Below are 57671 nucleotides of genomic sequence, written 5' to 3' on the forward strand. Positions count from 1 at the left end.
GTTAATGGCAGCAATTACACCAAATCCGTCTTTTGCTGTAATCACATCATTTGTAAACGGATTTGTAATCGTTCTTCGGTAATCAAGCACACCATTAATAAGAGGTAATGTCTCTGGTTTAGCCATATTTACTTCATCAATATATAGAAATGTTCCATTTGTCATAGCATTGATAACTGGTCCAGGAACAAATTCGATTACTTGTTTTTCTCCTTGATAAGATAATGTTTTAAATCCGAGTAAGCTTTCTGCATCTAAATCAACTGAACAGTTCACACTAAACATAGGTTGATTAAAAAGATTAGAGAGGGTTTCTGCAAATTTAGTCTTTCCTGCTCCTGTAGGACCTTTTAATAATACGTTTTTGCCCATGCTAAGGGCAGTAATTGCATCAATTAACAGGTCATTATTAGGTGGCATATACCCACCTTGTCTAATAAGATCTTGAAATTTATCAGAATGGCTTCTTTTTTCCTTTATTAATGTTGTTATTTCGTTGGGTAATGAGTAGTTTATTGTCATGTTGGTATCTCCTTTCCTTGAACATTGTAAGCTTTTTTAACTTGAATCACAAAAGGAATGTTTGATAGCAAGAATTAAAGTAGAGGAGATGTGAAATGAGACATCTTAGAATGATTATCGTTTTCCTGATACTAGTATGGTCCTCTCCCTATAAATTATCTGCATTAGAGTTAGAAGAATCGACCCTTCGGCTAGAAATAAAGGAACTCTATTTACCATATGCCTATTCTATGCCTAGAGAGCAAGAGGTTACACATATCGTTATCCATTCTTTAAGTAATGTTGTAGCTAATCCGGAAAATCCTTACCAATTAGTTGATCTTTATCTGTTATTAATGGAATATGGCGTGTCTACACACTATTTGATTAATCGAGATGGTGAAATATATCAACTAGTTTCGGAGAATCGGGTGGCCTTCCATGCTGGTAGAAGTAGCTTTCCGTACCTTCCATTCTTTCCTCATAGCTTGAATGAATACAGTATTGGAATTGAATTAATGGGGATTGGTACTCGGGAAGAAATGCTTCCCTTTGTATCAGAAGAAATCTATGATTCCTTACATGATGATTTTATAGGCTATACAGAAGTACAGTATAGAGCTCTATCCCGATTGCTAAATGATATCCACAAGCGTTATCCAACTATTCCCCGGAGTCGAAATCATGTGATTGGTCATGAGGATTATGCACCGGGAAGAAAGGTTGATCCAGGTAAATTATTTGATTGGGAAAAAATTAACTACTAAATTTCCATTATCTTGAAACAATTCTTAAAGGATAAACGTATAAATAGGTAACTCAACGAAGGGGAGGAGATATAAATTACAGAAAAAGAAACATTGCTAGAAGAATGGCCAGGAGCTATTGGAGCTAGAAGAGGTTCTGCTTCATGAAGATTTTGTAATGATTGTGTAATGATGCATATTGTAAAATAATTTACGTCATGATCAATAAGTAAAACACTAGGGGGAGTAGTGTTTGTAGTAAGGGGTGATGGGTTTTGACTAAGAAAAGACAACTATATAGCAGATATACAAAAGAGATAAAACTAGAAGCTATTAGACGAGTTCTAGAAGAAGATCAACCTGTCCAAGAGGTAATTGCTGATTTAGGTATAAGGCATCGGGATAATGTTTATGAATGGATCAAAAAATATAAAAAGAGTGGTCCTGAAGCCTTCGATAGACCTATCAGAAAAACAACAAAGCCATTGGAGAAGAATAAGGTTGAAGAGCAGTTACAGCATTTGAAATTGGAAGTAGAAGCTTTAAAAACATACATAGAGACTTTACTTCACTGTGAAGAAGAAAAATATAAAGCAATCCAAGTCTTAGAAAAGCAGTATCCTATCGAAGTCCTATGTAATGCATTAGATGTATCGGAAGTAAGCTTTCATAAATATAGAGAGCGTCAAGGAATAAATTAATGTTAACAAAGAATTAATACCAGATCCTGCTATCATAAAGATAATAGTAATAGCGGGATAAAACACTATATTCACTCATGTAGACTGTAGCGGAAGGAGGGGCACGATGGAAAACACCGTGATCCCTCTAATTTGATAGACTGTAGCAGCGTACTTCTTCGGGGAAAAGTTGGATAAAAGGTTGAACAAATACAACCTACCTCCCCAGCTTGTGCTGTGAAAAAATACAAAGGATACACTCCAATCGGATGTCGACTATATGTTGGAAGAAATCGTAAGTAAAAAAAATCTTGGGCATGAGCATAGCCTATTATTAGTTGGATAAGACCCTTTTGTACGCCTTAGTTCCTAATTAAGTGATCTTACTATTTTATCTAATTGCTGATCAATTTCATCTTGAATAGCAAATAACCATTCGTCATAAAAATCAATGAACATTCTTTCTTTATATTGGCTCATCAGTTCGATAAAAATCGACTTTTTCCTTTCAAGGTCCTTTTCTAGAACGCATCCGTAAAGTAATTGCATGTAATTTAATAAGTCGAAAGATATATCGCCTACCAAGCTAATATTTTCGCGACCGATACTGAGGTGACAATCAAGTCCGTGATTTTGTAAGATACTTTTAAGATGATTTAATGCTACACGTAGATTGTTTTTTGCACTAACTAGATCAATTTCTCCCCAAAACTCATTAATTAATGCTTCCCTAGAAGTAGAATTATGATAGGCTAAATAAGCTAGTAAATTTTTAGCTTTTCGCTGATTCCACTTATCGGTAATTTCTCTTCCTTGGTATTTCACTGAAAATCCATTGATTATGTTTATCTCTAGAGTATTGAAATTTTTGGAAATTAAGTAGTCGATATTTTTGATAAATTCTTGCTCGATTATATTAGTAAACGAATTGGATAAACCGTTTTTAATAAAATTCGATACGAGTGTAGTGAATGTATATGGATTGTCCAGTGGAACAAGGTTAGATGCATTTGGAACAACATAGCTTGCTGATTTATGCAGGTATGTTTGATATAAGTTAGTTTGCTGAATGGGAAAGAGTGGATCCTTCTCTCCTTGAATTAATAAAACCTCTCGATCAATATCCTTTAATTCCTCTAACGAAACCGTTTTGGTTAGCATTTCAAAGAAATTAAAATAGGTTCGTTGATCAACTTTATTATAGGCTTTCATTAATAAATACTCTTTCTCTGGTGTGAGATTGTGACAGATTTGGTGGATTAAGTTTTTGGCTAGTTCAGATATTTTTCCATCTGTAACCATTTGCTTTCTTTTTTGAAGCTGCTTTGCTGTCACTTCTTTTGGAAAATACATATAAACAGATGCCAGAATAAGCTTATCTACCTTCTCAGGGTATTGTTCTAAATATTTTATTGCTAGATTCCCACCGATTCCAAATCCTACTGCGTGAAACTTAGGAATATTGAGTGCAGTAATAAGTGTATGTAAATCTTCTATGAGTGTATCCCAAGTAATCACGGATGTATCTGCTTTTGTTTTACCGTGCCCTCTCATGTCAAATGTGATAATGTTAAAATGATCTTGGAGATATGGTATAATTGGTTCCCACATCGTTAAATCTAGTCCCAACCCATGCAACAACAGGATATATTCGGATTGCTCACTACGTGTATTATATAATTGATAATGAATCTGAATATGATCTATTTCCAATTGCATATATATGTGATTCCCCTATAAATAATAAGATATGTGGTAATTATATTATACATAGGAAAATTTTACTATTGAATAACTTAGTAAAGTTAGGATTGGTTAGTCGCTTTTAGTGATAAATACAAGATAGGATGGTGTTTACGTTGTATGTTACCATACCAGAGCTAGCAGAATATTTATCCATGCATGAGGCGAAGGTGAAGTCTTTAGTTCTACAAGGAAAAATTCGTGCCATACATGATGGAGAACAGTTCCTAGTAAACAAAACGCAGTTCACCACCCATTTAGAACAAGTGGAAAAATATAGACTGATGATTCAAGAATACTTGAATACCCCTATCCCGGAAGATATTGATGTAAAAGATGAAGACTAGGAGAATGGTTGAATGTCACAGAATAGAAGAAATGCGAAGCCCACAAGAAGTGGTACACTTAATTTTAAGGTAAATGAACCAAGTGAATTATTGGCCTTTTTGTTACAGAAGATGGAAGGTAGGAGTAGAAACTCTGTAAAATCTATTCTAACACGGGGACAAGTAAAGGTAGATGACCATATCGAAACAAAGCATAACTATCCTCTTCAACCCGGGCAAGTTGTTAGTGTACTAAAAAATAAAGTAGCGGTGAAGGAAAGTACATTAATTGGAATGAAAATACTATTTGAGGATAATTCGATTATTGTCATTGAGAAGGATGCAGGATTATTGTCCATCGCTACGGAAACAGAAAAGAAGAACACGGCGTTACACCAGCTAATGGATTATGTAAAACGTCGTGATCCAAGAAATCGTGTATTTGTTGTACATCGTCTAGATAAGGAAACTTCTGGTGTTATGATGTTTGCCAAAAGTGAGAAAGTAAAACGAAAGCTTCAGGATAATTGGAAGGAGCTAGTTCAAGAGCGTACTTATGTAGCGCTGGTAGAAGGAGAATTAAAGAAGCCAGAAGGAACCGTAAAATCCTGGTTGAAGGAAAGTAAAACTCACAAAATGTACTCTGTTCAAGATAAGGATGGACAATTTGCAATCACACATTTTCGAAAAATCCAATCGAATAAACAATTTAGCTTAGTAGAAGTGAACCTAGAAACAGGTAGAAAAAATCAAATACGTGTTCATTTAAGCGATATTGGATATCCCATTGTTGGAGACAAGAAATATGGAGCAAAAACGAATGAAATTGGTCGATTAGGTCTCCACGCCAAAATACTTTCCTTTCATCATCCAGTAACTGGACAGCTCATGTTATTTAAGTCAGATATGCCGAAGTCGTTTTTAACAAAATCGAGGTAACCCTAAAACGCCCAAAGGCACCACATTACGTTAGTGGTGCCTTTTCAATTACTCTTCCATTTTGGCCTTCCGTTGTTTCTGCATGTTTTAACGAATTAATAATGGCTTCTTCGGTTGCTTCAGCTACAGCTTGAAATAATTGGTTCATTGCTTGGTCATCGTCACGTAAGTATGTGATAGACTCTAAGTGACCATTGACATTATGAACAGAGGGATTCGCTGTTGTAAAGGCTATTGCGATATCTCCGCTACCATTATCCATATGGCTGCCAACACGGCCAAGTCCTGCAGCAGTACGCTTTGCGAGTCGCTTTAATTGCCTGTCGTATAAAGGTGCATCTGTCGCAATAATCATCATAATAGATCCATCTGTTGAGTTAGGGTTTTTCTTCTTTGGGAAGTTTGCAAATAATGCATCTTGACTATCACCGAAGTTACTAAGAACGAGACAACCGACCGTGTATTTTTCATTGGACGCTGTAACGACTCGGGAAGCTGTGCCAATACCACCTTTATACCCAAAACAAATCATGCCTTTTCCAGCGCCTACAGCACCTTGTTGAACAGCACTACTACTTGCATTTTCAATTGCTTCGATAGCATGATTCGGTCGGACAGCTTGAAGTCGCATCGAATTTAAGAAGCCGTCATTACATTCCCCAACGACCACATTTAATGTTCCGGCAGAGGTACCTATTTCTTTATTCTGTTGGAGCATATATGTAACGGTACCCTCCATGACAGGACCAATACTTAAAGTATTGGTAAGCATAATAGGTGATTCAATAAAGCCTAGCTCCTCCACTTGGACAAGCCCACTTGTTTTTCCGTAACCATTAATGACATGGCAGCCAGCCCGTACCTTTTCATAGAAGAGATTGCCTGAATGTGGTAGGATAGCGGTGACTCCGGTACAGATGGTTTGTTCTTTATTCACTTTTTCATATAATGTCTTATGTCCTACTTGTACACCCTCTACATCTGTTATACAGTTCTTTTTCCCCTTTTGTAGTACCACTGAATTTCCCCCCATTATAAACATGTTACCTATATTATGTACGAAATAAGCCGGATAATCACGTGGATTCTTCACAGCTTGTTCAAATGAGGTAATGAGATATTGTTCTGGAACTCGAACTTCACCGAACAAATGGTAAAATATCCTGTAGTAATGTAAACTTATACATAGGATTGTAACAGGGGGAATTGAATATGAAACCATTAATTTACCAAATCTTGATCATCGCCTTCATTTGGGTTGGAATGGTATTTTTTGTTCAGGATATGGACCAAATGAGTAAAATGATTTTCTATTTAGTAACATCCTGGCTTCTATTACTAGTTGTACTGTTAGTTAAGGAGATAATTCGTAATAGAAAAAAATCAAATTAATCTTTGAGAGGCAAGAAAGGGCTCATGCTATGCTAACGATTGAAAATATACATAAATCTTATGGTGATAAGGTTTTATTTGAAAATATATCTTATACGATTACAGAACATGATCGTATTGGATTAATTGGTGTAAACGGTACAGGAAAATCTAGTTTTCTAAAAGTAATTGCAGGTCTTGATTCACCAGATGCCGGATCAATTCAATATCCTAAGGATTACCGGATTGAGTACTTACCACAAGAGGCAGAATTAGATCCGAATCTATCCGTTATCGAACAAATTTACTATGGTGAAGCGTCCATTATGAAGGTAATGCGTGAGTACGAGAAGGCGCTACAGAAGTTAGAACTGGATCCAGAGAATACGAAAGTCCAGGAAGCACTAATGAGAGTCCAACAAAGGATGGATGAGTTAGAGGCTTGGGAAGCTAATACAACAGCGAAAACTATTTTAACGAAGCTTGGTATTACCGATTTTAATAAAAAGGTTACCGAATTATCCGGAGGGCAACGTAAGCGGATTGCGATAGCCAAAGCATTAATTCAGCCAGCTGACTTATTGATTCTGGACGAGCCAACCAACCATCTCGATAATGAAACTGTAGAGTGGTTAGAGAAATACTTACAGAGCTTTAAGGGAGCGCTTTTACTCGTTACCCATGATCGATACTTCTTAAATCGGGTAACCAATAAAATAATTGAGCTGGATAAGGGAAATTTGTATCCTTATGAAGGAAACTATGAGATTTTCTTAGAGAAAAAGGCAGAGAGAGAAGAATTAGAGCGAAGCAATCAACAAAAGCATGCTAATATTCTAAAGCGTGAATTAGCTTGGTTAAAAGCAGGGGTTAAAGCACGCACAACAAAGCAAAAAGCTAGAATCGATCGCGTTCATGAAATGAAGGAAAAGACCTTTCATACAGATCAAAACAATGTCGAGTTCCAGGTTGGTTCTACTCGATTAGGTAAAAAGGTAATCGAGTTAGTGGATATAGCTAAAACAACCGAAGGAAAACAGCTAATACAGCATTTTAGCCAGCTTATTATTCCCGGTGACCGTATCGGTATTATCGGACCAAACGGTTCAGGAAAGACAACTCTTTTAAATGTAATGGCCAAGCGATTGTTACCAGATCATGGGGAAGTAATTATTGGTGATACAGTGAAAATTGGCTATTATACCCAAGGGGAAGAAGAACTAGATGGTGAGATGCGTGTAGTTGATTTTATAAAGGAAACGGCTGAAGTCATCCATACAAAAGAAGGAGATGTCATAACGGCAGAACAGATGCTAGAACGCTTTCTATTCCCACGGTCTGAGCAATATAATTATATTCGCAAGCTATCCGGTGGAGAGAAGAGGCGCCTATATCTATTGAAGGTACTTATGACAGAGCCAAATGTTCTTTTTCTAGATGAGCCGACAAACGACTTAGACATTCAAACATTAGGTGTTTTGGAAGAATATTTAGACCATTTTCCTGGCGTTGTGATAACGGTATCCCATGATCGGTATTTTCTCGATCGCGTCGTTGAAAAATTACTAATCTTTGAAGGAAAAGGTAAAATAAGCCCGTTCTATGGTAACTATAGTGAGTACTTGGAGAAGCATCAGGTAACCGCAAAAAGGGAAGTAAGAGAAACAAAAGCAGAACAGAAGCCAAAGCAAAAAAAGAAGCTTTCGTATATGGAACAAAAAGAATGGAACGAAATCGAGGATCAAATCGCAGCACTCGAAGAAAAGATTACCGAGCTGGAAGCAGGCATTTTAGAAGCTGGAAGTGACTCGGAGAAGGTCCAGAAACTATTTGCCGAACAGCAAAGGGTTGAAGAAGAATTGAACAAGAAGATGGAACGCTGGGAAGAGCTATCCATTTTAGTAGAAGAATATAAAAATAAGTAAGAAAAGCTTCACAAGATAGAGTTTATATTCTATCCTATTTCCATAAAAGGATGATCAAATTGAAGGAAATTTACAGCGACATAATTCAATTCCGTGGCACCCATTATGAATTTGGTTATAAACAGGGTGAGATGCTAAAAGATTCTTTAATCATCGAAAATCGTAGACGAATTTGGAAAATACGTAGAGCTCATTTTATTATTAAAGAACAAGAAGTAAAGGAAGCAATACTTCCATTTGCACCAGGTATTTGGGAAGAGCTACTCGGTTTACGTGACGCATTACAATGGGATATGCAAGAGGTGCTACGTGAGTTTGGCGGATACCGACTACATTATCAGCGAAGTGGATGTTCTATTTTTACTGATACAGATTATATGATACGCAATTATGATTATCATCCTAAAACATATGAAGGAAGGTATACGATTTTTTCACCGACCGATCAAGGCTATGCTGTCATTGGTCCCTCGCAAAGGATTACCGGAAGAATGGATGGAATGAATGAAAAAGGTCTAAGCCTTGGCTATAATTTCATGCATCGTAAGAAACCAGGCGACGGTTTTATTTGTAATATGATTGGCAGGATGGTTCTGGAAAATTGCGCAACGGTCGAAGAGGCAGTAGATATGTTGGAGGAAGTCCCACATCGTCATAGCTTCAGTTATATTGTATTAGATAAGTCTGGAGAAACGTTTATCGTAGAGGCGACACCACGGGGAACCGAGGTTCGCAGATCGAATGTTTGTACGAATCATTTCGAAATCATGACACATGAAAATCGTCATCATTTAGTAGATTCCTATAAGCGAATGGATGCCATCGAAACGCAGAAACACCGTGTAACAAATGCCTATCAAGCTTTTCGAATGATGAATGATTCCGATAAAGGAGTATTTTCAAACCAATATCAAAACTGGTCTGGAACAATACATACTTCTGCTTATTTTCCAAAAGAATTAAAAGCATGGTTTGCATTAGGTGGAGATCGTGAACCTATCATCTTTGATTTTGGAAAATGGTTAAATGGAGAGCAAATAAATTTAAAACGGATTTTAGGGAAAGTGGATACTGACCTACCATTCGTGCATATGGATAAGAATGTACGTTGAATTTGTTGATAGTATGTTTAAATATTATCATGTGACAAAAGATAAGAATAGTTATTTTAAATTGTATTCATAATTTTAGGAGGAAAATCTGATGAAGCTCTTTCAGGTTCGGAAAGGTCAATTTGTTTTTTATCAAAATGAATTGCACAAAGTTTATACGGTAAAACCGATGTTTAAAAAGTCGGTCCATTTATATCGACTAAAAGATATGAAACAAGTCCTAACAAGCGCTAATGAGATTACTTTATATAAGCCAAAGCATAATGATACATTTATTTTCTATGGAAAACGATACACGATTGACGAGAGTAGACGACCTAATCCTGGTGATTACATATTAATTACAAAGCCTGCACCAGATTTACTAGACCATTATTCTTTAAATTCTATTGAAAAAGTGGCTAGTGTGGAAGACGGTAATGTTGTGACAACTAGGGATAATGGTGTAAAACATAATGAATACGTTGTAATGGTTCCTGGTAAAGCGGATGCTAGTCAAGAAATTGCCTACTATGATAAAAGCTTAGTACCGGAGGAGCAGCAAATTCAAGATGAATCGATAACGTACCTAACCGACAGTGATGAAGATGTCGTAAAACCAGTTGTTGGAGATGTCTTTTTAGATGTTGAGCAAAATACAAAAGCAATGGTAGTCGCGATGACCGATGCAGAGGTTATTTTTGGTCATGGAAAACGAGTTCATGTTACCGATTTATTTGATGAACAAAAATACAAAGTACTATTTCGGATTGAGGAGGATCTTTAAAGCTCTTTTTGCTTTAAGGATCTTCTTTTTTAGTTAAGAAAATATTAATTTTAGCATGCATATCGTAACAGCCATGTCTATCTCAGAGCATCTGCGGCGAGTGAGAATCCCCTTACCTCAACCCAGTCCATACGTCTCTTTCCAGTGTTTATTTGCTTTCAGCTAGGGAAGTATAAATAACTTTTCCGTCAGCATTAGAGAAACTAACACATTCGATAAAAGACGAACGAATGTGTTAGTTTCTCTAATTAATAGGCTCTGTTAAACAATATTGTTGTTTATTTGATTAAGAAAAGAGGCCGGGACAAAAGGATTTATCTTAAAGGAAAAACCGAATGATACGCAAAGACCCCGCTCCGAAATATACTTGCGGTTGCTTCCGGCACAGGGGCGACATCTGCTCGAGAGAACCTCGCAGTGTCTTCTTTACCGCCGGGCGGTTGCCTTAGCCTCCTCGTGCTACTTCTTTAGGGGTCTCACCTATGCCTAACCTCCCCAGGAGTCTACGTATATTTCCGGAGCTAGTATCGTGTATTATTCGGTTATACATTTAATTCTTTTAGTTATGTCCCGGGCCTCTTTATATTTATTTTAAATCGCCGATAAACCAAATTTCACCCTCATAGTGGTATCCATCTTCATCAGTAATTACTTCTTTAAAACCCGATATTTTCAAATCGTTAGGAACAGATAATCTCCATTCAATTTGAATGTTTCTATCATCAGATAGATGAAGCCACTTTTGATATTCGTCGTTTCTGTTAAAGAAATCTTTAAAATGGGAGTCACCTTTAAATACAATAATTTGCGAACCCCATAAATCAGGTAAATCAACTGCAACTACTACTCGATAAATTTCTTTGTCATTTGGCTTCAAACCCATTAGATGTTCAGCTCTATCCAATAATGTTTGAATGCATAATCGTTTGATTTTTTTTGGTGTTTTTTTGGAACTTATAAAGTCCTGAGCAACTGGTAGGTGTAGATGCCAATAACCATTGAAAAATTCTGTTGGAAACTCCAAAGTATTTTCTTTAATTCGTTCAATCATTTTATAAGACTTCCGTTTAATTCCTCGAACCTTTTTCTCTCGCATACCATTTCTCCTGATTCCCATAACTTAATGCCCTAAGTTTCTTTATACGTTATCTTAGTTGAGAATAAACTACTATCAATAAGCATCTTACTAACAGTTGTATTGTCATTACGATGTTTGATGATGTCCAAACATTTAAACCAACCCAAATAATGGTGGAGGTATTTTGTTGTCACGTCATTGAAACGGTTAATCTAACCTTTAAGACGGCTGTGATAGTTATTAACATTTTCAATAATTGTATTTGCTGTAAACTGAACGGCTTCTTTAAAAAACGCTACTTATCCAGTATCTAGTTGTTTAATGTGTCCTTACAGGAGATATGAGATGAATCTGAGAGGTATTTCCTACTGGTTCCAATATGACAGGACGCATAGAGCCATTGAAACGAATACTTACCTCATCCTCTTTCATTTCTTTTAATGCATCTATTACATAACTTCCATCGAGAGTAACATTTACTTGTTGCTCGCCACTTAATTGCCCAATCTTTTGCGTTTCTTCTATTTTTCCTACTTCTGTAGATTTAGAAGAGATTTTTAATTGGCTATGATTTATAGTTAGTTGGACCGTATTGTTTTTCCTTTCACTTGCAAACAAACAAGCTCTATCAATTCCCTGTAATAATTGCTTAGTGTCCACAGTAATATTAGTTTTAGATGACTGTGTAATTAAAGCTGTCATATCAGGATAATGCCCCTTTATTAGTCTGGAATACAAAGTGAGGTTATCTGATTTAAACAACATATAATCTTCAGATACAATGATATTCATCATAGAATTGGCATGAAATAACTTGGTTACCTCTTGTAAAGCGGCACTTGGCACGGTAAAGGAACCAGTTACATTCGATTCTATTCCCAGCTTACATAGTGCAAATCGGTGAGAATTGGTTGCCATACAGATTAGTTCATCCTGTTTAAAAGATAGATTTACGCCAGTTAAGACTGGTTTTGTCTCACTCCTAGAAACAGCAAAAACAGTTTTCTTAATGGCATCTATTAATTTATCACTATAAATCCTGATCCGGTTCGTTTGATTAATCATTGGTAAATGAGGATACTCTTCCGCACGGATTCCATTCAATCTAGTCATAATATCTTCAGACTGGATTGTGATGTAATGATTATCGGATAAGGTCAGTTTTATATCACGTGGTAATTTTTTGATTATTTCACGCAAATATATTGCTGAAACCACTATACTACCAATGGAATGAACCTCTAGCACCTGTACTCCATCAATGATTTGTGGAATCGTTCGTTGAATAAGAATATCTGAATTGCTACCAGTAAGTATGATACAATCTGGTTTTGCTTCCATTTTTATACCAGTTAAAATTGGAAGCGTAGCCTTTGAAGAAACTACGTGACTAACTTCTGTAATAGCCTTGCTAAAATAATTGTTATTAATGGTGAATTCCATTAGTGTAAATCCTCTCTATAGGTGCTCGATGGAGTACGTTAGGCATCCGAAATAAGGAACTAGTGAAGGGCATTCTAAGCTTTTTACAATTGAATCAAAGGTCTAGCTCCGGTCGCCGTGAACCTTTCTTATTATAGCTTTGTTCGCACTTCCCACAATTCCGGAAAGAAATAATGATCTAACACCTTTTTTAAATAACCAACACCGGATGTTCCGCCGGTTCCTGTTTTATGCCCAATAATTCGTTCGACTGTTTTCATATGTCGGAATCGCCATTGTTGGAACCAGTCTTCAATGTCGACGAGTTTTTCTGCCAATTGATAAAGGTTCCAATAGGTATCTTTGTTACGGTATATCTCTAACCACGCATCTGCAACAGTTGGATCCTGTTGATATTTGCTGGAAAAATCACGTTCTAATATGCTTTGATTAATGTGGAAGCCTTCTTTAGCCAGTGCTTGTATGGATACGTCATAAAGGCCAGGAGCCTCAAAGGCTGATTTTAGTCGTTTATGTAAAACAGGGTCTTTTTCATAGATTTTTACAATATGTGGTGTTTTATAGCCTAAAACAAATTCAACTAGCCGGTACTGATAGGACTGAAAACCCGATGCATTACCTAAAAATCCACGAAACTCCATATACTCAGCTGGTGTTAAGGTTGAGAGGACATCCCAGGCATGGATAATTTGAGTTTGAATTTTCGATACGCGGGCAAGCATCTTAAAAGCTGCTTGATACTCTCCGTTTTGAATAGCATTTGTTGCAGCCTCTATTTCATGGATCATCAACTTTAGCCAGAGCTCACTTACTTGGTGAATGACGATAAATAACATCTCATCATGATGATCAGAAAGTCGTTTCTGACTGTCTAGTAATGTTTCGAGCTGTAAGTAGTCACCATATGTCATTTTTTCTTTAAAATCAGTATATGCTCCAGAGTCATCAGAATAAAAGTCCCAAATGTAGTCTTCACGCATTTGCCATATCCCCCTTGATAGGACGTATTACCGCTCTTACTGGACTGCCATCGGCCCCAGCGATACGTAGTGGTAGGGCGATCAATTCATATAAGCCTGGGGACACATTATCAAGCATAAGATTTTCTAGAATATGGATGCCGTGTTTATAGAGAGCATGGTGTGTATCTAAGCTCTTACTAGTTATTGGATCCACAGAAGGCATATCAATTCCAAGTAATAGGATACCCTTACTAGCCAAGTAGGCTGCGATACTTGGATCTAATAACGGGATTTCTTCAGGAAAGCGCTTTGGATTATTCGGTAAAGAAGTGTGTAGTAATAAACGTTCTACATCCTCTAAATTATAGTCCCTTAATACTTCTGGGGTAATAGTATGATAGGAACTTACGTCGATCACTTTTGCTTTACCTATATACGTCTCAATCGGAATTTGTTCCATAGTGATTCCATCATTGTCGAAATGAAATGGAGAATCAACATGAGTCCCCATGTGAACACTTGTCGTAATTTTTCCGACATTAGCAGAGCCAGTTTGTTCCTTCGTTGCGGCAACCTCATATGTAAAAGGGCGATCCCCTGGCCAGTGAGCCATGTCGTTTGTAAGTGTTTGTGTGATATCAATCCATTTTGTCATCACGCGATAACTCCTCTAGTATTCTCGTATTTTTTATATTTTTGGTCTCGCATAATTTGTTTAAGCACTTCAACCGTCTGCCAAACTTCCTCAAATGTATTATATAAGGCGACTGGCGCGAGACGGATGCCATTAGGGCTTCGGAAATCGGGAATAATTCCAGCATCCTTCAATGCTTTACAGATACTAGCAGCATTCGGATGGGTTACGTATACATGTCCCCCACGAGATAGATGTTCCATAGGAGAAGCAATTTTAAACCCAAATTCGCTTAACTCCATCTCCATTAATGCTATGAGATAATCTGTTAATGCTAAGGACTTTTGACGTATAGCTTGGATACCAGCCTCCTGGAAAATTTCTAGCGACCCAATTAATGGTGCCAAGCTCAATACATGTGGAGTGCCAATCTGGTATGCACCGGCAGTTGGGGCGGGTGTCAACTGATGCTCTAAGTCAAATTGTTTATCCTTTTTCGAGCTGAACCAGCCAGATAATCCAGGTTCACTTCCTAAATGCTTCTCGTTTACATAGATACCAGCTACACTTCCAGGTCCACCGTTTAAATGTTTATACGTACACCAAAAAGCAAAATCAACGTTCCATTCTGATAAATAGTGCGGGATGGAGCCAATGGAATGGCAAAGGTCAAAACCGATTGGAATACCTCGCTCACACGCAGCGACTGTTAAGGTCCGCATATCTAAAATTTGTCCACTACGATAAAGAACTCCCGGTAAGATAATAAGTGCAATATCATCGGTCATCGAAGCGATGATATCCTCTGTAGTCAGAGTATGACCATCCCTACTTTTTACTTTCACTAAATGCTCATCAGGAGAAAATCCTTTTAGCTGAAGCTGGCTTTTGATGGCATAGATATCAGAGGGGAAATTTAATTCATCTGCAAGAATTTTCGTTTTCTTTCCCTCAGGCTTATAAAAACTAGCTAGGAGCTGATGCAGATTTGTAGTAGTTGACCCGGTTGCAATTAACTCATCCGGTTTAGCACCAACCAGCGGAGCAAATGCTTCTCCAACTTTCTCCGATAAATAGAACCAAGGATGCTTACCCATTGTCCAGCCATCAATGGCATCATTTTTCCAAGCACCAAGAATGGAAAGAACTGCCTGTTCCGAGCGTTTGGAAAGAAGACCTAAGGAATTTCCATCTAAATAAATTTTATCTCTAGTAACATAGAATTCTTTTCGAAACCTTTGCAATGGATCTTGATGATCTAAAGTTATAGCATATTGTCTACTAGTATCCAAAATAATCACCTCTGTTTTTTAAGCGCTTACTATTTTTATTGTAACAAAAATATTTCGTTTTTTAATAATAATTGAAAATTTTAATTAATACGATTATACTGATACCAGATATATGAAATGGCATTTCGCATGTTGAAACGGAAGGATGGGTAGAACCATGTATGTGTCCAATAAGGTAAAGGATTTGCCACCATATCTATTTTCCAGATTTCAAAAAAGGAAAGAAGCGTTGAAGGCACAGGGTGTGGATGTTATTGACTTAGGGATTGGTGCACCCGACTTACCAACACCGAAGTTTATTATTGATAAACTCTGTGAGGAAGTGCAAAATCCGTCTAATCACCGATACTCACCCTATGATGGAAGTAAAGAATTTCGAGAGGCTGTAGCTTACTTTTATCAGAACCATTATGGGGTGGAGTTGGACCCAGACACCGAAATTTTAGCATTAATTGGCTCCAAAGAAGGTATTGCCAATCTTATGCAGGCTACCATTAATCCTGGAGATAGGGTGCTTATTCCAGACCCAGGGTATCCGGTTTACCAGACAGCAGTCCATTTAGCTGGTGGTTACAGTACATATCTGCCGTTAGATATAGACAATGGCTATGTACCAATGTTTGACCGATTGTTAGCGGAGGATATACAAGAAGCAAAGCTGATGTTTTTAAACTACCCAGGTAATCCAACAGCGGCAACAGTCGAATTAGATACCTTTGTGGAAGCGGTTGCATTTGGGAGGAAGAATCAAATAGCTGTCATTCATGATGCTGCTTACGATTTAGTAACCTTTGATGGATATAAGTCACCAAGCATTCTTCAAGTCCCCAAGGCGAAAGAGGTAGCAATTGAATTTGGTTCTTTGTCGAAGAGCTTTAATATGACTGGATGGCGAATTGGTTATGTTGTAGGGAATAAGGAATTGATCAAAGCGCTTCACACATATAAAAGCAATATCGACACTAGTCAATTTCTATCCATCCAAAAGGCGGCAGCACACGCATTAAAGAGTGACTTAGCGGATGTGAGAAAGCATAATGAAATCTTTAAAGTAAGAATGGAACGAATGTACAAAGGATTAACTGATGCAGGTTTTCAGCTTGATAAGCCTAGGGGGTCTATATTTGTTTGGCCAAAGATTCCACCAGGCTATTTATCAGGAGATTTTGCTCACAAGCTATTGGAGGAGGCTGGAATTATCGTTACACCAGGAACTGCTTTTGGACCTTCTGGTGAAGGGTATATTCGGATTGCTCTATCGGTAGAATTGGAACGCATTGATGAAGTGATTAGGAGAATAAAGGAATTTACGAGTAAGGGCGTGAGACCGTCATGAACATGGAATTAAAAACAAAGATGACTGCAGCACAAGCAATCGTAGAATGTGTGAAAAGAGAAGGTATATCGAAAGTATTTTGTGTTCCTGGTGAAAGCTATCTGCCACTACTTGATGCGCTTTATAGTGAGTCATCAATAGAGCTTATTTCTGCAAGACATGAGGGTGGAGCATCCTTTATGGCAGAAGGGTATGCAAAGGCTGCCCATAAGCCGGGAATTGTCTTGGCTACAAGAGGAGTAGGTGCGGCTAATCTATCCATTGGTGTTCATACAGCATTTCAGGACTCTACCCCGATGGTAGTTTTACTAGGCCAGGTACATCGTAAGTTTCGAGGTCGGGAAGGATTCCAGGAAGTAGACCTCGACCATTTCTTTAAACCGATTAGTAAATGGGCTGTGGAGATTAGCGATCCTGAAAGAATACCAGAACTAATCGATCGAGCATTTCGAATTGCACAGTCAGGTCGTCCTGGTCCTGTAGTTGTTTCCTTACCAGAGGACATACTCCCTCAAGAAGTCGAGATGTCTTTTGGTCCCAAAATAACAATACCAAAGCCCTCCCCATCCAAAGAAGAAATTGTTTCAATCGAAAAGATCCTTAATAAAGCGGAAAAACCGCTCATTATTGCTGGGGGAGGGGTAAAGCTATCACAAGCAGAGGCAGAGTTAGTAGATTTGGCGGAAGCGTGGCAAATTCCTGTTGTGGCCTCGTTTAGGCGACATGATGTGTTTTCAAATACTCATCCTTTATACGCGGGACATCTTGGACTAGGAACTCCGAAGAAGGTAATACAAACGATTCAGGAAGCAGATGTGATTTTAGCATGTGGAACAAGACTTTCCGAGGTAACAACTCAAGACTATACCTTGTTATCCGCCAATCAGAAGCTCATCCATATTGACATCGAGCATGAGGTGATTGGAAAGGTATATCCGCCTGACTTAGCCATAATAGCCGACATGAAAAAGGCAATCGAATCACTACGTATGGTAGGTCTTAACCGCAGCTGGTCAGATTGGGCTAAGGAAAGTAATCAACGTTTTCGAGAGGTTAGCAGTTTAGTAGTTACAGAGTCAGATGCTATTAATAAGCATATTATTCATGCAATGGTAGAATTGCTGGAATCAGATACCATCATAACAAATGATGCAGGCAACTTTGCAGGATGGTTACACGGTTTCTATCCTTTCTCGGAAAAGGATACGTATATAGGGCCGACTTCTGGGGCAATGGGATATGGTTTACCTGCCGCAATAGGGGCAAAGCTTGCATCACCGAATAAGACAGTTTTATCACTTTCTGGTGATGGTGGGTTCATGATGACGTGTCAAGAACTGGAGACAGCGGTCCGAGAAAATATACCAGTAATTGCTCTTGTGTTTAATAACAATAGTTATGGAACCATCCGAATGCATCAAGAGATCCACTATCCGACACGCGTTATTGGAACTGATTTAGGAGAAGTCTCGTTCTCCGCGCTAGCCAAAGCTGTGGGTGCACAAGGATATACCGTATCAACCATTGAAGCGTTTAAGAATGCGTTGATTCAAGCATTGAATAGTAATACGCCTTCGGTTATCGAAATAATAACTGACGTAGAGCAAATTTCAGTCACATCCACCATTTCGTCCATAAGGGAAAAATCCCTTAAGTCATAAATCAATGAAAATATTAGAGGAGGTTATAAAAATGGTAGAAGTAAAAACGAAAAAACTAGCAAACTATATAAATGGAGAATGGGTTGAGGTAGAAAAGACAACGCCAGTAATTAACCCGGCAACAGGGGAAGCAATACTTGATGTGCCATTATCAGATCAAGCGAGTGTTGATGCTGCCGTTCAAGCTGCTTTGAAGGCACAAAAAGAATGGGCAATGATTCCAGCTCCACAACGTGCGGAGGTATTATATCGAGTAGGTTATCTTCTAAAAGAAAGAAAAGAAGAAATCTCTCAGCTACTCACAATGGAAAATGGAAAGGTAATTGAGGAAGCTCGAGGAGAAGTACAGGAAGGTATTGATATGGCATTTTATATGGCAGGTGAAGGGAGACGTTTATTTGGCCAAACTACTCCTGCAGAGCTGAAGGATAAGTTTGCTATGAGTGTGCGCGCTCCAATTGGTGTAGTCGGCATTATTACCCCTTGGAATTTTCCAATTGCGATAGCGACATGGAAGTCCTTTCCTGCGATTGTAGCTGGCAATGCTGTTGTATGGAAGCCCGCTACGGAAACCCCAATCATGGCGTATGAACTAGCGAAGATTTTTGAAGAGGCAGGTCTACCTAAAGGTGTAATTAATGTCGTATTCGGAAGTGGTTCAGAGGTTGGAAATGCAATGGTTCATCATAAGGATATCCGAGTTATTTCCTTTACAGGCTCTAATGATGTGGGAAGGAATATTGCGGCAGAATGTGGACGTCAATTGAAAAAGGTTTCCTTAGAAATGGGTGGTAAGAACGCCGTAATCGTGATGGATGATGCAGATATTGATTTAGCCGTTGAAGGGATTCTGTGGAGTGCCTTTGGAACAAGCGGCCAACGTTGTACAGCATGTAGCCGTGTCATTGTTCATGAGGATGTGAAAGAGGCTTTAGAAGAGCGTTTATTAGTTGCGATGGAAACATTAACGATTGGTAATGGATTAGATGAATCCATCAAAGTTGGTCCAATTATTAATAAGGGTGGAATTGAAAAGATTAAGAAGTATATCGAGATTGGTAAAGAAGAAGGGGCTAAGCTTCTAGCAGGTGGTTATGAACTAACAGAAGGAGATCATGCATCCGGTAATTACTTTGCACCAACCTTATTTACCGATGCGACTGCTTCCATGCGTATTGCACAAGAAGAAATCTTTGGTCCTGTCGTTTCGTTAATTCCGGTTAAAAGCTTTGAAGAAGCGATAGAAGTGAATAATGGTGTGACATTTGGTCTGTCCAGCTCCATCTTTACTAGAGACGTAAACCGCGTATTCAAAGCACAACGCGATTTAGACACCGGCATAGTCTATGTCAACGCAGGAACAACCGGAGCAGAAATTCACCTACCATTTGGAGGAACGAAGGGAACAGGCAACGGCCACCGTGACTCCGGCGTCCAAGCACTAGACGTCTTTACAGAGTGGAAATCCGTATACGTAGACTATAGTGGTAAATTACAAAGGGCACAAATTGATGTGGAGTAACCAATAGGTTTAGCTAGGAGAACGGTCCTCTTTTTATTAAGGAACTGATGCGAAGAGTTTTCTCTAATCGAGCGGATTAGCAGAAGAACAGTATTGGTGAACTCACAGATTGATAATACGAGTTCACCAGCCACCCGCGAAATAATATAAAATACAACTTTTAAAAGAACATAAGGAGTGATCACATGAAAGTAGGAGTATTAGGATCAGGATTAATGGGAAAAGAAGCAGCACGAGACCTAGCAGCAAGTGAGCAAGTCACAGCAATTGGACTTGCAGATATTGACTTAGCACGCGCACAACATGTAGTAAATCAACTTAATTCACCAAAACTAACAGCTTTCCAAGTAGACGCATCTAATGAAACTGAACTAGCACAATTTATGCGTCAATACGACGTTATCATCAATGCTTTATTTTATTCCTTTAACGAGATTGTAGCCAGAACAGCAATCCAAGTTGGTGTGAACTCTGTAGACCTTGGAGGGCATATTGGACACATAACGGATAAAGTGTTAGAGATGCATGAAGATGCGGAGGTAGCAGGTGTAACACTGATTCCTGATTTAGGTGTTGCTCCAGGAATGATTAATATCCTTTCCGGATATGGTGCAAGTAAATTAGATGAAGTAAAATCGATTCGACTATTTGTTGGTGGAATCCCAGTAAAACCGGAACCACCACTAGAATATTTCCATGTCTTTTCCATGGAAGGATTATTGGATCATTATACCGACCCATCTCTTATTATACGCAACGGTTTGAAACAAGAAATCCCTTCCTTATCTGAAGTGGAACGACTTCATTTTGAAAAGTTTGGTCCATTAGAAGCTTTCCATACTTCTGGTGGAACATCCACATTACCAATTTCTTATCCTAATGTGGATACTTTAGAATATAAGACGATACGCTATCCAGGTCATGCGGAGAAGTTTAAATTACTAGTTGATTTAAACCTTACTCGAAATGATTATGAGGTTGAATTACATGGTCAAAAAGTCAAGCCAAGAGAGGTATTACTAAAAGTATTAGATCCTATTGTAGAACTTGGGGATAGGGACGATGCGGTATTACTTCGTGTTGTCGTATCTGGTATAAAGGACGGAGAAGAGACTACGTACGAATATGAAATGGCAACATTTAAAGATAGAGAGCATAACGTAACTGCAATGGCAAGAGCAACTGCCAATACGATTTCCGTTGTCGCGCAAATGATAGGAAACGGAACCATCAACAAAAAAGGCGTATACCCTCCAGAGAGAAGTGTACTAGGAGACATTTATATTAAGGAAATGGCAAAGCGTGATGTTCATATTAAAGAAACCGTGATAAAAGAAGACTCCAAAGTTAAAAGCTAATGAATTAACCCTCTGTTTAGGCAGAGGGGAATTTTTCTAATTGTAGCTTGCAAGGAGAATTGAAATGAATCAAAGTGTCATAAAAGCACTAAATCTATTAAATTTATTTGATGAGAAAAACTACGAATTGTCTTTAAAAGATATTGCTAACCGAGCCAATCTCCCCAAGCCTACTGCTTACCGGTTATTGTCAGCATTAGAAGCAATGAATTATGTTTATAAAATAAAAGAGAATGAACACGATAGCCGTTATCGATTAGGGTTAAAGTTGCTAGAGCTCGGACAATTAGTTTCTGACCAATTGGAGGTCAGAAGAATTGCTTATCCTTATATGGAGAAGCTTGCATATGATATTCAAGAGGCAGTTCATCTTGTCGTGCTAAATCATCAAGAGGCGACGTATATAGAAAAGGTAGAAAGTAATAAAGCGATTCGGCTATATACACGGATTGGTAAAAGCTCACCACTTTATATTGGATCTGGACCTAAGCTATTGTTAGCACATATCCAAAAACAGAAGCAAGAAGAAATCTTAAATCTTGCCGGTAATACCATTAATCGAGAAAAAATGGAAAAAGAACTAAGGCGTATTCGAACGGAAGGATACTCCTATAGTATAGGAGAGCAGGATGAGAATACAACTGGAATATCATATCCGATTTATGACTATCGAAATAATGTAATTGCTGCGCTTACAGTGAGTGGTCTTTCCACTTATTTTGAAGGAGATAGTTTACAACAAATAAAAGCCAAAACAGAAGATACGGCCGCACGAATATCTAGAAAGCTAGGATTTCGAGGCTTTGTCCAAGGAGTTGTTGATTCATCATGAACACCGTTTTTATCGCAGGGCATGCTAGATTACCATCCGGTATGGCTGCACAAAATATGTTTGAAACTTTAACCATCACCGCGGAAATTGACCGGAAATATGGTGTTATTGTTGCAGCAAGTTGTACCCTGGCAACTGAGCATGGTCGTGACTTTGTCCAATATTTATTACGGGGATACAGTCTGCATGATGGTATCGATGAACCAATTCAGACAGTAAAACGACATTATATGGGGAAAGCGGGAAATGCTATTGTTTCGGCTTTGAAAGATTTGCATAAGCAGTATGAGTTGTATCTAGAAAAGCGAAAAAGTGCTTCATTATAAGCTGTTATTCAATTGAACGCATATTTGTATCTATGCGTTTTTTTCTTTATTTAAAAATTTCTATTAATCTATTAAATGTGTAGGGCGTTTGATAGAATTGAAGTAATCCTAATATAAAAATGTTGAAAACAATGGGAGGGGGGAGTTAACAATGAGAATCGTGGATACGTTTGACACATTTCCTTCTAATCCTTCAATAGAGAATCTACGAGCATACTACGATACGTATCATGAAATTTTTAACGCATACTTTCCAATTCATTGCAAAAACAAGGATGAGCGATTACATCAAGCTATAGTGAAGTATCGCACGGACTGGGATTCTATTACTTTAGTCCACGAACGTATTGCTAGTCTTATTGAAACTACGGTAGAAAAATATAAGAAAGTATATCAGCTCCAATTTCCAATTAGTGTAAATCTTATCATTGGTGCATATGGTTCTAATGCATACACCCATCGACAGATTATACCTGATATAACGTTTGCTATGGAGAGACTCACATATGAAGAAGAGCCTCTTCAAGTCATTATTGCACACGAGTTTGGACATGCTGCTCATAATATTTTCTCGAATAACCAAGAAATAGATTGGAAATTTGTCAATTGGAATCATCCGTATACTTGGTTATTACAAGAAGGAGCAGCAACACATTTTTCTAAGCAGATTGTTCCGGGCCTCGATGAGTCAATATATTTTTCCTATAAAAATGGTGAAGATGATTGGCTTGAATTTGCTAAAGAGAATAAACAAGAGATAATTCAAACCTTTATAAGAGACATGCATAGTGGAACAGCTAGTAATGAGATTTTTAAGGAATGGTTTTCCATTAATGGTGGTAATCATTTTGGTTTCAATCGACTCGGTTATTATATCGCAGATTGTATGTTTCAAGACTATATTCTGGAAAAAGGTGAATTACTTACATTGTTACTTTGGAAAAAGGAATTTTTTATTGAGATAGTGGAGGCCTGGTTGTCTAATTACAAATAAAGATCGGGGAAGCGGTTATGTCTTATTCATGGAAAACATGTCCGGCTAAGGTCAAGGACTTTGTCGATAAGTTGCAATTAAGAATCAATGAACGGATTGGAGAGAATGTTGTAGGTAGCTATCTTCATGGGTCTCTAGCAATGGGTGGGTTTAATCCGAGTCAGAGTGATATTGATCTACTTTTTGTTACGAAGGACTCTCTAGCTATAGAAGAAAAGCGAGATTTAGCACGAATATTATTAGATTTATCTAATTCTCCTTATCCAGTGGAACTAAGTATTCTACATGCCGAGTCATTAAGAAGCTGGAAACATCCTTGTCCATTTGAATTTCACTATAGTGAGTTCTGGCGAGGGCGTTATCAAGAGGATTTGCATAAGCATACGTTTCATTATTTGAATGAAGAGATGAAAGTAGATCCAGACTTGGCTGCACATATTACCATACTCCATCATCGTGGAATTTGTTTAAGAGGGTGGCCAATTGATAATGTATTCCCACCTGTACCAAAGTCTGACTATATTGCCTCGATCATGGGAGATTTTGAAGATTGTTTAACGAATATAGAAGACAATCCAATATATTGTACTTTGAACTTGCTAAGAGTGTACTGGTATTGGAAAGATGGAATCATCTCGTCAAAGCTAGAAGCAGGTCAATGGGCCATATCCCATTTGCCAAGGAAATTACAGGATACCATACATAAAGTAGTAGCGTGTTATACGGGTGAAAAGAAGTTAGATAGGCTCACTAATGAAGAACTTTTCCTTCTATGCGATTTTATAAAAGTTGAAGTAGAAAATATGAGAGAAGGTAAGGGGTAAAAAATATGAACTCCACACAAACTATGAGGTTGCAGGTCGACATAGGGGTACTACATCAATGTGTTGAAAAGGAATTAAGTAAAGCGGATTTAATTATTTCAAATTGGAGAATTAGTCCATTTTCTATTGAAAAGAAAAACTTTACGACGGCTGGACTATATCAAGTTCGGGGAAATGCTAAAAGTGGAGAAATTGATTATCCTTGGTCACTGTTTTTAAAAATCATTCAGCCAGAATCAGAGGAAAAGAATGATCAAGCGCACTTTAATTATTGGAAGAGAGAAGCATTGGTATATCAATCAGGAGTCTTAAACCATCTTCCACCTCTTATCCAAACACCCAAATGTTATGTAGTAGAAGAAAAATCAGATTCAGAGATTTGGCTTTGGATGGAAGAAGTGAAAGAGAGTAATCTTGCTTCCTGGTCTTTGGAGAAACTTTCCCTTATTGCCCATAAAATTGGATTATTCCATGGGGGGTACGCCACTGGGGAAATTCCCTTACCAAAAGAAGAATGGGTCTGCCAAGAATGGTTAGCGTCATGGGTAGCTGGCTGTGATCAATATGCACCAGACGCAAGTAGTTATTATCCAATAGTAAAAGGACGTTATGAATCAATTGATAAAAATTGGAATTCTTACCTATCGTTTAGACAACACCAGAATCATTATTTTCACATATTAAAGACTCTTCCAAGAGTAGTTTCTCATCATGATTTAAGTAAGCAAAATATGTATATGAATAGAGAATTAACCGTAATTGATTGGCAGTATTTTAGTGTTTCTGGGCTAGGTGAGGATCTAGGGAAAATGTTTGGAGTTGCTATAAGCAATGATGATATATCAATCCATGAGGCTTGGTATTATCAAGAGCGGTTATTTGATGAATATTTAGAAGGGCTAAGGCTGATGGGGTGGAAGGGGAATCCTTTATTACCGAAACTTGGATTCTATCTCTCTGTCGCCTTCCGCAGTGCTTGGGAAATGCCTAAATTAATGAAACTTCTTGCGAATAGCACTATAAATGAATTGGATAAGGTGATAGAAAAATATATGACGATAGTAGAAGTACAGATGAGATTAGCGGAAGAAGCGGATAGAATAATAGCGGAATTATAGTGGTGTCAACAATGGGATGTATAAGAATCACCATTGATTGTGGTTAGAGCTTTTGTGAGCTTTAGTGGTTGCAGAAAAAAGAGAGTTGTATGAAGAGACAGGATTACTTGCAACAGAACTGGACATCTTCAAGGTATATTTTAGGAAGGAAATTTACTTTAAATATTCGCAGAGTGACAAGATCTATAATGTTGTAGTCTCTCTTATATATGTATGAATATCAAGGTGAACGAAAGAGGGGCGTGAGTGAAGTGTTAAAGTGTTTGAGCTTTGAAGAACTTCTGAAAAGTATGTCCAGCTAATTACCAGTAATAAGAGACGTTATAAACAAAAGGGGGAATTTGTATGTGGATCAAAAGCTTAATAGAAACAGAAAGAGGAGTATTTGAGGTGTTTGAGAAGGGGGTAGGGGAGCCTTTAGCAGTAACACATCACTATAGTGCTTATAATGAAAAAGGTAATAGATTTGCTAATTTCTTTACCGAGCATCATCATGTGTACCTGATTAACTTAAAAGGAGCGGGAAACTCAGCTCCGGCTAAAGATGTCAGTGAGTATAGTATGGATGCAGCTGTTCTTGATTTAGAGGCTATTAGAGAAGCTTTAGGCATTAAGCAATGGGGATTTGCTGGTCATTCTGCTGGTGGCATGCTTGCATTAAAATATGCCATTATTAGCCCTCACTCATTAACAAAGATAATTGCAGGTGGTGCAGCCGCAAGTAAGGAATATGGCGAGGATCCAGATTCAATTTATTGTAGTAAAAATCCTTATTTCAATAGAATAGTAGAAATAATGAACTTGTTGGAAAATCCAAATACTCCTATTGAAATGAGAAGAAAATTGGGCTATGAATGGGCGTTAATGTCTTATCATTCCGAAGCAAAGCTTCAAGAATCAATGAAAAAGCCGAACAGTGGAAAAACTGTGGGACCGAGGCTAGATTATTTTAGAAAAGTAGAATATCCCACCTATGATATTAGGGAAGAATTAAAAAGCATCACAATTCCAAGTTACATTTATGCAGGAAGATATGATGCCCAGTGCCCTTTAAGATTTGGCGTGGAAATTGCAGAGCTTATTCCGAATGCTTCTCTTACCATTTTTGAGGAAAGTAATCATAATCCTTTCTCTGAGGAAGAGGAGAAATTCGCGGAGTTTGTAAGGATGACAATAGCGCAATTTGGAGGAGAACTATTGGAAAAAGAAAGAACTTCGATTGAAGTATACTTATCACTTAATGGGGGATTAGATAATGATTTCTCCTTAGCATATATAACAGAAAGACTTGGAATCATTCCAACTGAAACAGAGAAAAGGGGAGAATTTCATCCACCAAATAGAATAAGGCAATATCGGTTTACCAAATGGAAATATAGTACAGGACGAATTGAAACCCTAGACTTTGAGGGGCTAGTAAATGAAATAGTTCACACATTTCAGGATAAAGTTACTATCATCAATGAACTTAAAGAAGAATTAGGTGTTGAACCATATATTGGCATGGTTCCCTATATCTATGATGGAATGTCTCCAGGGTATTCACTTACTGTTGAGCAAATGCAATTTATGGTTGACATTGGAGTAGGAATGGATTTAGATCAATATGTTAATCCATTTACTGAAGAAGAGAGTAATGATTAATACAGAGCTCGTAACAGAGGGTTTTGTAATTTTCATCCGTTAATAGAGTGAAGAGGAAATCATAGTTTAAGAGGATCAGCATATCGGGAAAGCGAAGATAAGTTGGTAGACAACAAAAATCGGCTACAGTAGTTGACTATAGCCGATTTTTTAAGTTAATCAATCGCAATCGAGATTAATTTTTCTTCTAAAAATTCACTCATACCATGATGGCCGCCTTCTTTACCGTTACCAGATTGCTTGATTCCACCAAATGGTGCTTCAGGAACAGAAGGGAAGACATCGTTCACACCGATCATGCCATATTCAAGTTTTTCAGCAACGCGCAATGTTCGACTAGTATTCTCGGTGAAAATATAAGCAGCTAAACCATAGTCTGTATTATTTGCCTTTTGGATAACCTCTGCTTCATCCGTAAAGGTTTGAATAGGGAAGAGAGGACCAAAAGTTTCTTCACGCATGACCTTCATGTCGTCGGTTGCGTTTTTAACAATGGTTGGTGGGCAGAAATAACCTTTTAGCTGTCCATCCCATTTATTGCCTCCTGCAACAATTTCAGCACCTTTCTCTAGCGCATCATGTAGATGACTTTCGACCTTTTCTCGTGCTTGTTCGCTAATTAATGGACCTAGGTCCACCCCCTCATCCAAACCATTTCCAACCTTCATTTTTTCAAGCTTTTCTTTTAATAAAGCAGTAAATTCGTCAGCAATGGACTCGTGAACATATAAACGATTCGCACAAATACAAGTTTGCCCATTATTACGGAATTTACTTGCTAATGATAGTGTAGTAGCTTTATCCAAATCCGCATCCTCAAACGCAATAATTGGTGCGTGTCCCCCAAGCTCTAGCGACACTTTTTTCACTTGATCTGCAGCTTCACGCATTAAGTATTTTCCGACCGCAGTAGAACCAGTAAACGTTATGAGTTTAACCTCTTTATTAGTAAGCATTTCTTTTCCAATTGCTTGAGCATCACCAGTAACTAGATTGACGACCCCAGCTGGCATTCCTGCTTCTTCAAAAATCTTTACAATTTCAATAGCAGACAGTGGTGTTTCAGGTGAGGGCTTTAACACAACTGTACATCCTGCAGCTAGTGCTGGACCTAATTTCCGAGTAATCATGGAAGATGGGAAGTTCCAAGGTGTAATCGCTCCAACAACACCAATTGGCTTAGGTACTACTAGCATACGCTTCGTTTTAACCGATGAAGGAATCCATTCCCCGTAACCACGAGACGCCTCTTCAGCATACCAAAGTAAAAATCCTGCAGCACCTTTTACTTCTCCAATTGCTTCAGCCAATGGTTTACCTTGCTCTTTCGTTAAAATTTCACCAAGTCGCTTAGCCTCTTTTCGCATCAGTTCAGCAGCTTTGTACAAAACACGAGAGCGCTGTCTACCCGTCATTTCACTCCAAACTGGAAATGCATTAGCAGCAGCCTCAATTGCTTCCTTTGTTTCTTCCATACCGCCATAAGCTACCTCTGTAATTGGTTCTAATGTTGCTGGGTTGTAAACGGTATGTGTCTTGGATGAATCAATTTCACGCCACTCACCATTAATGTAAATACTTTTGGTTAATGTTGAAATCATGTTTTTCCTCCCCATTTTAAATTTTTTTAATTCGCGACACCAATAGGCAAATGTAGCCCAGTTCAAATCTATTATAACATGGCAGGGTGTGAGAACACCCAGTTCGGGGTACCTGTAGGTTGATCAATGTCATAAGTATACTGGTAATGGTCAGATGTAAGTTTCTCAAGGTCGCAAGTGAACAGGAAATGGTCGCAAGCACGCCCCCACAAGGTCACATAAACCGCAAAATAAGGCGCATCTCCCACCAACAAGGGCTTAAAAGCTCATTGCTTTGCTTTAAGAAGCATTTAACTAACAATAAGCACAGCGCACCTACAATTATGCAGTAATTAGTAGGTGCGCACTTGTACGCTTTACACTAGTTCTTTATCTGGGTTCCAGGCAGGGAGCATTTTATTTAATGGTTTATCTTTACGATATCCAAGCACATACTCAGCTTGCATAACGGTATGAATTTCACGAGTTCCTTCATATATAACTGGAGCTTTAGAGTTTCGTAGGTAGCGTTCAACTGGATATTCATCAGAATATCCATATGCACCGTGAATCTGCATGGCATCATCGGCGGCACGGTTTGCAAAATCACAAGCTTGCCATTTTGCCAGAGATGTTTCTCTTGTATTACGTTTCCCTTCATTTTTAAGCTCTCCAGCACGATATACTAGTAATCGGCTCATTTGAAGTCCTGCTTCCATTTTGGCAATCATTTGTTGTACTAATTGATGACGGCCAATCGGCTTGCCAAATGTTTCCCGATCATGGCAATATTTCACACTTGCTTCAAGACACGCCATTATTTGTCCAACAGCACCAGCGGCAACCGTGAAGCGCCCATTATCTAATGCAGACATGGCAATTTTGAATCCTTCACCTTCTTCACCAAGTAAATTCTCAGCAGGAACCTTTACATTATCGAAGAAAAGTTCTCCCGTATTACCAGAGCGGATACCATGTTTTCCTTTGATTGCTTTTGAAGAAAAGCCATCCCATGTTCTTTCCACGATAAAGGCAGAAATTCCGTGGTGTTTCTTCGATTTATCGGTATAGGCAAATACTAGGAAATGGTCAGCAACATCACATAAGGAAATCCAAGTTTTTTGTCCATTTAAAATATAGTAATCGCCCTCCTTAACAGCAGTAGACTGCAGGGAAGCAACGTCAGAGCCTGCACCTGGCTCAGTTAAACCGAAAGCGCCGATTTTTCCCCCCTTAGCCTGCGGTGTAAGATACTTTTGCTTTTGTTCTTCTGTACCCCATTGTAATAACGTCATAGAGTTTAATCCGGTATGAACAGATACTGCCGTACGGAATGCAGTGTCTCCGCGTTCTAATTCCTCACATACAATAGCAAGGGCATTATAATCCATTCCACTTCCACCATATTCTTCCGGTATACAAACCCCCATTAGACCAAGTTCAGCTAAACGATTATATATATTTTGATCAAACTGTCCTTCGCGATCCCAATCCGCAATATAGGGCATAATCTCCTTGTCTACGAAACTTCTAACCGTTTCACGCAACATATTTTGCTCTTCAGTAAAATTAAAATTCATCCTTGATCACTCCTGATTCAGATTAGTTTTGATAGATTGTAAAATTTCCTCGTTATGCTCACCAGCATTTGGAGGATGATATCTTAATGTAACGGGTGTCCGAGAGAGCTTTAATGGACTGCCAATCATTTTAATGATGCCAGCAGTTGGATGCTCGGTTTCTAAGAACATATCGCGGGCAGATAGCTGTGGATCTTCGGCAACTTCTTGCAAGTTTTGGATAGGTCCACACGGAACATTGTTTTCATGACACAGATCCAACCAATAGCTAGTCGGTTTTGTAACTAGAATTTCCTGGATTAATGGGATTAATATGTCTCGATTTGCAACCCGTGCAGGATTGGTACGAAAGCGGTCATCTTCACTATATTGTTTTTTTCCTAAAATAGTACAAAATGTTTTAAACTGATTGTCATTTCCAATCGCTATGACCATTTCACCATCCATTGTATTGAAGGTTTGGTAAGGGACGATGTTAGCATGATGATTACCGAGTCTAGAAGGAATTTTTCCAGACATTAAGTAGTTACTGCCGATATTAATTAAGGCACTTACTGCCGAATCATAAAGAGAGAGATCTAGCTTTTGACCTTTTCCAGATTGATTTCGTTCGATAATCGCTGCCTGGATCCCAATCGCTGCGTACAAGCCTGTTAAAATATCGGCTATGGCCACTCCCACCTTTTGTGGACCAGATGCTTCATCACCTGTTATACTCATCAATCCACTCATGCCCTGAATGATAAAGTCATAGCCTGGTAAGTCTTTATAGGGACCAGTTTCACCGAATCCAGTAATAGAACAGTAGATTAACCTTGGATTAATATTGGCTAGGTTATCATAATCAATCCCGAATCGCTCCATCGTACCGGTCTTGAAATTATGAATTACAACATCAGACTCTTTAACTAACTCTTTAATAGTTTGAATGCCTTCATCAGTTTTGAGGTTTACCGTGATGCTTTTCTTGTTCCGATTGGCACAAAGGTAATAGGCACTCACATCATTTTGAAAAGGAGGACCCCATTTCCGTGTTTCATCACTTCCACCAGGTGCCTCCACTTTAAGAACCTCAGCACCTAAATCACCTAGTATCATCGTACAATATGGCCCAGCAAGAACTCGTGTTAAATCAAGAACTCGTATATGCTCTAAAGCTCCTGACACGGCTACACTCCTTTCTTCATACTCATTTTGTTTTTCTATAGGTGAGATTAACTTGCGAAAAATATAATAAAAAAAGCCAATTCAAAATGAACACAGCTGGTGCTGTAACTCAAGTTGAACTGGCTTATCGCCTGTTGGAACAGATCAGGTCGCGAACTGTGAACAAGCTAGGCAGTATGGTAAAGTGTATTAATCTGTTAAAAAAGGTCATGCGGGTTAACGGTGTAAGCGCTTTAACATGACTCTTTTCTTTAGTTTAATTTATTCTAATATATTTGTAAACAGGTAATCGTTAATTTTTTGTTTGTTAATTTGAGGGCTGTAGATTTTAGGGGGAGGAGGAATGATAGGGCAGCAGATCTAATAATAAGGAGATGCGCCCAATTTAAGTTAAGATGGTCCCAATCAACGAGGAGATGCGCCCAATCCAAGTCAAGATAGACCCATTCCACACAGGGAGATGCGTCCAAACCAAGCCAAGATAGACCCATTCCACAGGGAGATGCGCCCAACCCAAGCCAAGATAGACCCATTCAACTGGAAGATGCGCCCGACCCAAGTTAAGATAGCCCCATCCAACCGGAAGATGCGCCCAAACTAAGTCAAGTTAGTCCCATTCAACTGGAAGATGCGCCCATCCCAAGCCAAGCTAATCCCATCCACTCAAAAGCTACGCCCAAACGCATCAGCACACACTACCAAACTCCAAAATAAAACACGGGAGCATGTGCCCCCGCTTTATTACTTCGTAGCTTTTTCAAGCTTAGAAATCATTTTGATTGCTTTTCCGGTACCGATAGCTACGGATTCTAGTGGGTTTGGTGCAAGATGAACAGGTACAGATAACTCATGTGCTAGCCATTCTTGCATGCCTTTTAGCAACGATCCTCCACCAGTAATGACAATTCCGTGATCTACGATGTCACCACTTAATTCTGGCGGACAGTTTTCTAAAGTTACCCTGATAGCTTGTAAAATTTGCTCTAGAGATTCGCTAATTGCTTCATAAACTTCTTTAGATGAAATAGAAATTGTTTTTGGTAGCCCGGTTACCATATCACGACCACGAACATCTATAAGTTCTTCTTTATGATTTTCGTGAGCGTAACCGATTTCCATTTTCACATTTTCAGCGGTACGTTCACCGATTAGAATATTGTATTTCTTGCGGATGTATTGGATAATCTCTTCATCCATTTTATCTCCACCAACACGAACAGAGCTAGAGGATACAACTCCACCAAGGGAGATGATTCCGATTTCAGCAGTACCACCACCGATATCTACGATTACGTTTGCAATTGGTTCATCAACTGGTAAGTCTGATCCAATAGCAGCAGCTACAGGCTCTTCAATTAAATGAACTTGCTTCGCACCATAGCTAGTTACCGCATTATGAATAGCTCTTCTTTCCACAGTTGTACTACCAGAAGGTGTACATACCACCACGTTTGGTTTTCGCATAGACATGCCTAATTTTTTGCTTACTTTCTTTAAGAAAGCCTTTAACATTTGAGCCGTAATATCGTAGTCAGCAATAACGCCGTCTTTTAGTGGGCGAATAGGTACGATATTTCTTGGTGTTTTACCGATCATTTCTTTTGCTTCCGTACCAACAGCTACGACTTGCTTTGTATTTATATCAATTGCCACAACTGATGGCTCGTTTAAGATAATGCCTTTATTTTTAGCATAGATAAGTATATTAGCAGTACCTAAATCAATTCCGATTTCTGCATTAGAAAACATAATTAGTTCCTCCATTGATGACGATTAGTCTTACTATATAATATAATCTTCTACTTCGACAAATAAATTATGGGTGTTAATAGACATATTTTTAGTATTTGCAAACTCTCTTACATTATCAGGAATAATTGGTTCGATATCCATTACCACAATATATTAGTGCCACTATATAAAAATAAGACAAAATAGGAGTAAATACAAGTTTCATTTCCTTTACATTTTTTGTCGAATGTAATAAAACTGGAAATTTCAAGAACGACAGGATGTGAGATAATAAACTCAGAACGTGTCGAAACGGGAAATGATAATGAAAAGGGGAGCTAATATGAAAGGGAAAACAGTACATATAGGGTTACTCGTCCTGACATGTATATTATTTATCATGCCAAAATTAGTCGATGCTGAAAATAAAGAACTGTACCGCTATTACTTCAAGGAGGGCACCTTCTATAAGCATACGGCTTCCTCATTAAATGAATATTTCCAACTAAATAGAGGCGGGCAAGGAAAAGGAATAGCAAATATAGACTGGAAAGGATTGAATAACCTAACGCTTGCATGGAGAGCGGGGAAGGAAGAGGTAAAGCATACGAAAATAAAGCAAGATGTACAGCAAGAGGAGCAACAAGCAGCACCGCCTAAACAAAACTCTACGGCAAAGGAAACATTAAACCCGACAGAGAAACAGACAGAAGAACGAACTGTTCAAACTACAGAGATAATTCAAAGGGAGTTTGAGCAGGAGGTTATTCGACTGACCAATATGGAGCGAGAAAAAGCCGGGCTAGCCCCTCTGCAGCTAGATAATCAGTTGGCGGAGGTAGCACGAAGAAAATCAGTGGATATGGCAACAGAAAATTATTTTTCTCATGAGAGTCCAACCTATGGTTCCCCATTTGATATGATCGATAGTTTTGGAATAACGTATTATTCAGCAGGAGAAAATATCGCGAAGGGGCAAACCTCACCACAAGAAGTTGTCCAGGCCTGGATGGATAGTAAAGGGCATCGGCAAAATATTCTTCACCCTGATTTTACTCACATAGGAGTGGGCTTTACGCAACAGGGCTATCATTGGACACAGCAATTCATAAAAAAATTAGATCCATCAGTTAACGAGTCTACCTATGAACAACAAGTCGTGGACCTAACCAATCAAGAAAGAAAAAAGCACGGTCTAGCACCGTTATCAGTAGATAGCAAGCTGGGGGAGGTTGCCAGAGCTAAGTCGAAGGATATGGCGGAAAAGGATTACTTTGAACATACAAGTCCTACATATGGTTCCCCATTTGATATGATGGATCAATATGACGTATCGTATCAAATAGCAGGTGAGAACATTGCTAGAGGTCAATTTACCCCCGAAGAAGTCGTAGAAGCGTGGATGAATAGTGAAGGGCATCGGGAGAATATTTTAAATCCCGATTTCACCCATATCGGCGTTGGGTTTGTAAAAGAAGGTATCCTTTGGACGCAGCAGTTTATCAAGAGAAAATAAGCGGACAGTTTAAAACTAACTGTTCGTTTTCTTGTCATTATATTCTGAATATTATATTAACATGAAGGGAGTAAGTATAAGAAAGAGAGGTCAATCGATGAAAAAGAACATTGCTATTGTTATTTTAGCCATACTTAGTTTGGTATTGGTTCAGTTTACTGGTCAATTGTATCAAGATACGAGAGCGTATAAAAGTGAAATCGCTTCTTTTTACGAAAGACAGGTAAAAGATACTCGCAGGCTAGTTAACAGAATTAGTAGCACTAATATAGAAGAAGCTACTAAAACAGAAGACGGAAAAAAGCTACTAGATAATTACCGTGAACAAATTACCGTGAACAAATACTAAATAGTTCATTTCGATTTATGAACCTGCAAAATGAATTACACACAATTGGATATATGCTCTATGACATAGGACAATTATTACAAAAAGCGGCGGGTATTCAGTATCAGTTAAGGAGGTAGAAGAATTAAAAAAGAGCTGGAAATGGTTAGTCTGATCATGATGGAGCTTCAAAATCACCAGGATTTTCCTTCTTACGAGCTTACGAAGAGTAACCATGAACTCAACGAAAAAATAGAACAGCGTCTGACCGAAGAATAGTAAGTAATAAAAAGGGAAGGCACGCATCGTCTACGCACCTAGCTTTTTATTCCACAATCTCTTTAATTATCCTTGCCGGATTGCCGCCCACTACAACATTGTCAGGTACATCCTTCGTTACCACAGACCCCGATGCAACGACGACATTATTACCAATTGTAACGCCTGGATTAATTACGGATCTTCCACCAATCCAAACGTTATGACCAATCCAAACGGGCTTACCAAATTCTGCTCCTGAGATGCGCTCCTGGGCATTTAAAGGGTGGGTTGCAGTATAAATATGAACTCCCGGCGCAACGAAACAATTATCACCTATTCGAATCTCACATACATCTAAAAAAACACAATCAAAATTAGCATAGAAATTCTCCCCGACATAAATGTTATATCCGTAGTCACATTTGAAGGTTGGTTCTATGTAAATATTGTTACCTGTTGAACCAAATAATTCCCTTAATAATGTTTTGCGTTTTTCATTATCTGTTTCTAGTGTTTCGTTATATAATCTTGTTAGACCTCTAGCATGTATCCTTTCCTTTACCAGTTCTGGATCTCCAGCAAGATACAATTCCCCGAGTAACATTTTTTCTTTTTCGGTTTTCATTTGATTCACTCCTTTTATTATTAATTGCTTAGTAATAGCATACACCTTTTATTGGATAACTTCTAAGGTTAACTGTTACATTTATATTACTTGAACATAGACGGTTTCAACGTATAATAAAACATGTACAATAGGAGGAATCAAACGATGTTATTTTCTATACGAATCTATACCTATGCAATTATATTAGTTATAGGCAGTCTTTTTAATTTACAAAAGGCAAAAAAATTATACCGAAAAACAAGTACGGAAGAGATTCGAGAAGAAATATTTCATACGCCTAAAACAGTTTCCCAAAAAGTCATTAAGGCTACAGGCACGAATGTTTTGTTAACTGGTAGTGAAAAAATCCCTGAGGGTCCTGTTTTGTATGTAGCGAATCACCAAGGGTTGTTTGATATTTTAGCTTTTTTAGGGCATTTAGATAAACCTATAGGCTTTATTGCGAAGAAAGAAATTAACAAGCTACCAATTATTAGAACATGGATGGGTTTGTTAAACTGTGTATTTATTGATCGGGAAGATCGACGGCAATCCATGAAGGCAATTAATCAAGGAATCGAAAACTTAAAAAATGGTCACTCACTCGTTATTTTTCCAGAGGGAACTAGGAGTAGAGGGAATAAACTAAATGAGTTTAAACCAGGTAGTTTACGACTTGCGACAAAGGCAAATGTTCCAATTGTCCCTGTGACAATTAATGGCACCTATAAGATGCTTGAGGAAGGAAATGGTCGTGTACAGGGTTCTTCGATTACGATGACCATCCATGATGCAATCTTTCCAGAAGAATATGCATCCCTGAAAAGTGCTGATCTGGCAGAACATTTACAACACATAGTTGAAAGTGCTTTGCCATATAGAGCGGAAAGAGAAAAGGAAGTAAAAGTTGCCATTACTACTCAATAGTATAGAAAATTTTCTCGACAGTGTGGTTGTGAATGCCACACTGTTTTTTTACCTTCACAAATGGTTATTTGCGATAAATTTATCCTTTCATGGCAAGAAAATTCTCAATATCTAATCGATAACGTTACATACTAGGGGTAGTAACTTATTTTGTTAATTTGAGGTGAAACAAATGGTTCAGGGTACTGTTAATTGGAATACACAGTTAGATGAAAAGTGGTTGCAGAATTATGTAGATGATTGGGTAACTTTTTACCGTAAAGATACGAAAGAAGGGGAAGTTGCATCTTATATTCCTATCTTAGCCAATGCAAATCCTTGCCATCTTGGCATAGCAATCCATGGAAAAAACGGCCTGAAGATTTGCTCAGGTGATGTTGATATATCCTTTACGATACAAAGTATTTCAAAAGTAATTAGTTTTATAGCAGCTTGCATGGAAAAAGGGGTTAGCTATGTATTAGACAGGGTAGATGTCGAACCGACAGGACAGGCGTTTAACTCCATTATGCATTTGGAAATGAAAAGTCCAAATAAGCCTTTTAATCCTTTCGTTAATGCCGGAGCAATAACCGTAACATCAATGCTTAAAGGGGATACACCTAAGGAAAAGCTAGAGACAATACTAGTATTACTTGAGCGGATGATTGGTTATCGTCCTATAGTTAATCAGGAGGTTTATCAATCGGAATATGAGACATCAGCACGAAACCGAGCAATAGGATATTATTTGGTGGAAACAGGATTTTTGGAATCAGACCTAGAAGTAACATTAGAGACATATTTTCAACAATGTTCCATTGAAGCAACGGTTGAAGATTTAGCTCGAATTGGGTTAATTTTAGCAAATGATGGAGAAGATCCTAACAATGAGGAAGAAGTTATTCCACGTCAAATAGCCAGAATTACGAAAGCATTAATGCTAACTTGTGGGATGTACGATGCCTCTGGAAAATTTGCCACCTATGTCGGTATTCCCGCAAAAAGTGGTGTCTCTGGAGGGATTGTTGCCGTAGCACCACCTCGCGTAAGAAGTTCTGAATTACCTTTTATTGAAGGATGCGGAATCGGTGTTTACGGACCTGCCCTAGAAAATAGAGGAAATAGTATTGCGGGAATGAAGCTTTTAAAACATATTGCATCTCAATGGGATCTAAGTATTTTTTAACTTGTTCAAAGGGGGATTTTATATGTGTGGAAGGTACACACTTCTAGCAGATGAACTAGAGATACTGGAGGAGTTCGAGCTAGAGCAAGAGATTGCAAATTACCATCCAAGTTATAATATTGCACCAGGGCAAAATGTGCTTGCTATTATTCATGATGGTAAGCAAAAACGTGCAGGCTATCTACGTTGGGGACTCGTGCCGTCCTGGGCAAAGGATGAGAAAATAGGGTATAACATGATTAATGCTAGAAGTGAGTCAGCCCATGAAAAGCCTAGCTTTAAGAAGCTACTGTCCCGCAAACGGTGTTTAATTATAGCGGATAGCTTTTATGAGTGGAAAAGGACAGAGAATGGAAAACAAGCAAAACGCATTCAGTTAGCAAATCGTAAGCTATTTGCATTCGCAGGGCTATGGGATAAATGGTCCCAACATGATAAACGTTTATTTACCTGTACAATCCTAACCCGTGAAGCGAATCCATTTATGAAGGATATACATGATCGTATGCCGATTATTCTACCAAAGAGCAAAGAAAATGAGTGGATTGCACCAGAAGAGATGGTCCCATTAAAAGCTAGAGAGTTCATCTTTCATTTAGAACCCGAAGAACTTAAAGCTTATAATGTGTCGAACTATGTTAATACCGCAAAAAATAATAATGAAAGCTGCATTGCTCCAGTTGCGGATTAATTAGTGCCATGAAAAAAAAGAGACCGTAATAACACAGTCTCTTTTTGTTAATGACTTTTTATTCTATGGCTTTCTTTGTTTTTCGATATTCCTTCATCAAATTAACAAACTCATGTGCTTTTGCTTCCGGTGGTCGTGATATTAAGCTGACACCAATAAATAGTACAGATGAAACTATTAGCCCCCATATTCCGGAACCTAGGCCAAGCGGTTTTGTACCAGTAGCTTCTAGATAAAGTACTAAAAGCGCTGTTACAATTACACTAACGATAACTCCTAAGGAAGTTCCACGCTTCCAGAAAAATGTCCCGACAATAGCTGGAACACCAACGATTAACCCAGATGAAGCAGCAACAGACAAGACAGCGATTAAATCTAACTCCAGTTCTGCAAAAGCATAGGCTAATATAGCGATTACTGGAATAATAATTTTTCCGACTTTTAATTGCTTTCGATCGTCTGGCCGACTTTTCATGTTCCCATAGACATCTCGAGCAAACATAGAGGATAAGGTAAGCATGATAGAATCAATGGTGGATACCGCTGCAGCTAAGATTCCAACCATTACGATTACGCCTAATAGTGGAGGAACAGCATCAGATGATAACAGACTAGGAGTTGCTAGGTCTGCTTTTTCTAAGTCTGGGAAAAGCTGTAAAGCTGAAAATCCCCACATAACCGATACAAATGTATAGATTAATCCGAATACAAGAAATCCGATTAACATTTGTCTTAAGCCTTTAAAGGAATTCGGCATGAATAGTCGTTGGCTTACCTGTGGATTCGAAATACTAAAGAAAAACCATGGTATGGTTAATCCCAAGAAAGTTAAAATGCTAAAATAACCATTTCCTGGTACAGCTAACATTTCTGGTTGTGTTGTTTGTAAATTATCGAAAAACTGTCCAAATCCGCCAAGCGAATGGACGATTAAGATTACCACGATAGTAGATGTAATAATCATAAATATTGCTTGAAGGGAGTCGGTCCAAACCACTGAACGAATTCCGGCAGCATAAGAGAAGAACAGAGCGAGCGCGATAGCGATGATAACCCCGGTAGAAAAAGAAATCGAGCCACCTGTCATTCCTTGTAATAAATATCCAACACCGGCCAATTGTACGGCGCTATATGGAATTAGGAATAGACAACTCATGAGTGCAATAACTATTGCAGCAGACTTACTTTGATACCGATCCCCAATCATTTCCGATGGCGTCACATACCCATTTTTCTTTCCAGCTAACCAGAATCTAGGTCCAAATATTAAAATTAGCGAAACACCTATAAAATAAATTATTTCAAAACCAAGTGCACCGACCCCGCCTTGATAAGTAAGCCCAGCTAGTCCAACCATCATAAAGGCACTGTAAGTCGTAGCACTATAACTAAGCGCGGATAATATACCATTCATTTTACGATTGCCAATAAAGTAACCCGACATTCCAGGGAGATTTCCTTTTCTAGATAATAAAGCAATCGTGGATGCGATGATAATATAGATAATAATTCCCCAAATGACAAAACTAGTATTCAATTCTATTCACTCCAATCCCTTGTCAGCATGATGTTTGCAATAATAATAACAACGCCTGTTATACCCCAGAACAAAAAGCTACCTGTCCAAGATTGAACAGCCGATAGCATGGTGTATGGAATAATATAGGCCAAGAGAATGGTTATAATGATAATGATTCCCCAAATACGTTTCATTTGTATTCTCCTTCATTTCATAATTTAATAGATTCACTAAAAACTTTACATGTGTCTTTACACATATATTTACACATATGGTATAAAAAATCAATTGTAATTTAAAAATGACATATTAGTCTGTTACGAATAGGTAAGGTATAATAAGAGAAAATCGTGTAACGTTAGTGTGTATAATAAGTGAAAAAGTATGCGGAGGTTGTACCAATGACGGGAGAAGCGAAAAAAATTCTAGGGGAAAAAAGAAGAAGTTTGATTCTAACTTGGTTAAAGGACGAGCGTGAGCCTATTACAGGGAAAGAGCTATCAGAGCGTTCCAATGTAAGTCGTCAAGTCATTGTACAAGATATATCTCTTTTAAAAGCAACAGGTGAGCCGATTATGGCTACCGCTAGGGGTTATGTTTATTTACGTGATAATCATGAGAACGAACGAGCAACTCGTGTAATCGTTGTGAAGCATATAGCAGAACAAACAGCTGAGGAGCTTTACACATTAGTAGATCATGGAGTTACAGTAAGAAATGTAATGGTGGAACATCCAATATACGGTGATATAACAGGCTCCTTAATGATTAAAAATCGTAAGGAAGCGGATGCTTTTTTAGAGGAATTAAAACATACAGGGGCATCGTTGCTTTCTAGGCTTACAGAAGGTGTACATTTACACGAGATTGAAGCAGAGAGAGAAGAACAGTTAGATCAAGCCTGTGAGGCGTTACGGATGTTAGGGTATTTATTAGAGGATTAACAATATATTTTAGAAAAAAGGACAATTAACCCTTTAATAAGGGAATTGTCCTTTAAAACATTAAGCTCGTTCTTGTTCCTTCTCTTTTCTTGCAACCTCTAAGAACCTCTTCGTTTCATAAACGACTACACCAGATAGTCCTAGTAACCCAATTAAGTTTGGAATTGCCATTAGGGCATTCATCGTGTCCGAAATATTCCAAACTAGATCCAACGATTGAACTGCACCCCAGAAAATAGCTAATACAAATATGATACGGTAAATCGGAACAGCACGATCATTGAATAAATAGGCAATACATTTTTCACCGTAGTATGACCACCCAACCATTGTGGAAAAGGCAAATAATACAATGCCAATGGTGACAATATAACCACCCCAGTCACCTAAGAACGCTGTGAAGGATGCCTGTGTTAGAGGGCCTCCAGATAAGCCACTACCGGCAAGATCTGCCATCACAATGGTAATTCCAGTAATGGAACATACGATAATCGTGTCGATGAATACCTGAGTCATGGAAACTAGCGCTTGCCTACCTGGATAGTCTGTTCTAGCAGCCGCGGCAGCAATTGGTGCAGAACCTAGACCGGCTTCATTGGAGAATACACCACGAGCCACACCATAGCGAATAACCGAACCAAGTAGCCCACCGCCTACAGCACTCGCTGTAAATGCATCCGTGAAAATTAGACTAATTGCCGCTGGTACCAAATCGAAGTTAAACACAATAATAGCAAGTCCACCAAGTACATAGAATAAAGCCATAATAGGAACAAAGAAAGCCGTTACCTTTCCGATACTCTTAATTCCACCAATGATGACGAGGCCAGCTAATAAGGTTAGGGTTAGCCCAGTAACCCAAGTAGGTACATTAAAAGAGCTGCTTAATGCATCAGAAACTGAGTTAGACTGAACCATATTTCCTATACCAAATGCTGCACAAGCACCAAATATGGCAAAGAGAACGCCAAGCCATTTCGCATTTAAACCTTTTTCTAAGTAGTACATCGGTCCCCCAGACATTTCACCTTTACTGTTTTCAACTCGATATTTAACCGCAAGTATAGCTTCAGCATATTTTGTTGCCATGCCAAAAAATGCCGTAAGCCACATCCAAAACACAGCACCAGGGCCTCCTAAAACAACAGCAGTTGCTACCCCAACGATATTTCCAGTACCAATGGTAGCTGCCATAGCCGTTGTTAAGGCTTGAAAATGGCTAATATCACCTTTTGATTTTTTATCCTGTTTACTTGGGCTAAACGCTAGACGTAAGGCATAGGGAAGTGTGCGAAACTGTAGAAATCCAAGACGCAAAGTTAGGTATATACCGGTTCCAACAATAAGAATTAATGTTGGTGGTCCCCAGACAAAATCATTAATACTACTTATTATTTTTTCCATATGACCCCTCCTTTTCTTATTTATTATAGATATAATATTTAGAACATTCAATAAGTATTGCGAGTTTCCTCTATCATATCACTTAAAACTTATGGCGATATTGATTATAATAGATACGAAAGGTGGATACGTCAATATGATTAAAGTTTTATTTGTATGTCTCGGAAATATATGTCGCTCTCCAATGGCTGAGGCAGTGTTTCGCCATTTAGTAGAGAAGAAAGGATTATCAGAACAGATTAGTGTTGATTCAGGTGGTATAGGCAGTTGGCATATTGGAGAAGCACCGCATACTGGGACTAGAAAAATACTAGATCAACAGAATATTACTTATACTGGGATGAAAGCGAGACAAGTATCTGAAAAAGATTGGCATGATTTTAATTATATTATTGCGATGGATGACCAAAATATAAATGATTTGCAAAAAATTAATTCTAAAACTGAACATGTTGTCGTTGCTAAGTTGATGGATTTTGTGACGGAACCAAAAGAACTAGAGGTTCCAGATCCATATTATACGGGAAATTTTGATTACACATATGAATTGGTTTCAGAGGGGTGTACCCATTTACTTTCGTATATACAGAAGAAACACAACATACAAAAAAGGAGAGATATTGATTGGGTAAAAAAAGATTGATTTCAAGTATTGCTGTTGGTGCGGCTATAGGTGGCATTGTAGCGCTTTTTGATTGGGATACAAGGAATTATGCAAAGCATAAATTAGCCAATGTGAAAGATAAATCTGTCGATATAATGAGAAATCCAGCTTTATCAGTTCATAATGCGCGAGTAGCAATGGAAGAATTTAGTGAGAGCTTCGCATATCAAACTGAAAACGCAGTTAATGCATTAGAACAAGTAGAAAATACATTAGTCAAAGTAACCTCCAAACCTAAACAAATAGAAGGTTAAATACTATTCGAATACAGATAAATATGAATCAGGGACATAGCGCTGACCCCTGTTCTTTTCTGATGTGGGAGGTTATAGCTTGGATCAAACGATAACCTTTATAAAAAAGCTAATTGGACGAATTCTAGAAGTAGAAGCATTTGGTCTTGCCGCACAATTAGCTTATTTTTTTCTTTTATCCTTATTTCCTTTACTCGTTGTTCTTATAACATTAGTAGGTTACCTTCCAATTGATACTGGTGTTTTGATTAGGATATTATCTTCTGTTGCACCACCAGATTCCATGCAATTAATCGAGGCAAATGTGGATCAACTTGTATCACAACAAAATGGACATTTATTATCGATTGGGATTATTGGTACATTATGGGTTGCTTCGAATGGGATCAATGCCATTATGCGTGTATTTAACCGTTCCTATGAGGTGGAAGAAGATAGGTTTTTCCTTATCTCGCGATTGATTGCGATTGTTCTTACAATTGCGATGATCGGTGTTATTGTTATTGCTATTCTGTTACCAGTTCTTGGTCGAATGATCGGAGTCTATTTATTTTCTTTCTTTGGATTATCAGAGGACTTTCTTACGGTTTGGGAGATGCTGCGTTGGGTTGTAACATCGGTCGTATTCTTTATTGTGTTCCTCTTTTTATATAAGTTTGCACCGAATATAAAGGTTTATTTTCGTGAAGCTTTTTGGGGAGCACTATTTGCCACGATAGCCTGGCAGCTGTCATCTTACGCATTTTCCTATTATGTATCCAATCTTGGGAATTACTCAACGACTTATGGTAGCTTGGGAGCAGTTATAACATTAATGATATGGTTTTATTTATCTGCCTTTATTGTCATTATCGGTGGAATACTCAATGCAACCATAAGCAAAATGAAGCATGAGGACTACTAGTTAGTCCTCATGCTTCATTTTAACAAACGCAGTCCATTTAGAATTACTAATATCGTACTTCCTTCATGGCCAATTACACCGAACGGAAGGTCAATGGCTTGGAAATAATTTGAAAGTATGAGAATCACAATTACACCAATTGAAAAGAAAACATTTTGTTTTATAATCCGATTCATTCTTTTAGAAAGTGTAATCGCATTGATAATCTTAGATAGGTCATTTTTCATCAATATAACATCCGCAGTCTCTAAGGCTACATCTGTGCCTTCCCCCATTGCTATGCCTACATTAGCAGTTGCTAGAGAAGGAGCGTCGTTGATCCCATCTCCAACCATGGCAACATGCAGGTAATTTTGTTGTAATTCTTTTACATGGTTAACTTTCTCTTCTGGTAGACAATTAGCAATGTAAGCATCCATTCCAACTTCTTCCGAGATAGCTTTGGCTGTCCGTTCATTGTCTCCGGTTAGCATGATTGTTTTGATGCCAGATTGTTGTAAGGATTGAATGGCCATTTTAGTATCTCTTCTAATAGTATCCTTAAGTCCAAACGCTGCAATAATTCTATCTTCTGTTTTTACGAATACAACGGTTTTCCCTTCACTAGCTAATTGGTTTAAGACACCATCATGGAAGGCTTCAGCTAGTTCTTTGCCAACATATTCTGGTTTTCCAATCTGCCACAACTGGCCCTCAACTAAGGCTTCTATACCTTTCCCACTAATATTTCTCAAATCAACTACATCGATTACCGTTTTAGTTTGACCTATTTGTTCCTTGCTGTAAGAAGTAATCGCATTGGCTAGTGGATGTGTTGATTGACTCTCGATAGCACCAGCTATAGCTAGAACAGCATCTGTATCCGTCCCTTGTGCATAAAAAGCATCTGTAACCATTAAATCACCTTTTGTTAATGTTCCAGTTTTATCAAAAGCGATTGCCTTAATATGGCTAAGGTTTTCCAGGTGCACCCCACCTTTAAATAGAACGCCTTTACTAGCACTTGCTGAAATAGCGGAAAGCATTGCTGGCATAATAGAAGCAACAAGTGCACAAGGAGATGCTACAACTAATAAGATAATAGCTCGATAAACGCTTTCTTCCAACGACCAATTCAATAGTAAATAAGGTAAAAACAACATGATACTAAACGCTACTAGAACAACTTTTACATAAGTTCCCTCAAATTGTTCAATAAATAATTGAGAAGGAGATTTTTCTTCCTGTGCAGATTGTACGAGATTAATGATTTTCTGAAACATAGTTTCATCGGCGCTTTTTGTAATCGAGATTGTAATCGCTCCATCTAACGAAACAGTACCAGCTAGCACTTCTTGTTTTCTTGTCCTCGTTACTGGTATAGACTCACCGGTAATGGCACTTTCATCAATGGAGGTTGAGCCGGTACGAATAATGCCGTCAGCAGGAATCCTTTCACCTGCCCGAACAAAAATCGTATCGCCAATCTTTAATTGTTTGATCGGAACGATTTCTTCTTGACCGTTGGTAATTCTAGTTGCTTCTTCTGGTTGAAGCTCAAGTAAGGCGGAAATTTCCTCTTTGCTTTTATTCATCGTATAGGTTTCTAATGCACCTGATAAAGCAAAAATAAAAATCAGTATAGCGCCCTCTGTCCAATAGCCGATTATAGCTGACCCAATGGCAGCGAATATCATGAGCAATTCGACATTAAGCTCTTTATTTTGGATGGTTTCTGTAATTCCCTCTTTTGCCTTTGCATATCCACCAATACTAAAGGCGAGGAGATGAAAGAGGACGAACCAAGTAGAGGATAAATGACTCTCTAATAGCCAAGTGACAAGGATAATAAAGCCACTGAATAAAGCGGCAATTAATTCAAGATGAGGTACTGATTTTATTAACCACTTTGTGGGTTGCGTTGTTACTGATTTAGGAAATATAGCCGATCTCCATTCCATTAAAAGCCCTCCTAACATAGTAATTACTAATTAATAATTATTATAATTTAATATTTACTATTATCATAACACAAGATATACGCCAGTCAATAAAATGTTTCCTCAAAACATGTACTACTAAAAGTGTAGAAATAACCATAACAGTTAATTCGCTAATTTAAATAATTTGAACGCTTACAATAATGTCTGTTATAATCAAAAAGATCATTAAAATATAACAGACCAAAGGGGGCTTTAAGGTGAAGAAAATTTACCTTGTGTTAATTGTATTAAGCATAGTATTTCTTCTCGCTGCGTGTGGAGGAAATGAAAACGATCAAGTAGAGGATGCCATCTGGGAGAGTATCCAAGAATCTGGCGAGATTGTAGTTGGAACTGCGGGAACATTGTATCCGGCTTCGTATTATCCTGAAGGATCTGATGAACTAACGGGGTATGATGTAGAGGTTTCTCGAGAAATCGCCAAGCGACTAGGTGTGGATATTAAATTTGAAACGATGGCTTTTGATGCTATGTTATCTGCATTGCAAAGTGGTCGTGTTGATATTATTCAAGCAGGGCCAAGAGAAGCAAGTCGTGAAAAATTCGCTTTCTCAGAACCAATTAAATATTCATTTTCGACAATGATTGTTCGTGCAGATGACCTATCTGGCATTCATACATTGGAAGATTTAGAAGGTAAAAAAGCTGGCGGAGCGGCAACTACAGTATATAGTGATATCGCTAGAAAATTTGGTGCAGAAGTTATCACCTATGGAAATGTGACGAATGATGCATATTTGCGTGACGTGCACAACGGGCGTACAGACGTAGTTATTAACGATTACTACCTTCAAGCTTTAGCCATTCAAGCATTTCCAGAATTCAATATTACCTTACATCCTGACCTTCGTTTCCATCCAACTACAAATAATGTCGTAATGCCAAAAGAAGCAACGGTATTATTAGATAAGGTAAATGAAGTTGTTGCTGAGATGAAAGAGGATGGTACATTAACAAAGATTTCAGAAGAATTCTTTGGAGGACTGGATGTATCGAAAGAGACGGAAGAGGAAGTTATTGAAATCGAAGGAATCGAATAATAGGTGATGAAATGTTTGAAATTGATAGAGTTCAATTAGATAAATTATTTGATCCAAAGCTTGCATGGGATAGCTTACCGTTTTTATTAGAAGGGGTACCAATGACCATCTCGCTTGCTTTAATCGGAATGGCTATTGGTCTGATACTAGGATTTTTTATTTCACTAGCAAGAAGTTCATCAAATTTTATCCTTCGTTGGCCATCAAGGATATATATATCGTTTATGCGAAGCACACCAATTATCGTGTTTCTATTCTTGATTTATTATGGTTTACCGATCATGGGAGTCAAATTAACCGCCTTTGTTGCTGCATCGATTGCGTTTGGGTTAAATAGTGCAGGATATATTGCAGAAATCTATCGAGCAGCACTATCTAGTGTGGATAAAGGGCAATGGGAAGCGGCTAAGGCATTAAATATACCGTATTGGAAGGCAATGCGATTAATTATCTTGCCGCAAGCAATTCGTATCGCCATTCCACCTTTAGCTAATGTATTTTTAAGTGTGATGTTAGGAACTTCACTGGCTGCTATTATTACGGTACCAGAGCTATTCCAAAAATCACAAATAGTAGCTGGACGTACTTTTGATGCGATGACCATGTATATTATGGTTGCTTTCGTCTATTGGCCGATTGGAATTGCTATATCTTATTTACAAGATAGATTAGAAGCAAGGTATGGCAAATATGTGGATATTAAAGCAAATCGAGCGATAAATTAAGAGCACATTAGATGTAAATAAAATACTCCCCTCGGACAGACAGATAAACTGTTTTGCCTGAGGGGAGTATTTTTTGTCCAAACATTCACCCTTAGTGAAAATTAATTACTAACCATAACGGCACTGTTTCGCTTCATTAACATCGCACCTATAATCAGTGCTAAAACAGCTGCAATAACATAGAAGAACGATACATGAGGGAATATATCAATAAATATACCACCTAAATAGGGTCCACCTAAGCTCCCGATACTAAATGCGATACTACATAACAGGTTTCCTGCTGGTAATAATGACTGTGGGAGTAAATCCGTCATATAAGATATTCCTAATGAGTATAGTGAACCAACAAAGATTCCCGCTAATGTAAATAGAATAAATAACGGGATAACAGATGCCTCGAATAAAGCCGCACCGATAAAACAGAATAGACCAAGTGTTAAGATGATTAACAGGATTTTTCTCCTTCCAATTCGATCACTCAGTATTCCAAGAGGTAGTTGAGAAATTAGACTTCCACCAGCAAAGCAAGGAATAATCAATGAAAGCATGTCTACATCATGACCAATCCGAAGGCCGTATATGGGAAAGGTAGCGTGAAGAGTTGCCTCCAAGAACCCATAAGCAAGCGGCGGTAATAAAGCAATCCATGCGATCTTAGTTGTCTGAATGAATCGCTTAAGAGAGCTGTCTTTCGTTGTTTCTACACTTGGTGCTTCGCTACTTGGTAGTCCATTACGGACAAATAACATTAGGGACCATACGATAGTACTTAATAGTGCAGATGCAATAAACGGTAGTGCTTCATTCACCTCTAATAGCCTGGTAAATAATGGGCCAATCGCAAATCCTAATCCAAAGGACATTCCATAAAGTGAAATGCTTCTTCCCCTCGTATGCTTATCTACTGTTGTGGTAATCCATGTTTGTGTCCCAAAGTGTAGCATATTATCACCAATACCAATTGCTACTCTCAGGATAAACCAGAACCATAGCGCTTCCCACAAAGGGAATAATAATAAAGAAACAATAACCAATAAACCACCAATTAAGATAATCGGTTTAAATCCAAATTTCTTCATTGGTTTTTCCATGAAAGGAGAAGCTAGTAAAACCCCAATGTATAATCCTGTAGCATGTAAGCCATTGACAGAAGAACTTACACCGCCCTGTTCTAAAATTATCGCCAGTAGTGGCATAAGCATTCCTTGTGATAAACCAGAAATCATCACAAGCAAAATTAAAATCCAAAAGCGAAAACGATCTAATATCATTTTTTGTTCCCCCCTATAGATGACATGTATGTATAAAATTGCAAGCACACGAAAAAACTAAGGCAAAAAGAGAGGAATGGGCATGATGAAAAACAATTATATTATAGCATTAATCATATTTTTACTTGCAATATACTCTCCAATTATCGTCCTAGCTAAAGAGAAAGGAGAGAAAGAGAAGAATGACTATGAAATTCCTAGTCATGTCTTAGATATTGCAAAAGAAAATACCTATCCTAATTCCAATGAAGATGAGGAAGTTATTGAGCCAAGTAAACTCACACAAGAATTAATGGATAGTACCGATGTGAAAATTAGTAACCCAAACTTAATCAAAATGTTGAATGAATCCACCATTAACCCATCTCCAATTGGTATTGGCTATCGAGGAATGGTGTTTCTTGGACGATGGCCTCTACACTACGAATCGGATGATACCAATATAAATTGGGAGTATCAAAAGATTAACGTTAACGAGCTTAATAATATGGGTGGAACAGATAATCAAAAGCTAAGTTTTAATCAACAAGCCCAAAAAGAAGTAAAGGGTGCTTTAACAAATAAGATTAACAACCCTAATGATGTGAAACAAATGATGATTATGACATCTAAACAAAAGACTAAATTACCACTTTCTTATACTACTACCATTGGCGCAGGAACGAAAAAAACGAATTCCTATGGTGTTCCTCCAGAGAAATACGGCTACTTACATGCCTTTGCACCTGCGGTAAATGAAAAAGGGAAAGTAACATTTGGAGAAGTTTATATTGAACTAAAAGGAACGAAGAAATCACTCGTTATTAAAAATGTGACAAAGCAAGGTATCGGTGCGTGGATACCAATCCAAGATCATGTATCTTTTTCATTTGAATTAAAATAATCCCCTTCTAAAAGTTCTGATTCTATAATGGTTTCAGAGCTTTTTTAGTTAATTTGTATAGAATTCCAGATCTTGGTGAAAATAATAAGTTGACTAAAATACTTCAATGCTTTATCATGTTAAAGTAATGAAGCGAGAGAGTTAAGGGGGAAGACAATATGGAATGGGTAGTCATTGTATCCGTATTAGTAATGACATTATTAAGCTTATTAAGGGTTAACGTAATAATCTCTGTTATCATTGCAGCTGTTGCTGCAGGATTAATGGCAGGATTGAATGTTATAGAAGCAATTGAGATGCTTGTAAATGGAATGGGTGAGCAAGCAAATACAGCGTTAAGTTATATATTACTAGGAGCTTTTGCAGTAGCTATTAGCTACACAGGTATTACAACTATATTAGTTAACTATTTAATCAAGATATTAACCGGCAAGAAAACGATGCTCCTACTAGCTATAGCAGGTGTTGCTTCTTTATCACAAAATGCTGTACCGGTGCATATCGCGTTTATCCCAATTTTAATCCCACCACTATTGAAACTATTTGATAAGATGCGGGTTGATCGTCGTGGGGTGGCAGTAGCATTAACATTTGGTTTAAAGGCTCCTTATATTCTGATTCCCGCAGGATTTGGCCTTATTTTCCACCGTACAATCTATGATGGCATGGTACAAAGTGGTGCAACTATTACAATGGGAGAAGTTGCAAAATCAATGATTATCCCCGCTTTAGGAATGGTAGTTGGTTTATTCATTGCTATTTTCATCACATATCGTAAAGATAAAGAGCCTAAATCGGATGTCGCAGGGACAGCTGCTTTTGTCAACCAAGATTTAGAAGAAGTTAGCTTTAATATAAAGCATGTACTAACGATTATAGCAATCCTTGGTGCTCTAGTAGTCCAAATCATTACTGGAAATCTAATTCTAGGTGCATTAACAGGTCTACTATTAATGGTATTATTCTTTGTTGTTCCATTTTCTAAAAGTGATAAAATCGTGGCAGATGGTGTCAGTATGATGAGCTCCATCGCATTCGTAATGCTTGTAGCATCCGGGTTTGCCAATGTTATAAAAGAGACGGGTGCAGTGGATGCCCTAGTTGAAGCATCCTCTGGATTTCTAGGAGATAATAAGGCAATCATTTCGTTTGTCTTATTAGTAGTCGGATTAGTGATTACGATGGGTATTGGATCATCGTTCGGAACGATTCCAATTGTAGCTGCATTATTTGTTCCAATATGTTTAGCGGCTGGTTTTTCGCCACTGGCAACAGCAGCACTAATAGGAACAGCTGGTGCACTTGGTGATGCTGGCTCTCCTGCATCTGATAGTACACTTGGGCCAACATCAGGATTAAATGCAGACGGAAAGCACAATCACATTTGGGATACATGTGTTCCTACATTTATTCACTTTAATATTCCACTATTCATCTTTGGGTGGGCAGCATCATTGTTCTTATAAACGAAGATGTAGGTAAATAGATTATAAGTGAATAAAAAGAACTGATTTAGCAAAAGGTAAGAAAAAAATAGGTGGGGTATCATGCATAAAGGGCATTTCGTATTAGCATCTACCATCATATTTTTTCTTGCCTTTTTTTATATGAATGTAGATGAGGCAGAAGCTTATGGTTGGGGTTATAAGAAAAACAAGAATCATGAGAGGCCAGATATAGGAAAGTATCATCAAATATTAAAAGACTATGGTAGTTATTATGTTGATGATTCTGGTGATAAAACACTTTACTTAACCTTTGATAACGGCTATGAGCAGGGATTTACCGATGAAATATTAGATGTATTAAAAAAAGAAAAGGTACCTGCTACGTTTTTTGTGACGGGACATTATGTTAGTAGTGCCCCTGATTTAATTAAGCGAATGGTAGATGAAGGACATATAGTAGGAAATCACTCCTATCATCATCCAGATTTTACGATATTAACGAAGGAAGTTATGAAGCGGGAACTGGAAACCTTGGAAGAGGCGGTTGCGAAAATATCTAAACAAGATGACATAAAATATGTCCGTCCACCTAAAGGGATGTTTAATCAACAGACATTGGAATGGGCAAACGACTTGGGTTATATTCATGTATTCTGGTCGCTAGCAATAATCGATTGGGATACAAAAGCCCAAAAAGGTTGGCAATATGCTTATGATCAAGTGATGGAGCAAGTTCATCCAGGAGCTATTATTCTCCTTCATGCCGTATCAGAGGATAATGCACAAGCGTTAGAGAAAATTATCCAAGACTTAAAGAAAGATGGATACACGTTTAAAAGTCTAGACGAATTGGTAATGAAAGATAAAGTATCAGAGCCGATTTACGGTTATTGAAACATACTAAGATTAGTGGGTAAGGTCATCGACGGGTGACTTTTCCCACTATTTTTCTTTTTAGAGGTATAGTAAGGCTGGGACAAAACTAAAACAAAGGTAATAACAAACGAACCATCACCACATTAGCCCCGGAAATATACGGAGACTCCTGTGGGAGGAAAGGCATCGGTGAGACCCCAGGGGAGCGTTAGCTCTGAGGAGGCTCACCAGCCGCCCGACGGTAAAGAAGACACTGCGAGGTCTTTTCGAGCAGATGTCGCACTTATGCTGTGATGAAGTGTAAAGAAGACACTGCGAGGTCTTTTCGAGCAGATGTCGCACTTATGCTGTGATGAAGTGTAAAGAAGACACTGCGAGGTTTTCTCGAGCAGGTGTCGCCCCTGTACTGGAAGCAACCGCAAGTATATTTCCGGGGCGGGTTTGATGCGCTAACTTTAATGTTCGGTATATCCTATGTGTAATAGTATTGTCCCAGCTTTTTTTCACTTAAATTATATTTTAACATTTCAAAATTTTTGTTATAATAATTGGAAATAAGCTAAGGGAGTTGATGAGGTGAAGCGAGAGGATCTAATTGCTCCTATGGACTATAACATAGTGATGGAAATGGAGAAGCATGTGCAGCACGAAAACAGAAAAGCGTTAATTTGGGAAGACGAAGAAGGTAGAAAACGGGAAATTACATATGGTCAACTCATGAAAAACGTGAATAAAATTGGAAACGTTTTCCTGGAAAGTGAATTAAAAAAAGGTGATAAGCTTCTCGTCATGATTCCACGTAGAATTGAAGCTTATGAGGTTTATTTAGCGGCCTTAAAGGCTGGCATTATAGTTGTTCCTAGTTCCGAAATGCTAACAACGAATGATTTACAATACCGGATAAGCCACGGAGAAGTAAATGGTGTGGTAAGTTATCATACTTTTACCGAGCAATATAAAGATCTTCATGAATATGACTCTCTTATAAAGTTTGCAGTCGGCAGACCAGTCGATAATTGGTATTTTCTCGATGGGCTGATGGAGGATTCATCGCCTAGGTTAGAAGTGGCAGCTACAACAAGAGATGACACGGCTTTTATCTCTTATACATCTGGTACTACTGGCAACCCTAAAGGCGTTGTGCATACCCATGGCTGGGGATTTGCTCACCTTAAAACAGCTCCAGAAAATTGGCTATGTGTAAAAGCTGGAGATAAGGTCTGGGCTACAGCAGGACCTGGCTGGCAAAAGTGGATATGGAGTCCATTCTTATCGGTTCTAGGTATGGGGGCTACAGGCTTTATTTATAATGGAAGATTTAACGCAGAAAAATATTTAAGCTTATTAGAAGAAAATAAGATTAATGTCCTCTGTTGCACACCAACAGAGTATCGCCTAATGGCTAAGGTTGATGATTTAAGTAGATATCAGCTAACACATCTTCATAGTGCTGTTTCTGCTGGTGAACCATTAAATGTGGAAGTGATTAATACATTCCGTACCTACTTCAATGTGACCGTTAGGGATGGCTACGGACAAACAGAAAACACATTATTACTAGGTGTCATGAAAAACATGGAGGTTAAACCAGGTTCCATGGGTAAACCAACACCTGGGAATGATGTAGAAATTATAGATGAATTTGGTGAACCAGTAGGAGTCAATGTAGTTGGTGATATCGCTGTTCGTTTAAACAGTCCTGCTTTGTTTAAAGCGTACTATAAAGATGCAGAACGTACTAATGCTTCACGGCGAGGGGATTTTTATATAACAGGAGATCAAGCTCGAAAAGACGAGGACGGATATTTCTGGTTTGAAGGTCGTAGTGACGATATCATCATTAGCTCAGGTTACACGATCGGACCATTCGAGGTGGAAGATGCTCTAGTGAAACACCCACATGTCCAGGAGTGTGCTGTTGTAGCAAGTCCGGATGCGGTACGAGGAAGTATTGTAAAAGCCTTCGTTGTTCTAAAACCAAATGTTCAAGAAGAACCAGGTCAATTAACGAAGGAATTACAAGAGCATGTCAAATCATTAACCGCACCTTATAAATACCCTAGGGAAATAGAATTTATAAAAGAATTGCCCAAAACTATCTCTGGGAAGATTAGGCGGGTAGAATTAAGGAAGAAAGAAATAGAACGGAAGGTATCACAATAGCAGCCGATTGGCTGCTATTTTTTATGGGAAAAGGGATAGAACTGCTGAATGGATGAATTAGATTAGCGCATAGGCAGTAAATAATTGATAGGAAGGTTCAATTGATTAAATAAGGGGATATAGGGATAGGAAGTGAGCGAAAGAGTATGAACTATGGTTTTAGAGATGACCTACAAAACAGTACGATACGTGTTCACTATTGCCTCTCAAAAAAATGGAACAAAATACTTGAAAGTCAAAAAAGGTCAGAGTATAATAAAATCACAAGGTCAAAGATAGTCAAAGTCAAATTTGATCTTATTGATATTTAATTATCGGGAGGAATGGAAAATGAAATGTCAAAAATGTGGTGTAAATGAAGCGAACATTAATATGGCAATGCAAATGAATCATGAAAAGATGCAGATGCACCTTTGCAATTCATGTTTCCGTGAAATCCAAGAAAATATGATGAATGCAAATGGATTTTTCTCTAATCCTTTTGATGGAGAAAATGATGCATTTGCAGATAACTTTTTCCAAAATAATGGTTCAGCATATTCTAATACATCAACAAAAACAAAGCAAAAAAGAACAAAGCGAAATGGTTTGCTTGATCAACTAGGGAGAAACTTAACCGACGCTGCTCGCGCTGGTGAAATTGACCCAGTAATTGGTCGTGATCAGGAAGTTAAACGTGTTATTGAAACATTAAATAGAAGAAATAAAAATAACCCGGTTCTTATTGGTGAACCAGGTGTTGGGAAAACAGCTATCGCAGAGGGACTAGCTTTAAAAATAGTAGAAGGTCAAGTGCCTGCGAAATTAATTCATAAAGAAGTCTATATTTTAGATGTTGCGTCTCTTGTCGCAAACACAGGCGTCCGTGGTCAGTTTGAGGAACGCATGAAACAGTTAATTAAGGAATTACAAGAACGAAAAGAAACGATTCTGTTCATCGATGAAATTCATCAAGTAGTGGGTGCTGGAACTGCAGAAGGCTCTCAAATGGATGCAGGTAATATCCTTAAACCAGCTTTAGCTCGTGGGGAACTACAAATCATCGGGGCAACTACGTTGAAAGAATATCGAAAAATTGAGAAGGATGCTGCTCTGGAACGTCGCTTCCAACCTATTATCGTGAAGGAGCCATCAGTTGAAGAATCAATTCAAATTCTAAATGGGATTAAAGATCGTTATGAAAGATTCCATGAAGTTCGTTACTCAGAAGAAGCTATTCATGCATTTGTCACATTGTCTGCACGTTATATTCAAGACCGTTTCTTACCAGACAAAGCGATTGACTTAATGGATGAAGTTGGTTCCCGTTTAAACCTAGCTAATTCACAAAAAGATTCTAGCTCTATTCAACGACGAATCGACGAAATCGTGAAGGAGAAGGAAGCTGCAGCTGAACAAGAAGATTATGAACGTGCAGCAAACTTACGCTACCAAGAAATCCAGTTACAAAAGCAGCTTGAAAAGGCTAAAGGTAAAGAGCAAGTCATCGATGTAGATATTTCCGATATCCAACTAATTGTAGAAGAGAAAACAGGTATTCCTGTAACAAAACTACAAGCAGATGAGCAAGCGAAAATGAAAAATATCGGTGATAACCTTCGTAAGAAAGTAATTGGTCAAGATGAAGCAGTGGATAATGTGGCAAAAGCAATTCGCAGAAGTCGTGCCGGACTTAAATCTAAATACCGTCCAATTGGATCATTCTTATTTGTAGGTCCAACCGGTGTCGGTAAAACAGAACTTACAAAAGCACTAGCAGAAGAATTATTTGGTACAAGAGATGCAATGATTCGTTTAGATATGAGTGAGTATATGGAGAAACACTCTGTTTCTAAAATTATCGGTGCACCTCCAGGATATGTAGGTCATGATGAAGCAGGACAATTAACAGAACAAGTTCGTCGTAGCCCATATTCCATCATCTTATTGGATGAAATTGAAAAAGCACACCCAGATGTGCAAAACATGTTCCTACAAATTATGGAGGATGGTCATCTAACAGACTCACAAGGTAGGAAAGTAAGCTTTAAAGATACCGTTATTATAATGACAAGTAACGCTGGAACAGGTATGAAATCAATTACAGTTGGTTTCAATAAAGATAAGCACGAATCAGTATCCACATTGGAAAACTTAAGCTCATACTTTAAGCCAGAGTTCTTAAACCGATTTGATGCAATCATTAACTTCAATGAGTTAACAGAAGAAAATCTAATGAGCATTATCGATTTAATGTTAGCTGAGTTAACGGAAGTAATTAAAGAAAATAACATGGAAATTACCATCACTAATGAAGCGAAAAAAGCCCTAGTTAAGATTGGTTATGATCCTAAATTTGGTGCACGCCCATTACGCCGTGTTATCCAGGATAAAATTGAAGATCCATTAACAGACTTACTTTTGGAAGAGGAAAACGTGAATAAAGTTCATGTTTCTGTGAAAAATGGTGAGGTAGTAGTGAATAAAGCGTAAACAGATAAGATGCATTGGTCAAAGTCCAATGCGTCTTATTAATTATATATCGGATGAATTTTCGTTCTTCGTTTTATGACTTAATTTATTTTTTCAAATATGCATTCTCAAGAAACTGTATTTCAACATTTTCTATGTCACACATATTAAATGCTGTTTCGTATTTCCTTTGAATAGAAGATACAAGTTCATCATATTGTTCTTTAGGAATAGATTGTTGCCAAGCAAATTGAAAAGAGAACAGGTTATCTTTCTTCTTTTCATTTGGAGTAAATGTCATATTTTCCTTTGTTGCATAACTATTACCATGTGCTGCTAAGTTGAGCAGTAATACTTCAATTATCTTTTGCTCACGTTCATTAAAGTCATGGTCCGGTTTAGACACCGTAACATCAACCATTGCAATATTTATAGTCATCTCCACCTTTAG

Annotated in this window: 52 protein-coding genes and 4 pseudogenes (1 of these 56 cut by a window edge); 36 read left to right on the forward strand and 20 right to left on the reverse strand. The window is 38.1% G+C overall.

Annotated elements, in window-relative coordinates:
* Window positions 1-522: the 5' portion of an AAA family ATPase gene (locus tag ACSKT4_RS07235; RefSeq protein WP_186868914.1), read on the reverse strand. The gene continues 351 nt to the left of window position 1, outside the view; 522 of the gene's 873 nt are visible here — the first part of the coding sequence; the start codon lies at window positions 520-522; its stop codon lies beyond the left edge, outside the window.
* Window positions 523-617: 95 nt separating this feature from the next.
* Between ACSKT4_RS07235 and ACSKT4_RS07240 the strand changes: the two genes are divergently transcribed.
* Both ACSKT4_RS07240 and ACSKT4_RS07245 read left to right on the forward strand, forming a co-directional pair.
* A complete protein-coding gene (locus ACSKT4_RS07240; RefSeq protein ID WP_186868913.1) occupies window positions 618-1268 on the forward strand; it encodes an N-acetylmuramoyl-L-alanine amidase in 651 nt (216 codons plus the stop codon).
* Between the two features lie 254 nt (window positions 1269-1522).
* Entirely contained in the window at window positions 1523-1948 is a 426-nt protein-coding gene (locus ACSKT4_RS07245; protein ID WP_186868912.1) for a transposase, read from the forward strand.
* Window positions 1949-2296: 348 nt separating this feature from the next.
* Here ACSKT4_RS07245 and ACSKT4_RS07250 read toward each other — a convergent pair whose 3' ends face one another.
* Complete coding sequence (locus ACSKT4_RS07250) at window positions 2297-3646, reverse strand: alpha/beta fold hydrolase (protein WP_465823110.1); 1350 nt, start codon at window positions 3644-3646, stop codon at window positions 2297-2299.
* Between the two features lie 140 nt (window positions 3647-3786).
* On the opposite strand from ACSKT4_RS07250, the gene ACSKT4_RS07255 reads away from it, so the two are divergent.
* Together ACSKT4_RS07255 and ACSKT4_RS07260 are read left to right on the forward strand one after the other, a co-directional pair.
* Window positions 3787-4017, forward strand: a complete 231-nt coding sequence (locus ACSKT4_RS07255; protein WP_186869104.1) for an excisionase family DNA-binding protein — start codon at window positions 3787-3789, stop codon at window positions 4015-4017.
* Between the two features lie 12 nt (window positions 4018-4029).
* On the forward strand, window positions 4030-4935 hold the full coding sequence (locus ACSKT4_RS07260) for an RluA family pseudouridine synthase (RefSeq protein ID WP_186868910.1): 906 nt from the start codon (window positions 4030-4032) through the stop codon (window positions 4933-4935).
* 25 nt (window positions 4936-4960) lie between these two features.
* Here the strand turns inward: ACSKT4_RS07260 and ACSKT4_RS07265 are convergent, their stop codons facing one another.
* Window positions 4961-5953, reverse strand: a complete 993-nt coding sequence (locus ACSKT4_RS07265) for a DmpA family aminopeptidase (RefSeq protein ID WP_211742083.1) — start codon at window positions 5951-5953, stop codon at window positions 4961-4963.
* 194 nt (window positions 5954-6147) lie between these two features.
* Between ACSKT4_RS07265 and ACSKT4_RS07270 the strand changes: the two genes are divergently transcribed.
* The 4 genes from ACSKT4_RS07270 to ACSKT4_RS07285 all read left to right on the forward strand — a co-directional run bounded on the left by ACSKT4_RS07270 (window position 6148) and on the right by ACSKT4_RS07285 (window position 10109).
* Complete coding sequence (locus tag ACSKT4_RS07270) at window positions 6148-6327, forward strand: hypothetical protein (RefSeq protein ID WP_186868908.1); 180 nt, start codon at window positions 6148-6150, stop codon at window positions 6325-6327.
* 29 nt (window positions 6328-6356) lie between these two features.
* A complete protein-coding gene (locus tag ACSKT4_RS07275) occupies window positions 6357-8231 on the forward strand; it encodes an ABC-F family ATP-binding cassette domain-containing protein (protein ID WP_465823112.1) in 1875 nt (624 codons plus the stop codon).
* Window positions 8232-8290: 59 nt separating this feature from the next.
* On the forward strand, window positions 8291-9343 hold the full coding sequence (locus ACSKT4_RS07280) for a C45 family autoproteolytic acyltransferase/hydolase (RefSeq protein ID WP_465823114.1): 1053 nt from the start codon (window positions 8291-8293) through the stop codon (window positions 9341-9343).
* Between the two features lie 91 nt (window positions 9344-9434).
* On the forward strand, window positions 9435-10109 hold the full coding sequence (locus ACSKT4_RS07285) for a hypothetical protein (protein WP_186868905.1): 675 nt from the start codon (window positions 9435-9437) through the stop codon (window positions 10107-10109).
* Window positions 10110-10695: 586 nt separating this feature from the next.
* Here the strand turns inward: ACSKT4_RS07285 and ACSKT4_RS07290 are convergent.
* From ACSKT4_RS07290 to kynU, 6 genes and pseudogenes are all read right to left on the reverse strand, one after another.
* Complete coding sequence (locus ACSKT4_RS07290; RefSeq protein ID WP_211742082.1) at window positions 10696-11205, reverse strand: DUF3916 domain-containing protein; 510 nt, start codon at window positions 11203-11205, stop codon at window positions 10696-10698.
* Window positions 11206-11237: 32 nt separating this feature from the next.
* A pseudogene (locus tag ACSKT4_RS07295) lies at window positions 11238-11441 on the reverse strand (IS1595 family transposase); the annotation flags it as partial.
* 64 nt (window positions 11442-11505) lie between these two features.
* Window positions 11506-12630, reverse strand: a complete 1125-nt coding sequence (gene dnaN / locus ACSKT4_RS07300; protein WP_186868903.1) for a DNA polymerase III subunit beta — start codon at window positions 12628-12630, stop codon at window positions 11506-11508.
* 131 nt (window positions 12631-12761) lie between these two features.
* Complete coding sequence (gene kynA, locus ACSKT4_RS07305; protein WP_186868902.1) at window positions 12762-13610, reverse strand: tryptophan 2,3-dioxygenase; 849 nt, start codon at window positions 13608-13610, stop codon at window positions 12762-12764.
* Complete coding sequence (gene kynB / locus ACSKT4_RS07310; RefSeq protein WP_186868901.1) at window positions 13603-14247, reverse strand: arylformamidase; 645 nt, start codon at window positions 14245-14247, stop codon at window positions 13603-13605. Before kynB ends, kynA begins: the two co-directional genes overlap by 8 nt.
* Complete coding sequence (gene kynU, locus ACSKT4_RS07315) at window positions 14247-15518, reverse strand: kynureninase (protein ID WP_465823115.1); 1272 nt, start codon at window positions 15516-15518, stop codon at window positions 14247-14249. The genes kynB and kynU overlap by 1 nt, the downstream gene beginning before the upstream one ends.
* A 157-nt stretch (window positions 15519-15675) precedes the next feature.
* Here kynU and ACSKT4_RS07320 point away from each other — a divergent pair, with 157 nt between their 5' ends.
* The 11 genes and pseudogenes from ACSKT4_RS07320 to ACSKT4_RS07370 all read left to right on the forward strand — a co-directional run bounded on the left by ACSKT4_RS07320 (window position 15676) and on the right by ACSKT4_RS07370 (window position 27133).
* On the forward strand, window positions 15676-16854 hold the full coding sequence (locus ACSKT4_RS07320) for an LL-diaminopimelate aminotransferase (protein WP_465823134.1): 1179 nt from the start codon (window positions 15676-15678) through the stop codon (window positions 16852-16854).
* The gene (locus tag ACSKT4_RS07325) at window positions 16851-18515 is read left to right on the forward strand and encodes a thiamine pyrophosphate-binding protein (RefSeq protein ID WP_465823116.1); all 1665 of its coding nucleotides are present in this window, start codon (window positions 16851-16853) and stop codon (window positions 18513-18515) included. The genes ACSKT4_RS07320 and ACSKT4_RS07325 overlap by 4 nt, the downstream gene beginning before the upstream one ends.
* A 31-nt stretch (window positions 18516-18546) precedes the next feature.
* Window positions 18547-20037, forward strand: coding sequence for an aldehyde dehydrogenase family protein (locus ACSKT4_RS07330; RefSeq protein WP_211742077.1), 1491 nt, complete (start codon window positions 18547-18549; stop codon window positions 20035-20037).
* Between the two features lie 185 nt (window positions 20038-20222).
* Window positions 20223-21395 (forward strand): saccharopine dehydrogenase family protein, encoded by a 1173-nt coding sequence (locus tag ACSKT4_RS07335; RefSeq protein WP_465823118.1) that lies wholly within the window; start codon window positions 20223-20225, stop codon window positions 21393-21395.
* Window positions 21396-21459: 64 nt separating this feature from the next.
* Window positions 21460-22227 (forward strand): IclR family transcriptional regulator, encoded by a 768-nt coding sequence (locus ACSKT4_RS07340; protein ID WP_186868895.1) that lies wholly within the window; start codon window positions 21460-21462, stop codon window positions 22225-22227.
* Window positions 22224-22553 carry a DUF3870 domain-containing protein gene (locus ACSKT4_RS07345; protein ID WP_186868894.1) on the forward strand — a complete coding sequence of 110 codons (330 nt, stop codon included), beginning with the start codon at window positions 22224-22226 and terminating at the stop codon, window positions 22551-22553. The genes ACSKT4_RS07340 and ACSKT4_RS07345 overlap by 4 nt, the downstream gene beginning before the upstream one ends.
* Window positions 22554-22704: 151 nt before the next feature.
* Window positions 22705-23547 carry a hypothetical protein gene (locus ACSKT4_RS07350; protein WP_465823119.1) on the forward strand — a complete coding sequence of 281 codons (843 nt, stop codon included), beginning with the start codon at window positions 22705-22707 and terminating at the stop codon, window positions 23545-23547.
* A gap of 17 nt (window positions 23548-23564) precedes the next feature.
* Window positions 23565-24371 carry an aminoglycoside adenylyltransferase domain-containing protein gene (locus ACSKT4_RS07355; RefSeq protein ID WP_186868892.1) on the forward strand — a complete coding sequence of 269 codons (807 nt, stop codon included), beginning with the start codon at window positions 23565-23567 and terminating at the stop codon, window positions 24369-24371.
* A gap of 5 nt (window positions 24372-24376) precedes the next feature.
* Entirely contained in the window at window positions 24377-25489 is a 1113-nt protein-coding gene (locus ACSKT4_RS07360) for a protein kinase family protein (protein WP_186868891.1), read from the forward strand.
* Window positions 25490-25834: 345 nt separating this feature from the next.
* A pseudogene (locus ACSKT4_RS07365) lies at window positions 25835-26665 on the forward strand (alpha/beta fold hydrolase); the annotation flags it as partial.
* Entirely contained in the window at window positions 26657-27133 is a 477-nt protein-coding gene (locus ACSKT4_RS07370; RefSeq protein WP_255488084.1) for a DUF4279 domain-containing protein, read from the forward strand. The pseudogene ACSKT4_RS07365 and the gene ACSKT4_RS07370, both read left to right, overlap by 9 nt.
* A gap of 155 nt (window positions 27134-27288) precedes the next feature.
* On the opposite strand, the gene ACSKT4_RS07375 is transcribed toward ACSKT4_RS07370, so the two are convergent.
* The 4 genes from ACSKT4_RS07375 to mreBH form a co-directional block, all read right to left on the reverse strand.
* Entirely contained in the window at window positions 27289-28734 is a 1446-nt protein-coding gene (locus ACSKT4_RS07375; protein WP_281413786.1) for an NAD-dependent succinate-semialdehyde dehydrogenase, read from the reverse strand.
* Window positions 28735-29090: 356 nt separating this feature from the next.
* Window positions 29091-30293: an acyl-CoA dehydrogenase family protein gene (locus tag ACSKT4_RS07380; RefSeq protein ID WP_186868889.1), complete on the reverse strand. Its 1203-nt coding sequence runs from the start codon at window positions 30291-30293 to the stop codon at window positions 29091-29093.
* A gap of 6 nt (window positions 30294-30299) precedes the next feature.
* Entirely contained in the window at window positions 30300-31460 is a 1161-nt protein-coding gene (locus ACSKT4_RS07385; RefSeq protein ID WP_186868888.1) for a CaiB/BaiF CoA transferase family protein, read from the reverse strand.
* A 741-nt stretch (window positions 31461-32201) separates the two neighbouring features.
* A complete protein-coding gene (gene mreBH / locus ACSKT4_RS07390) occupies window positions 32202-33209 on the reverse strand; it encodes a rod-share determining protein MreBH (RefSeq protein ID WP_186868887.1) in 1008 nt (335 codons plus the stop codon).
* Between the two features lie 736 nt (window positions 33210-33945).
* Here mreBH and ACSKT4_RS07395 point away from each other — a divergent pair.
* From ACSKT4_RS07395 to ACSKT4_RS07405, 3 genes and pseudogenes are all read left to right on the forward strand, one after another.
* Window positions 33946-34308: pseudogene (locus tag ACSKT4_RS07395) on the forward strand (CAP domain-containing protein); the annotation flags it as partial.
* Between the two features lie 21 nt (window positions 34309-34329).
* A pseudogene (locus tag ACSKT4_RS07400) lies at window positions 34330-34707 on the forward strand (CAP domain-containing protein); the annotation flags it as partial.
* 97 nt (window positions 34708-34804) lie between these two features.
* Window positions 34805-35056 carry a hypothetical protein gene (locus tag ACSKT4_RS07405; RefSeq protein ID WP_186868886.1) on the forward strand — a complete coding sequence of 84 codons (252 nt, stop codon included), beginning with the start codon at window positions 34805-34807 and terminating at the stop codon, window positions 35054-35056.
* A gap of 304 nt (window positions 35057-35360) precedes the next feature.
* Here the strand turns inward: ACSKT4_RS07405 and ACSKT4_RS07410 are convergent, their stop codons facing one another.
* On the reverse strand, window positions 35361-35921 hold the full coding sequence (locus ACSKT4_RS07410; protein ID WP_186868885.1) for a maltose acetyltransferase domain-containing protein: 561 nt from the start codon (window positions 35919-35921) through the stop codon (window positions 35361-35363).
* A 147-nt stretch (window positions 35922-36068) separates the two neighbouring features.
* On the opposite strand from ACSKT4_RS07410, the gene ACSKT4_RS07415 reads away from it, so the two are divergent.
* The 3 genes from ACSKT4_RS07415 (at window position 36069) to ACSKT4_RS07425 (ending at window position 38689) form a co-directional block, all read left to right on the forward strand.
* Complete coding sequence (locus ACSKT4_RS07415; RefSeq protein ID WP_186868884.1) at window positions 36069-36830, forward strand: lysophospholipid acyltransferase family protein; 762 nt, start codon at window positions 36069-36071, stop codon at window positions 36828-36830.
* Window positions 36831-37002: 172 nt separating this feature from the next.
* Window positions 37003-37998: a glutaminase gene (locus ACSKT4_RS07420; protein ID WP_186868883.1), complete on the forward strand. Its 996-nt coding sequence runs from the start codon at window positions 37003-37005 to the stop codon at window positions 37996-37998.
* Window positions 37999-38020: 22 nt separating this feature from the next.
* Complete coding sequence (locus ACSKT4_RS07425; protein ID WP_186868882.1) at window positions 38021-38689, forward strand: SOS response-associated peptidase; 669 nt, start codon at window positions 38021-38023, stop codon at window positions 38687-38689.
* A gap of 58 nt (window positions 38690-38747) precedes the next feature.
* Here ACSKT4_RS07425 and ACSKT4_RS07430 read toward each other — a convergent pair whose 3' ends face one another.
* Window positions 38748-40226 (reverse strand): sodium:solute symporter family protein, encoded by a 1479-nt coding sequence (locus ACSKT4_RS07430; RefSeq protein ID WP_186868881.1) that lies wholly within the window; start codon window positions 40224-40226, stop codon window positions 38748-38750.
* A gap of 2 nt (window positions 40227-40228) precedes the next feature.
* Entirely contained in the window at window positions 40229-40402 is a 174-nt protein-coding gene (locus ACSKT4_RS07435) for a hypothetical protein (protein ID WP_186868880.1), read from the reverse strand.
* Window positions 40403-40609: 207 nt separating this feature from the next.
* On the opposite strand from ACSKT4_RS07435, the gene ACSKT4_RS07440 reads away from it, so the two are divergent.
* A complete protein-coding gene (locus ACSKT4_RS07440; RefSeq protein ID WP_186868879.1) occupies window positions 40610-41152 on the forward strand; it encodes a transcription repressor NadR in 543 nt (180 codons plus the stop codon).
* Between the two features lie 60 nt (window positions 41153-41212).
* On the opposite strand, the gene ACSKT4_RS07445 is transcribed toward ACSKT4_RS07440, so the two are convergent.
* Window positions 41213-42556, reverse strand: coding sequence for an alanine/glycine:cation symporter family protein (locus tag ACSKT4_RS07445; RefSeq protein ID WP_465823121.1), 1344 nt, complete (start codon window positions 42554-42556; stop codon window positions 41213-41215).
* Window positions 42557-42692: 136 nt separating this feature from the next.
* Here ACSKT4_RS07445 and ACSKT4_RS07450 point away from each other — a divergent pair, with 136 nt between their 5' ends.
* From ACSKT4_RS07450 to ACSKT4_RS07460, 3 genes are all read left to right on the forward strand, one after another.
* Window positions 42693-43199: a low molecular weight protein-tyrosine-phosphatase gene (locus ACSKT4_RS07450; protein WP_211742064.1), complete on the forward strand. Its 507-nt coding sequence runs from the start codon at window positions 42693-42695 to the stop codon at window positions 43197-43199.
* Window positions 43181-43474 (forward strand): YtxH domain-containing protein, encoded by a 294-nt coding sequence (locus ACSKT4_RS07455; protein ID WP_211742063.1) that lies wholly within the window; start codon window positions 43181-43183, stop codon window positions 43472-43474. The genes ACSKT4_RS07450 and ACSKT4_RS07455 overlap by 19 nt, the downstream gene beginning before the upstream one ends.
* 79 nt (window positions 43475-43553) lie before the next feature.
* The gene (locus tag ACSKT4_RS07460; RefSeq protein WP_186868875.1) at window positions 43554-44378 is read left to right on the forward strand and encodes a YihY/virulence factor BrkB family protein; all 825 of its coding nucleotides are present in this window, start codon (window positions 43554-43556) and stop codon (window positions 44376-44378) included.
* 14 nt (window positions 44379-44392) lie between these two features.
* On the opposite strand, the gene ACSKT4_RS07465 is transcribed toward ACSKT4_RS07460, so the two are convergent.
* Window positions 44393-46318 carry a heavy metal translocating P-type ATPase gene (locus ACSKT4_RS07465; protein WP_211742062.1) on the reverse strand — a complete coding sequence of 642 codons (1926 nt, stop codon included), beginning with the start codon at window positions 46316-46318 and terminating at the stop codon, window positions 44393-44395.
* A 239-nt stretch (window positions 46319-46557) separates the two neighbouring features.
* On the opposite strand from ACSKT4_RS07465, the gene ACSKT4_RS07470 reads away from it, so the two are divergent.
* Both ACSKT4_RS07470 and ACSKT4_RS07475 read left to right on the forward strand, forming a co-directional pair.
* Window positions 46558-47400: a transporter substrate-binding domain-containing protein gene (locus ACSKT4_RS07470; RefSeq protein WP_186868873.1), complete on the forward strand. Its 843-nt coding sequence runs from the start codon at window positions 46558-46560 to the stop codon at window positions 47398-47400.
* Window positions 47401-47411: 11 nt separating this feature from the next.
* A complete protein-coding gene (locus tag ACSKT4_RS07475; protein ID WP_186868872.1) occupies window positions 47412-48125 on the forward strand; it encodes an amino acid ABC transporter permease in 714 nt (237 codons plus the stop codon).
* A gap of 101 nt (window positions 48126-48226) precedes the next feature.
* Here ACSKT4_RS07475 and ACSKT4_RS07480 read toward each other — a convergent pair whose 3' ends face one another.
* A complete protein-coding gene (locus ACSKT4_RS07480) occupies window positions 48227-49399 on the reverse strand; it encodes an MFS transporter (RefSeq protein WP_186868871.1) in 1173 nt (390 codons plus the stop codon).
* Between the two features lie 85 nt (window positions 49400-49484).
* On the opposite strand from ACSKT4_RS07480, the gene ACSKT4_RS07485 reads away from it, so the two are divergent.
* The 5 genes from ACSKT4_RS07485 (at window position 49485) to ACSKT4_RS07505 (ending at window position 57241) form a co-directional block, all read left to right on the forward strand.
* Window positions 49485-50282: a YfkD famly protein gene (locus tag ACSKT4_RS07485; RefSeq protein WP_186868870.1), complete on the forward strand. Its 798-nt coding sequence runs from the start codon at window positions 49485-49487 to the stop codon at window positions 50280-50282.
* Window positions 50283-50440: 158 nt separating this feature from the next.
* Window positions 50441-51748: a Na+/H+ antiporter family protein gene (locus tag ACSKT4_RS07490; protein WP_186868869.1), complete on the forward strand. Its 1308-nt coding sequence runs from the start codon at window positions 50441-50443 to the stop codon at window positions 51746-51748.
* An 81-nt stretch (window positions 51749-51829) separates the two neighbouring features.
* Window positions 51830-52624 carry a delta-lactam-biosynthetic de-N-acetylase gene (pdaA, locus tag ACSKT4_RS07495; protein ID WP_186868868.1) on the forward strand — a complete coding sequence of 265 codons (795 nt, stop codon included), beginning with the start codon at window positions 51830-51832 and terminating at the stop codon, window positions 52622-52624.
* A gap of 558 nt (window positions 52625-53182) precedes the next feature.
* A complete protein-coding gene (gene mbcS / locus ACSKT4_RS07500; RefSeq protein WP_186868867.1) occupies window positions 53183-54769 on the forward strand; it encodes an acyl-CoA synthetase MbcS in 1587 nt (528 codons plus the stop codon).
* A 330-nt stretch (window positions 54770-55099) separates the two neighbouring features.
* Window positions 55100-57241 (forward strand): ATP-dependent Clp protease ATP-binding subunit, encoded by a 2142-nt coding sequence (locus tag ACSKT4_RS07505; protein ID WP_465823124.1) that lies wholly within the window; start codon window positions 55100-55102, stop codon window positions 57239-57241.
* Between the two features lie 85 nt (window positions 57242-57326).
* Here the strand turns inward: ACSKT4_RS07505 and ACSKT4_RS07510 are convergent, their stop codons facing one another.
* Entirely contained in the window at window positions 57327-57659 is a 333-nt protein-coding gene (locus ACSKT4_RS07510) for a hypothetical protein (protein ID WP_465823125.1), read from the reverse strand.
* Between the last annotated feature and the right edge of the window lie 12 nt (window positions 57660-57671).

It is taken from the genome of Ornithinibacillus liuyingii (assembly GCF_055550225.1).

Bases quoted from the DNA above. Each gene is read 5' to 3' on its own strand.
- ACSKT4_RS07240 (WP_186868913.1), top strand. From the start codon at position 618: ATGAGACATCTTAGAATGATTATCGTTTTCCTGATACTAGTATGGTCC.
- ACSKT4_RS07250 (WP_465823110.1), bottom strand. From the start codon at position 3,646: ATGCAATTGGAAATAGATCATATTCAGATTCATTATCAATTATATAAT.
- ACSKT4_RS07260 (WP_186868910.1), top strand. From the start codon at position 4,030: ATGTCACAGAATAGAAGAAATGCGAAGCCCACAAGAAGTGGTACACTT.
- ACSKT4_RS07270 (WP_186868908.1), top strand. From the start codon at position 6,148: ATGAAACCATTAATTTACCAAATCTTGATCATCGCCTTCATTTGGGTT.
- ACSKT4_RS07275 (WP_465823112.1), top strand. From the start codon at position 6,357: ATGCTAACGATTGAAAATATACATAAATCTTATGGTGATAAGGTTTTA.
- ACSKT4_RS07285 (WP_186868905.1), top strand. From the start codon at position 9,435: ATGAAGCTCTTTCAGGTTCGGAAAGGTCAATTTGTTTTTTATCAAAAT.
- ACSKT4_RS07290 (WP_211742082.1), bottom strand. From the start codon at position 11,205: ATGCGAGAGAAAAAGGTTCGAGGAATTAAACGGAAGTCTTATAAAATG.
- dnaN (WP_186868903.1), bottom strand. From the start codon at position 12,630: ATGGAATTCACCATTAATAACAATTATTTTAGCAAGGCTATTACAGAA.
- kynA (WP_186868902.1), bottom strand. From the start codon at position 13,610: ATGCGTGAAGACTACATTTGGGACTTTTATTCTGATGACTCTGGAGCA.
- kynB (WP_186868901.1), bottom strand. From the start codon at position 14,247: ATGACAAAATGGATTGATATCACACAAACACTTACAAACGACATGGCT.
- ACSKT4_RS07320 (WP_465823134.1), top strand. From the start codon at position 15,676: ATGTATGTGTCCAATAAGGTAAAGGATTTGCCACCATATCTATTTTCC.
- ACSKT4_RS07325 (WP_465823116.1), top strand. From the start codon at position 16,851: ATGAACATGGAATTAAAAACAAAGATGACTGCAGCACAAGCAATCGTA.
- ACSKT4_RS07330 (WP_211742077.1), top strand. From the start codon at position 18,547: ATGGTAGAAGTAAAAACGAAAAAACTAGCAAACTATATAAATGGAGAA.
- ACSKT4_RS07335 (WP_465823118.1), top strand. From the start codon at position 20,223: ATGAAAGTAGGAGTATTAGGATCAGGATTAATGGGAAAAGAAGCAGCA.
- ACSKT4_RS07340 (WP_186868895.1), top strand. From the start codon at position 21,460: ATGAATCAAAGTGTCATAAAAGCACTAAATCTATTAAATTTATTTGAT.
- ACSKT4_RS07345 (WP_186868894.1), top strand. From the start codon at position 22,224: ATGAACACCGTTTTTATCGCAGGGCATGCTAGATTACCATCCGGTATG.
- ACSKT4_RS07350 (WP_465823119.1), top strand. From the start codon at position 22,705: ATGAGAATCGTGGATACGTTTGACACATTTCCTTCTAATCCTTCAATA.
- ACSKT4_RS07355 (WP_186868892.1), top strand. From the start codon at position 23,565: ATGTCTTATTCATGGAAAACATGTCCGGCTAAGGTCAAGGACTTTGTC.
- ACSKT4_RS07360 (WP_186868891.1), top strand. From the start codon at position 24,377: ATGAACTCCACACAAACTATGAGGTTGCAGGTCGACATAGGGGTACTA.
- ACSKT4_RS07370 (WP_255488084.1), top strand. From the start codon at position 26,657: ATGACAATAGCGCAATTTGGAGGAGAACTATTGGAAAAAGAAAGAACT.
- ACSKT4_RS07375 (WP_281413786.1), bottom strand. From the start codon at position 28,734: ATGATTTCAACATTAACCAAAAGTATTTACATTAATGGTGAGTGGCGT.
- ACSKT4_RS07380 (WP_186868889.1), bottom strand. From the start codon at position 30,293: ATGAATTTTAATTTTACTGAAGAGCAAAATATGTTGCGTGAAACGGTT.
- mreBH (WP_186868887.1), bottom strand. From the start codon at position 33,209: ATGTTTTCTAATGCAGAAATCGGAATTGATTTAGGTACTGCTAATATA.
- ACSKT4_RS07405 (WP_186868886.1), top strand. From the start codon at position 34,805: ATGAAAAAGAACATTGCTATTGTTATTTTAGCCATACTTAGTTTGGTA.
- ACSKT4_RS07410 (WP_186868885.1), bottom strand. From the start codon at position 35,921: ATGAAAACCGAAAAAGAAAAAATGTTACTCGGGGAATTGTATCTTGCT.
- ACSKT4_RS07415 (WP_186868884.1), top strand. From the start codon at position 36,069: ATGTTATTTTCTATACGAATCTATACCTATGCAATTATATTAGTTATA.
- ACSKT4_RS07420 (WP_186868883.1), top strand. From the start codon at position 37,003: ATGGTTCAGGGTACTGTTAATTGGAATACACAGTTAGATGAAAAGTGG.
- ACSKT4_RS07425 (WP_186868882.1), top strand. From the start codon at position 38,021: ATGTGTGGAAGGTACACACTTCTAGCAGATGAACTAGAGATACTGGAG.
- ACSKT4_RS07435 (WP_186868880.1), bottom strand. From the start codon at position 40,402: ATGAAACGTATTTGGGGAATCATTATCATTATAACCATTCTCTTGGCC.
- ACSKT4_RS07440 (WP_186868879.1), top strand. From the start codon at position 40,610: ATGACGGGAGAAGCGAAAAAAATTCTAGGGGAAAAAAGAAGAAGTTTG.
- ACSKT4_RS07445 (WP_465823121.1), bottom strand. From the start codon at position 42,556: ATGGAAAAAATAATAAGTAGTATTAATGATTTTGTCTGGGGACCACCA.
- ACSKT4_RS07450 (WP_211742064.1), top strand. From the start codon at position 42,693: ATGATTAAAGTTTTATTTGTATGTCTCGGAAATATATGTCGCTCTCCA.
- ACSKT4_RS07465 (WP_211742062.1), bottom strand. From the start codon at position 46,318: ATGGAATGGAGATCGGCTATATTTCCTAAATCAGTAACAACGCAACCC.
- ACSKT4_RS07475 (WP_186868872.1), top strand. From the start codon at position 47,412: ATGTTTGAAATTGATAGAGTTCAATTAGATAAATTATTTGATCCAAAG.
- ACSKT4_RS07480 (WP_186868871.1), bottom strand. From the start codon at position 49,399: ATGATATTAGATCGTTTTCGCTTTTGGATTTTAATTTTGCTTGTGATG.
- ACSKT4_RS07485 (WP_186868870.1), top strand. From the start codon at position 49,485: ATGAAAAACAATTATATTATAGCATTAATCATATTTTTACTTGCAATA.
- ACSKT4_RS07490 (WP_186868869.1), top strand. From the start codon at position 50,441: ATGGAATGGGTAGTCATTGTATCCGTATTAGTAATGACATTATTAAGC.
- pdaA (WP_186868868.1), top strand. From the start codon at position 51,830: ATGCATAAAGGGCATTTCGTATTAGCATCTACCATCATATTTTTTCTT.
- ACSKT4_RS07505 (WP_465823124.1), top strand. From the start codon at position 55,100: ATGAAATGTCAAAAATGTGGTGTAAATGAAGCGAACATTAATATGGCA.
- ACSKT4_RS07510 (WP_465823125.1), bottom strand. From the start codon at position 57,659: ATGACTATAAATATTGCAATGGTTGATGTTACGGTGTCTAAACCGGAC.